This is a genomic window from Saliphagus infecundisoli (assembly GCF_020177375.1).
GTDB lineage: Archaea > Halobacteriota > Halobacteria > Halobacteriales > Natrialbaceae > Saliphagus > Saliphagus infecundisoli.
Genome location: NZ_JAIWHV010000019.1, coordinates 1 through 57671 on the forward strand (window position 1 = coordinate 1; position 57671 = coordinate 57671).

The window sequence follows — 57671 nt, forward strand, 5'->3', positions numbered from 1 at the left end:
GCGAGCACGCTCGCGCAACTTATCGGAGGGAAACGCTCTTTGAATCCGGTCAACAACTACGGAATCCGGTGGGGTGTAAGTCATACTCTCCACCGGGTTCCTCAAACTGGTAGCACCAGCGATATGTAATCATCAGATGGCGGTGGTTCGGGTCGTTAAACTAGAAGGGATGACGACGAGTACGATTCCGAGCACGATGCCCAACATAAACGTGGACGGACTGGAATTCGCCATATACGAACCCCTGTGTGGGACAGGCGTATAGGTTTCCACTCGTGACGACCTGATTCACCGCTCGTCGCTGTTCCGGGACGGATGCCAGAGGATAGTTCACAGATGCTCGTTGTCCGCTGAAGAGGGGATTCAGTTGTCGCTGGAGTCAATCGGCTGGGGCGATTGACGCTGACGGTCCTGTCTGCTGTGCGGATTCGATAGAATAGATCAGGCTCTCTGCGAACAGAACGACACTTCCGATGATAAACCATTGGTGTTCGGTTAAGCATTGGATCGCCTTGTGAAGGCTTCAGCCACTCGTTCGCTGAGTAAGAGGCGTGATTTCTCTGGTTGACGAGCATCACGAAACATCAACTCCGACAGGTTCGGCGGTGGATGCCCGAACGACTGGCTCAAATCTTCAAGGATGAGCTGGGCGAGAGACCGGAAGGTCTTCGCCCAGCGTTCCCGGGGGAATATCGTCTCAGGGAACAGCTCCTGAAACACACCGAGTAAGGCTCTGCTGACCACAAGCGTCAGCAGAGCCGCCACAACCAGCAGTTCCACGATTGCTGGATCGCTTGTCTGGAACTTCTCCAGCCCGTATAGCGATTTTAACTCTCGGAACAGCAACTCCACCTCCCACCGCAACCCATACAGCGCCGCAACCTGTCTCGGAGTGAACTCATCGGGCAAGTTCGTGACGTACAGATGGTAGTCGTCGGTGTCCTCGTTGCGGACACCGACGACGCGGAACTCCATCGTGTCGGTTGACTGTTTCCCAGCGTACGGCCGTCGCTTGAACGTGATCTCCACAGTCACGTCGATGAGCTCTCGTGTGAGGTCGCCCAGAACGTCCTGAAGGCGACGGCCTGGCAAGGAAATGGCGCGCCCGCGCCATTTCCGCCGCTCTCCGACGATTAACGGGTTCGCGTTCGATTTCAGCCGCGTCAGAAAGAACCCGCCGTTTTCCTCGATCAACGCGAACCGGCGGAAACTGTAGAACCCGAGATCGAACAGCAACAACCGGCCTCGCAGCCAGCTCCCTGTGTGGAGCTGGCTGCTCTCCTGGGTGCGTTCGTCGGTGAGCTGGAATTGTTCGAGGCTCTGAGTAGTGGCATTATGGACGAGGTGAAGCTTTGCGCCGGACTGATCCGAGTGAGTCGCTGGAAACTCGCTGAGGAGCCGATGCAACCGGAAAACGGTTGCATCGGCGATCAGCACCTCACGAAACAACTCGAACCGTGGAGCAATCGTGTGAGGAACCGCGACCTCCTCGAGAGCATGCTCGAGGAGGTCGCTCATCAATGCAGCAAGTGCTGGTGTGAACCGATCGTAGAAGCTGGAGCGAGCAACAGTCTGGTTAGTCGCTGCGGAGTAGGCACGCTGAAACCCGGCGATAGTACGGGCTTCGCCGTCGACGGCGAAGCCCATGATAAGCGTCCAGACGAGCATCGTGATGTCGATCTTCCGGGTGCGTTCGACGACATCGCGCTCGCGCGCGATGTCTTCGATAAGCGCTGCTGGAAAGAGGGAAGTCAGCCGCCGTCGAATGAGGTCTGGGGAGAGTTTCGTTAGCACAACCTCTCCCCACGCGGTCTACAACGATAACTTCGTCAACAGAGCGCAGTCTCTCGGTTTCTCGGCTTAACCGAACACGGATGGATGATAAACAGGGTACTGATTGAGACGCGGAATCGACAAACACCCAGTACAGCGGCGCGGCAATGGATGGCTTCGTGCCAGTGCCGCGATTTTGGCGACGAGGGGCCACAGCATCCACAGGTACACAAGCCTACAATTGCAGCGCTTTCCGCAGTTCTCTCCGTCAGACCCGCACGTTCTCGCCAATAGCGGGCGATGAGCGACGCATTCAATCTGATTAGCGTGCTCAGCATTCCGACGACGATGAGTTGGACGTGTCGCAAAGTCCTTAGAGCAAATTGCATCGATTATTTGATGACGACAAATTTATATGAATGAGTATTCAATTATGAACCACCTATGGTACCTATTGATTCCGTTCTAAACTCTTCCCGTGTCTTGTTGGCTGGCACGACTGAATGGGTAGAAACGTTCGAAGAGAAACTTCGGACACAGACCGAAGCATCCATAATGAAAGTTAACACAGCTCAGGAAGTCCACAAGGCTCTTGAAGAGCCACTTGACTGTCTCGTCACCGAGTACGTCCTTGAGGGGACAAGCGGGACTGATCTACTCTCAGTAATTCGAGCCGAAACGATGACACTTCCGATCATCATCTGTACTGCAGATGGAGATGAGGCCGTCGCCAGCGAGGCAGTCAGTGCTGGTGCGACCGACTACGTCCCGATCGGTGGCTCGGCTTACGGAGTTGAGGAACTCTTCGAGCGGACCGAACGTGCCGTCCGTTCGGCCCGGCGAGCGACGACCCGCCGCGAGCGTGCAAAGCAGTTCGACGCCGTCTTTCACGACACACGAACGGCGACGTGGGTTTTAGACCCTGATGGCAGTGTGGCCCGTCTCAACCGAACGGCCCGCGGGATGGTCGAAGCCGACGCTGTGAACGTCGTCGGAAAACTCTTTTCGACGCTTTCTTGTTGGCAGAAATCTGGAGACGATATCGAATCACTGGTCGAAAACGCCCGTGAGGGTGGATTCGCTAGTGCGGTCGTTTCTCAACCGTCTCGTCTCGAGGATCCCCGTGTCGTCGAGCTCTCGGTACGCACTGTTGAGAACGAACGCAACGAAATCGTCTCAATCGTCGTCGAGGGCGTCGATATCACCGACCGGGTCGGCCTCGAACGTGACCTCCGGCGCTCGGAGGAACTCCACCGGGTCACGTTGAACAATATGACTGACACCGTCCTCATTACCGACGAGAACGGCGAGTTTACCTACGTTTGCCCGAACGTCCACTTTATTTTCGGGTACACTGCAAAGGAGATCCGTGAGCAAGGAACGATTGAGGACTTGCTCGGAGGGGACCTCTTCGACCGGCAGAAACTCGCTAAACAAGGCGTCCTCAAAAACATTGAGTGTACGGCGACCGACAAAGCAGGTCGAGAACACACCCTATTGGTCAACATCCGAGAAGTCTCGATCCAGGGCGGGACCCTTCTCTATAGCTGTCGGGACGTCACGAAGCGAAAGCAACGCGAGGAGGCCCTGGCGACCCTCCAGGGAACCGCCCGAGACTTCCTCTACGCGGGGACTCACGCCGAGATCGCCGGCCACGTCGTGGACGACACGCCGGGCGTGCTCGATCTCGAGACGAGCGCCGTCTACCTCTTCGACGCCGACGCCAACGACCTCCGTCCGGCGGCCCAGTCGGCGGCGATGGAGGAACTCAACGGGCCCCTCCCGACGGTCCACGCCGACGGCGAGACGCTTCCGAGCCACAGCTTCGTCGCCAACGAGGTACTGTTTCTTGCGGACGTCCACGACGACGACCGACTCGAGAACCCAGCAACGGACCTCCGAAGCGCGTGTTATATCCCTCTCGGCGACCACGGCGTTTTCGTCGCTGGCTCCCCGGAGGTCGGTGTCTTTGATGAGGTGCGCCGAGAGCTTGCAGACCTCCTCGCCGCGACAGCGGAGGCAGCCCTCGATCGAGTCAATCGAGAATCTCGTCTTCGAGAACAAGATCGAACCCTGAAGCGCCGGAATGACCAGCTCACCGATCTGAATCGAGTCAACGAGACGATCCGAGAGATCGACCAGGCGATCGTCCAGGCCGAGACACGCTCGGAGATCAACCACGCGGTCCCCGAACTTCTGACCGCCGACGACCGCTTCTCGTTCGCCTGGATCGGGACGGTTGATCCAGATGGCGACAATCTCGAACCCCAAACCTGGGCTGGTAATGAACAGGGGTATCTCGACAGCCGGTCGTTTCCCGCCGAGTCCTCGGAGACCGAGCCCGCGAGTCGGACCGCAGCAACCGGGACGATGACAACGGTCGAAAACGTCGCCAAAGGGCTTCGTGAGGAGCCATGGCGGTCGGACGCCCTCGCTCGGGACTACCTGTCGGTACTAAGCCTCCCACTGGCCTACAACGACCTCACCCACGGTATGCTGACGGTCTACGCTGACAGTCGGAATGCGTTCGATGGCACGACCCGAGACGTGCTGGTCGAACTCGGGGAAACCATCGCCGCCGCGATCAGCGCAATTGAACGCAAGAATGCCCTGCTCACGGCATCGATGACCCGTCTCGAGTTCACCGTCAATGATCCAGGGTTCGTCCTTTCTCGGATCGCTCACAATGCTGACTGTCGGCTCTCCTATCGAGGCGGGATTCAGCAGACTGCGGAGGGGAGTTACGTGTTCGTCGCCGTTGAGGACGTCGACGCCGTCACGGAGGCGGCAGTCGACCTCGTCGGGGTCGAGACCGTCCAGCAGATTAGCGCCGACAACGGAGAAGGAATCCTTCGGTTGGAGCTCGCAGCCCCGTTCATTGCCCTGGATCTGGCAGATCACGGTGCCGTATTCCGGGAAGCCACTGCAGAGCCGTCTGAAACGACGATCGTGATCAATGTGCCTGAGACGGTCGACACTCGGGCGATCACCAGGCTCATTCAAGAGGCGTTCAACGACGTGAAGTTACGCGCCAAGCGGACAGTAGACCGAACGCCGGAGGACAACTCCTCTACCGGTGCTCTTAGCGAATTAACCAACCGCCAACTTGAGGTCGTCCAGACAGCGTACTACAGCGGCTTTTTCGAGTCGCCCCGCGAGAGTACAGGTCAGGACGTCGCAGCAGCCCTCGACATCTCACCAACTGCGTTCTACAACCATATCCGGACCGTCCAGAAGAAATTGTTTACAGCATTGTTCGATGATGGATCGCCACCAGTTGCCACAGCTTAGTAGGGGTTCGATAATCAACCTTGACTGTATTGGTGGTTCGATTATCATTGATCAGATATACCCTTATACACTTAGTATTATTTTACGAGCCCCGGTCACAGACCGGTGGCCTGATCATAATGAGAGACGTCGAAATCAACTCCGACGACGAAAGCCCTTACGAGTGTTTCGAGTGTGGCACCATCATCGTCGCAGAGGACAATCCCGGCACCTGTCCGGACTGTGGCGGCTCGATGCGCAATCGATGGACCCCTATTGAGTAACGATGGCTTCCCCATCCAGCCTTCCCGAGACGTCTGCGGACTCAAGCGAGCCTGAGCCAGCCGTCGAAACGGCTCGTCGGCAGCTTCAACACGCCGCTGGTCACCTCGAGATCGACCCGAATATCGTCGAGCGCCTGAAACATCCGACGAAGGTCCATGAAGTGAGGGTCCCCATCGAGCGCGATGATGGGACCGTCGAGATGTTTACCGGTTATCGGGCCCACCACGACAGTGTCCGCGGGCCCTACAAGGGCGGGCTCAGGTACCATCCCGACGTGAGCCGGGATGAGTGCGTTGGTCTCGGGATGTGGATGACCTGGAAATGTGCGGTGATGGATCTCCCTTTTGGCGGAGCCAAAGGCGGCATCGCCGTTGATCCCAAGCAACTTAGCAGCGACGAGAAGGAACGTCTCACCCGGCGGTTCGCCGAGGAATTACGAAACGTCATCGGTCCGACCATCGACATCCCCGCCCCCGACATGGGCACCGATCCCCAGACGATGGCATGGCTGATGGATGCCTACTCGATGCAGGAAGGCGAAACCATCGCGGGCGTCGTCACCGGCAAGCCCCCAGTGATCGGCGGCAGCGAAGGCCGCGAGGAGGCACCCGGCCGAAGTGTTGCCATCATCACACAGTTAGTTTGTGAACACTTCAATCGTCCCCTCGAGGAGACGTCCGTCGCGGTCCAAGGCTACGGCAGCGTCGGATCAAATGCTGCCCGCCTGCTCGATGAGTGGGGTGCCACGATCGTCGCGATAAGCGACGTCAATGGTGCAATGTACGACCCCGACGGGATCGACACCCGCGCGGTCCCCTCTCATGACGAGGAGCCCGAGGCCGTCACCGATCACGCCGACGACGTGATCACGAACGAAGAGTTGCTCACCCTGGACGTCGACGTGCTCATCCCTGCAGCACTCGGAAACGTCATCACGGAGGACAACGCAGACGCGGTCGCCGCAGATATCGTCGTTGAGGGCGCGAACGGCCCGACGACCTCAACGGGGGACGCGATCCTCGCCGACCGGGGCATTCAGGTGATCCCCGACATCTTAGCGAACGCGGGCGGGGTCACAGTGAGCTACTTCGAGTGGCTTCAGGACATCAACCGGCGAGCGTGGTCCTTACAACGGGTCAACGACGAACTCGAGGCGGAGATGCGCTCGGCCTGGCAGGCTGTTCGGGCTGAGTTCGAGGATCGAGAGGTCACCTGGCGGGACGCGGCCTACATCGTCGCGCTCTCGCGAGTCGGGGAAGCCCACGAAGTTCGAGGTCTCTGGCCATAACAGAGTGGACCTCAGCCTTCAGACGATCAATTTCTGGTTCGACTTGACGTACGGTCCTCGCTCGGTTGACCTATTGTGATCGGCGTGTGAGTGAGGGTCCTAAAATCTGTTATCGGGCTGTGGTGACGACGTAGCCGTCGAAATTGAGGATGACCGCCTGGGCAGTGTCGCCAAAGATTGCCTTCCCTGCCGGGCTGCGCCGGCGTCCCAGGAGGAAAACGTAGTCACAGTCGCGCTCCTCGGCAACCTCGATGATCGCGTCGGCACGGTCGCCATCGTCGTCGACGTACCGGCCGACAGCCTCGGTCTCGACGTCCCGATCGGTGAGCAGGTCGCTGATGGCGGTCTCGGCGACCTCCTGGGCGTACGTCGCCGGCTCGACGCTGTACGAGGAGCCCTCCATGTCCGCGATGGCGCCCAGCACCTCGGCATCGTTTTGGTACTCTTCTTCAGTAACGACGGTCAGAACGGTAAGAGGAGCTCCCGAGAGTTCTGCGAGCTCTCCGGCTTCCTCGATGACGTCGATGACGCTATCACTCGAATCGGTGACCACGAGCGGTCGGTCCATACCGATTGATGAGCAGAGGATCATTAGAAGGTTGGGGCGGTTCGGGCCGAAAGCTGTTAATCGTCAGCAGGGGCTGTCTCGGGCCGGTAGCTCTCGCTGATCGCCTTCCACTTGCCGGTCCGAAACCGGAGGTAGTTGATGGCCGCGGGAACGGTCGTCTCTGCGAGGAACGCGAGGTAGAGCCCCCAGTAGCCCAGGTCGGTCGTCGCGCCGAGATAGGCAAGGGGGATCGAGCCACCGAACATCCCAATGAACTGGCTGACGAACGGAACTCGCGTGTCACCGCTTGCATCAAGGGGACCAGCCGCCGCGCCCGCAACACCCTGAAAGATAACCGCGACGCAGGCCGCGTAGACGAGACTGACCGCGATCGGGACCTCGGGACTGGTCGGGTCGTCAGCAAATAAGCCGACGATCTCGGGTGCGAGAGCAGCGACGATCAGGGCTGAGACGAGGTATGTCGCGACCGCAAACCGAATGATGTCCCTGCCGTAGGACTCTGCGACCGCTTCTTTGTTGGCGCCGAGATGCTGACCGCCTCCTCGAGGACTCCGAAACTGATGAGAACCTGTACCTGTCCCTCTCTCATCGGTTATCCCACGATCTTCTCTTCTGGGTTGACGACGTCGAAATTATCCGGTGACTCCCCATACCCGATCGTGGCTCGTTCGACCCAGAACTCGGCATGGGGTTGGACTTCGAGTATCGCCTTCCACGCTCCCTTTTGACCATCGTGCGGGACCGCGCTGATACGGCGGCCGGTCTGTTCGTCGGCTCGATCGTCCCACAACGACCACTCCATCAGGATCCGCGGCTCGTCGTCATCCGCAGTGTTAGACGGAGGATCATCCACACCTGTGGTTTGAGCGCCAGCGGCGAGAGCGTGATGCCTGTACTTGCCACAGCAGACGTACGCCATCAAGCTCTGATAATATAATGATAATAGTATCTACTCGAAAGGAGATCTTAAGGTTCTTCAGAATGGTATCCTTGGTAACATGGAACGACCTGTCCGCCAACGTGAAACGAAGAAAGACTCGACGCAGGCCGAAAAACAGGACGAACAAACCTGTGACGAGTGTGGCTCGACCGCCCTCATCATGAGTAGCGATCAGGGTGAGATCGTCTGCGAAGAGTGTGGATTAGTTGTTGATGAGAAGAATATTGACCATGGACCAGAGTGGCGAGCGTTCAACGCGACCGAACGGAACGAGAAATCCAGGGTTGGGGCACCGACCACCCAGACGATGCACGACAAGGGTTTGACGACGACCATCGACTGGAAGAATAAAGACGCCTATGGACGATCGCTCTCGTCGGACAAACGTCAGCGGATGGGCCGGCTTCGCAAATGGCAAGAACGCATTCGAACCAAAGACGCTGGTGAGCGGAATCTTCAGTTCGCACTTACTGAAACTGATCGAATGGCGAGCGCTCTTGGGGTTCCTCAATCGGTTCGCGAAGTGGCGAGTGTCATCTATCGACGAGCGCTCTCGGAAGATCTCATCCGGGGCCGGTCGATCGAGGGCGTCGCAACGAGCTCACTGTATGCAGCATGTCGCCGAGAGGGTATCCCGCGGAGTCTCGAGGAAATCACCGACGTTTCCCGAGTCGAACAAAAAGAGATCGCGAGAACCTATCGGTACATCGCTAACGAACTCTCTCTGGAGATGAGGCCAGTTGATCCGGTGGAGTACGTCCCGCGATTCTGCTCGGAGTTGGAGGCCAGCGAAGACGTCCAGGCGAAAGCCAAGGAGATCATCGAGACCACGGCCGAGAAGGGATTGCTCTCAGGGAAGTCACCAACGGGGTTTGCAGCTGCCGCGATCTATGCAGCGTCGTTACTCTGCAACGAGAAGAAAACGCAGAAAGAAGTTGCAGACGTTGCCCGCGTCACTGAAGTCACGATTCGTAATCGCTACCAGGAACAGATCGAAACAATGGAACTGCTGTCTTCGTGAGGAGACTCTCTGTCATCAATTGTTCCGACGACAAGCCAAAAATCGCTCTGCGAGTTGGTGGATCTTTATAACAAGCTCGAAGACGCGGTTAGAAGCCAGGACATCGTCAAGCAGGTTAACCACCATCCCGGTAGATCCGCAACCAGATGCAGAGCCTGAAACTCCTTCAGTTGATCGAGGATGTTTCAGGACTAAAGCCAGCTACAAGGCGACCGCGACGGCCGACGACGCCCTTCGGAAGGTGAATATGAATTATCGTGATTAGTCGGCGTTGAGCCATTTCTTCGTCGATAATTTCGAAATCAAGATCTGAATCGATTAGAGTACCCTCGATCGGTGCCTCGTAATCACGGAGGGCACTAATGATCTGACGGCGAGTGGGATGTATAATGAGTCAAAGGATCCTCTCGTTCATAGTGAATATCAGAAAACGCAATGAGAAATTACCACCGGAGCGAAGAATTATTCACTCAAGCAAAAGAGATTTGTACGAAGATGTGGTTAATGCGCTATGAGTTCCTCCTGCACCCAGAATCAGGTAGCCAGACAGGAATTTGACTGGTCGGAAACACCACCAAGTGTCGCAGTTGCCTATACGATCGCCGCCATAGACAACACAGTCGTTACGGAGGTCTCCCCACTCTATGAATACGTTGATCCGCAATCACTTGATTCCCTCGTTACAGATACCGGGACGGTCACCATTTCGTTCACAGCATACGGATACTCGGTTCAACTCACTGATTCGACAGTAATCGTGAGAGAGAAGTAACTAATTGGGCTTGTAAATACCGAACGAAGGTGGGATTATCTCAATACGAGTTCTAATTTATTACGTAGTAAATCACTAGCCTCGAGTTAACTTCTTTTACCAGTAGAAATAACTAGACGGATATGGCGACAATAGTTGAGTTTACCATTCCATCCGAGGAATTCGCACTCAGCAGGACCCTTTTGGAACTTCCCGAGATGGTGTTCCAGATTGATCGGGTTGTCGCGCATGATACGGACCATCTCATGCCGTTCGTTTGGGCCTCTAATGGTGATTTTGAGGCACTGACAAGTGTTCTAGAGGATGATCCGACGGTAACAGAGGTTGACCACCTTATGTCGCTCGAGGACCAGCGATTCTACCGAATGGAATGGACTGATGAGGCCCAACTCGTCGGAAATATGGTTGTCGAACAAGGTGGGACCGTCCAACAGGCGACAGCATTTGACGATCGATGGCACCTTCGCGTGTTCTTTCCAGAGAGGAACCACATCTCAGCAGCCTACGAGCATGCCGAGAACAATGGCCTCCAGTTTGATGTTACTCGTATTTATGACATGAGCAATATACAGCAAGCACGATTTGGTCTCACTGAAGAGCAGTTCGAGGTTCTCAGGATGGCAGTCGAGCACGGCTATTTTGATATTCCTCGACAAATCCCGCAGGAACAGCTCGCCGAGAAGCTCAATATCTCTCATCAAGCAGTGTCTGAACGACTTCGTCGTGCGATCAAGGGACTTGCCGAGAATGCGGTATGCACAGAGGGAGGTGAGACCTCCCCCACTGGTAACGAATGCAAAATCTCATGATGGAACCGATACTGTGGCCACTCCTAGAGTGGTGGGAGGCGGTTAGACGCTACTGGATGGCCATACCCCAGTGACAACTATGAAGAGTGCCAGAAGAACAGCGATCTCCTCTCACTCGTTCGTCTTCCACTCGCCAGTCTCGCCCTCCCGAAACTCGCCCATCGCCTCACGATCCCGCGGCCAGTAGGCGATAGCGACTGCTCCGGAGTAACACACTGCGAGCATCCCAACGATTATCCATCCAGGGACGGCAGCGATCGATGCCGTCGTAAGCCACTCCTCTGCAGGGACGAACGCCGTGATCCGGAACACCCAGGCGAGGACGAGGACCGTCAGCAAGGGGAGATAGATCCGACGCAGTCGGTTCGAGAGCGCCTCGAACGTCGTCACTTTCAACGTCGGCCGCTGGTAGTCCTCACTGAGTTTGGCCCGCCAGTTCTCGTGTTCAACCCCTGTTTCGGGGTTGAGCGTGTTCGCGAGCAGGTTCCCCTGTATCAACCGAACTCGAGCACGATAGACGTCGTAGTCGCGATAGCGCCTCGCTTCGATGGAGAGGAATGTCCCGACCGCGAGGACACCGATCAAGATAATGTAGTGAGGGTTGTCTCCACTGGAGAACGCCCACGTCAGAATCGCCGCCATCACAGTGACACTCCAGGTCGTCGTCTGATCAAGTCGTGAGCGCCAGGTCGTCTCCCGATCGAGTTCACCACGGTACGTATCGCCCAACAAGGCGCCAAGCGTCGCCATATCATCGACCGCCCCGCCCACTTCATCAGTCGGTTCGTCCTCTGGAAGGGATGAGCCTGCCATACAGATACTCCGCCGATCAGTGATAAAACCATACGGGGGAATTATTTATATAAAATTTATCATATTGGGCTGATAACGACGTATTCAGCCCACCGATTTATTGTCCAAACCACGAGACCAGCCGTATGGATCGCCAGTCGGCCATCTCGCAAGCGAAGCTAGTCAAGAGCGTGTTCAGCGAGAAAAACGTCACGTTCCTCGCGGGGAGCATCGCCTACAGCGCGTTCGTCTCACTCGTCCCGTTGATCATGTTCGTGCTTCTCGTCGTCTCGTTCGGTGCTCCCGACCTTCAACAAGACGTGATCGAGGTCACGACCGACAGTGTTTCTCCATCGGTTGGTGGCGTCATCGAGGTGATGATCGAACAGCAGTCGGGCGCCGGTGCTGGATCGACTATCACTGCCTCCATTATCGGAGTCCTCACACTCGTCTGGGGTGCTCTCAAAGTGTTTCGGGGCATCGATACCGCGTTCTCAGAGATTTACGAGACGGTTGCTCACGACTCGTTCACCGGTCAGATCAAAAAGGGGCTGTTGATGCTACTGACACTGACCCTTGGGATCGTTGCGATGGTTGCGGCAACCAGCGTTGTTGCGCTGTTTTCGTTCATCCCGTTCATTGGAGCCGTCGTCCCACTTTTGCTCGTCGTTGGTCTCATTGTGGCGTTCTTCCCGATGTACTATCTGTTTCCGGATATCGACGTCGAGCCACGGGACGTGCTTCCGGGGACGCTTGTCGGAGCCATCGGCTGGGCAGTCCTCCAGGTGCTGTTTCAGGTGTATGTCTCCCTGAGTGGCGATTCGAGTAATCTGATCGCGAGCATCCTCTTGTTGGTCACGTGGTTATATTTCAGCGGCGTTGTCCTCCTCCTGGGCGCGGTCGTGAACGCTGTCGTCATCGACCGGGCAAGCGATATCGTTCGCACTCCCGTTGAGCCGACGTTACTGGATTCAGAGATGAGTCGCGACGAACTCGCAGCGTATCTCCAGCAGCTCCAGACCGATCTTACCGGCCACTCTGGGGAGATCGGACAACCGGACGAAACAATGGTCGGACCCCGGGCGACGCCTCGAGAGTCGATTTCCGTTACAGAAGGCGTTCGAGACGGCGAGGAAGAGACAACGCATGAGGTACGACTTAGGTGGCACTCGGAGAGGTCAATTCAACAGTCAGAGGAGACGTGAACGAGCCGTTTCAGACGATCAACCCACTCCTTTCCAAACTCCCATGTGGGTGTCCATCCTATCAGCGCCCATGAGGCAGGTCGTCATCGTTGTGTTTGTTGCGGTGTTGTTACTGTTCGCTGGCTGTGCGGATAGCGCCGGCCAGAATGCGACAACCCAGACTGATGAGGGAGACACCGATACTCCTCCTGACTCTAACGAAACAAACGAGACGGAGGAGACAACCACGACTTCCACTCCTGCTGAGTCTGACGACAACGAATCCTCCAATCAGACGCCACCATCAGAGAATGAAACATCCTCTTCAGAGAACGAAACCGCTCCTTCGGACGAAGTCGATGGTGAACTCGAAATTCATCATATCGACGTGGGACAAGCCGATGCAACACTGATCATCGAACCCTCAGGGGAGACGATGCTCATCGATTCCGGTGACTGGCGACAAGGGGGCGAAGACGTCATTGCGTATCTCGAGGAGCAGAACGTAGAGCGAATCGATCATCTCGTCTCGACCCATGCGGACGCCGATCATATCGGCGGCCACGACGCGATCATCGAACACTACGAAACCGAACGAGAGGGGATCGGCGCCGTCTATGATTCGGGTGTAACTGCGACGAGCCAAACGTACGAGCGCTATCTCGATGCCATCGAGGCACACGACGTCGAGTTACTGACTGTCGACGAGGGCGATAGTTTTGCGTTCGGGGACGCGACTGTCGACGTCTTGAATCCACCAGCAGGCGACTCGGGATCGGACAAACAGTACAACAGCATCTCACTCACAATCGAGTTCGGGGAGTTCTCATATCTCACTACTGGTGATGCGGAGGCTGACGCCGAAGAACGGATGACCGACGAGTATGGGGCCGCACTCGAATCAGATGTGTATCAAGCAGGCCACCACGGCTCATCTACGTCCTCAACGCAGCCGTTCATGGATCAGGTCAACCCGGACGTAGCCATCATTTCGAGCGCCTACGACTCCCAGTACGGCCATCCCTCTGAGTCGGTTCTTGAGGAGTACGCTGCCCGAGAGATCGAGACGTATTGGACCGGCGTTCATGGAACGATCGTTCTCACGAGCGATGGAGCAGACTACACGCTCGAGACCGAACACGAGTTTTCGACTGACGCCGAGGATCTCCTCGAGGAGAAACCAGCTGAAGAATCCCAAGAGCAGATCGCACCCCCGATTCATATGGATGCACCACCAGTAACACCCTAATGAGTGAGACATACACCGCCACCCTGGATCGCATCGAAGATGGACAGATAGCAGTGCTGCTACTGGAAGAAGACGGCGAGACTGTCGAGCAATTGGATGTCAATATCGAGCGACTTCCAGAGGATGGCCAACAGGAAGGAGCCGTTCTAGAAATTTCAGTAGAAGAGGGTTCCCTTCAGACCGCAGAATATCTGCCTGATGTGACCCAATCGCGGCGAGAATCCGCCCAAGACCGATTCGATCGTCTCTCCTCGGACTTCTCTGATCGAGAATGAGTGCACAATTTTGTGCGGCTACGGCCGTCGAGCAGGTATCTCTCTATCCCTGAAATGAAGTGGGGTGACAATTGGATGGGGCTTGCATGATAAAGCAATAATGATTAAGTTCCTTGTTGTCGTCTCGCGAGAGTGGAGGTTCAATCAATGAGTTCCAATCTACCCGATCCCCAAGAGGTCAACGTCGACGACCTACAGACCCTGATCGAGAACATGCCCGAAGAAAAACGACAACAGCTGATGTCACAGCTCGATCTGGGCGATATGGGTGGCAGCAACATCGGACTGTAGTCCGACTCAAATCTTCCCAACAGCATTCTTCCGGTCGCTACGAGAGAGGGTGTAGCAGTGCGACTCAAGGACGTCTGAGAAATTGAGAGACCGTGTTTGCTATCGATCTTTCTTCGGTCCTCGCGTTTTGTCAGTCATCAGTAGGTCCAGATGAGTCAAACTCATCGTTCGGCCCAGTGTCCGGTTCGTTGTTGAGCTCCGAGACACTTCCCCGTGCGTTTGCGACCCATCGATCAATGTTCTCGGCGACGTAGTCTTTGCTTCCCCAGCCGACTCCGATCCCAATGCCGAGGGCAAGCGCTACACCCAGTGCACCGAAGAACGCTGTAACTGCTGCGGTGAAGAACGTTGTGAGGACGCCCGTCGCAAACCCGACTGTGTCGAGAGCGATCGTGATGGTAATGTAGTAGACGAATAACTTCACTCCGAGTCCAGCCAGCGACGTCAGGCGGCTCCGATCCGTATTCGCTACGATCTCCTCGAGACGGTTAGCGAGGAAGACACCCACGATCAGGACGAGGATGCCTCCAATCAGTGCCGGAATGAAGGCTGCAAAATCATTCAGTAACTCCGACAACGCAGGAATCTGGACGATGTCCGCCACGGCAAGTGCCGTGAGGAAATAAATGAAGTACTCGACGAGACTCCCGATCGCGTTACCAATCCCACCGGCGGAGCGAGTGATATTTTCGAGGGGAGTTCCCCGTGCGTACGTCGAGAACCCGAACCCATCGACGATCTGTGCGACGAGATCACCAACGGTCCGTCCAATGATAAATCCGATGACAAGGACGATCGCTGCCGAAAAGATGAGCGGTAGAAACGCCCCGATCTCCGAGAACAATTCCGATAACATCGAAATGCCCAGCACGTCCGCCGCCGCGAGTGCAGCGTAGAAATACACGATATACGCGATCAATGTGCCTATTGCGCTCGCGATTCCACCGTCTCGATCCACCGGCGTATTACGTGTATAGCTCGAAAGCCCAATTCCTTCAAGAACTCGAGTGACGATTCCCCCCAGGATGCGCCCGAGTATCCACCCGATCAGCAGGATGAGGAGTGCACCGACAATCGCCGGGATGAATCCGACGATATCCGCCACAGTGTCCTGAAGATAATCCGGGACTTGGATTTGCAACACGGTACGACTTACAAACGCGATTGGTGTTGGCAGTGGTATCATATCTTCTCCGTAACACCCACTTGTTAGGTTAACCTGTCGTGGGTGCAAATGGAACATCCATATCGACGATAGTAAAGACTATGCCAAAAAGTTATTATATACATTCTTCTCTCGTCACTATTCGTTCTGGAATACGCACGACTATATCGACATAAAGAGAGTCTTTGACCGAACGCTTGGAATGACGAACTTTCGACAGCTAACTCACAAACCGAAAATCCCTTTGTCAGTCATCAGCAGTCGTCTCGATTGTACTGGTGTTTGAGACGGTAATATCTCCAGTGAGTTCGGTGTTGGGATACGGCATGTCGAGGCCCTCTTCGTCGAAACGCTCTTTGACTGCTTCGATAAAGCGAGCGCGAACGGGACCATAACTACTCTCGTCGGTGTCGATCCAGATCCGCCCTTGGAGTACGACCGCCGAGTCGCCCAGTTCGGTCACGGGAGCCGTTGGTACGGGGTCGGTCAGCACCCCATCCATACGCTTCGCTTCGTCGATAATTGCTTTGCGGGCTTGTTTGATATCGTCGTCATAGCCGATGCCGAAGTCGACCGAGATACGGCGTTCATCGTTTGCCTCGTTGTTAATCAATGCCGCATCCGCAAGGTCGCTATTGGGTACTGTAACAAGCTGGTTGTCGAACGTATCGAGTTTCGTTACTCGAAGTTGGACCTCTCGAACCACACCCGAGTTCCCGTCCCACTCAATCCAATCACCAGTTGTGAACGGCTTATCCTGAATAATAAATACGCCAGCGACGAAGTTCTCGATGAGGTCTTGTGCCGCAAAGCCAATCGCGAGTGCGAGGGCACCCGCTAACGTTGCAAACGCGGCCAGAACGACACCGAATCCAGCGACAGTCGCGGCTAATGCGACCGCTACAACAGCGACCACTACCCCGGTCGTACTCACAGCGAGGTCGATAAGCGTTTGATCGAAATCACGGTGTTCGAGTCCGCGTTCAACCGTTTGGGACATGAACGATTTCCCGATCCAATAAATGAGAGCGAACGCGACGACAAATAATACGACCGTCGTGACCGCGCTCACAAGCGGTGAAATATACTGTTCGGGATTGATGGACACTCCCTGCTGAAGCGGTAACATACCTATTTGGTGGGGATGTAAGGCGTTTATTTAAATTCTATGAAGTTTAGAAGTGTGCTTCATCTGTTTGGTCCCCGGGGTGACAATGTTGATAATGAGCACATCAAGACTTCAGCCTCTATAAGCGATCCTATAGGATGAATGAAGGAGGAAAAAGTCGGTTTAGTCAGGGTCTTCAGCCGGTGCAACCATATCGTCGATTTGGAGCACGAGGATGTTGTCCGTCTCGTCGATCCCATCAACGTGACCCTCGATTGTGAGCTTCGAGAGCGGCGTCGGACCAACGGTAACGCCGTCGTCCTCATGAAAATCGGTAATCGAGCCCTGAATATGGACTTCTGCGCGACAGAGATCGGGGTGGTGGACGCTCGAGAGGTCGATCTCCTCGACAATGACGTTTTCGACGTCTTCGTCCTCGTGTTTGAGTGGGACCGACTCGGGGTCGTTCATCTGCTGGATCTCGAGAGCCTCGTAGGCCGTTGCCGTCGGCTTGTAGCCGCCTTTCGGTCCGGGGACGCCCTCGACGAGCTGGAGCGCTTTCAGACTCTGCATCTGGTTGCGGATCGTGCCGGGATTCCGGTTGACCTCCTCGGCGATCTTCTCGCCTTTGATTGTGTCTTCGGATTCTCTGTGAAGGTTCGTCAGCGTACGCAGGATCTTCTTCTGACTCGATGTAAGCTCGATCGAGGACATATGAGAAGCCCCACTATAGATGCTGATAAAATTACCGGGTCTTTTGTCCCTACATGAGGAGAAACGGTACCTCACTCAGATCCAACTCTGCATTCCTCGGAGACAGTTGAAGAAAGTGCACCGTCCGCAGGATCCCATCTCCTAATCAGGACTGCGTTGCCAGCCATGCCACATCTAACCAGACAGGGAAGATTCACCTGCTCTTCGGTCGAACCTGGCATCTGAATCACTCACAATCACCCACCATTGAAACTCCCTCTCTTAGTTAGATAATTCCGCATGTGTAAGACCCACATGCACGACCTGGTTTCCCTTCCAGAATGTTCCCATCAGGTTGTGCGACCTGCTAATGTGATTCCGATCGGGTCGCATCACCACTCCCGGCCCGGTCGGGTTCACACGTATTACGATCGGATTCCGGGATTAGATAGAGATTCTGTCGTGCATCTCGAATGTAGATGTCTTCCTCGACCAGACCTCTGGATTCGAGTCGCTGTAATGCATCGCGAACCGTGCGCTTCGAAAGGCGCGTCTCGTCAGTAAGTTCGTTTTGTGTTAATTCACCTTTATCTTTGAGCGCTATATAAACAAGTTTCGAACTCGGAGGTGAATCCTTTAACTCCTGCGTTAATTCTAGCATTTGGGTCAGTATAGTGTTCCTTTCCCATATCACTGCAAGTCAGTTTCGATCTCTGCGTGACGGAATACATAACGATTGATAGCCCAACCAGTGGTTCACCTGTCCAACTCGATCGAGGACATGTTCGCCCTGCAAGACCAGATCGTGGACTACGAACCCTAATTTCCCCAATACGGTGAGAAAATCTCAGCGTTCACGCCGGACTGAGTGTCAATGATGCCTTCGATCAACAGTCCCAGTAGTCGTTGGTCCTGATTCTATTAGTCCCCACCGGAACCGCCGACACGTTCGACCGTATCGAGAACGTTGATCCGACCAGCACCGAACTCGGGACTGCTCCGGCCCTGGACGAGGTCTGCCCCGTGGGCGATGATGTTCTCGACCTGATTGACTTTCAGACCGGGCTTAAGCTCTCGAACGAGTCCGACAAGGCCGGCGACCTGCGGGGCCGCCATTGACGTACCGGCCTTCCAGCCGTAGCTCGCTCCAGGAATGCTCGAGTAGACGAGGTTCGTCGGGTAGGGCCACTCGACATCGGCGGTGGGATCAACTGTCTTTGCCAGGGTTTCGTAGCCGCCGCCTGGCGCGCCAACCTCAATCGCGTTCGTGCCGTAGTTCGAGTAGAACGCGAGTTCATCGTTCGGCGTGGTCGCAGAGATAGTCATCACACCCTGGACGGTCCCCGGGACGTAGTGCCAGTTGTCACAGACCATATCGACTACTTCGCCATCGTCGTTCGTGATCTCCCGACAGGACTGTCCCTGTTGGAGGTTCGTCTCGTTGTTGCCCGCCGAGACCGTCAGGACTGTTCCACGCCGGGCGACGTCCTGCATGACCTTCTGGACCGCGACGCGAAGGCCGTCACTGTTGGCCTGTGATGGGTACGGTCCTGCGCCGAGACTGAAATTCGCTGCATCGGCGCCGATCTCCGCGGCATAATCTGCGCCGGCGAGGACGTCGGCGAACGAACTGCTGTCAGGGCCGAGCACCCGCACCGAAACGATTTCGGCATCGGGGGCGGTGCCAGTGATCCCGACGTCGCCGGTCGCTGCCGCGGTTCCCGCGACGTGTGTCGCGTGATCTCCGCCGGCCGGCCCCATGTGGGGGGCCTCCTCGCCGCCATTGATGAACGAGCGACTCAGCCCTTCGTTGAAGTTGCCTGCGAGGTCCGGATGAGTACCGTCGACACCGGTATCGGCGATGACGATTCTCGTATCATCGCCAGTCGCGTAGTGGTGAGCCTCGAAGGTGTCGGTGATTTCCTTGTCCCACTGGAGTTCAGTGAACGATGCTTGTTTGGTCGTGTGGTCCTCAGTGACCGGGTTAGCAAGTTCGACTTCGAAGTTCTCAGTGACGCCGCTAACGCCCCCGACGGATTTGAGGTCGCTCTCGGCGTCGGCAGGTCCCGAAACGATCGCTACGGAACCCCCCGCGAGTTCGCGGGTCACCGAAAAACCGGCCTTCTTGAGCTTTCGCCGCGAACCACCGGTGACAACATAGGTGGTTCCCGACTCCGCGCTTCCCGTACCAATGAAACCGATCGTGAGACCGGAGGCTGCGATTCCCTGTAATACTCGTCTCCGTGTGGATGTGTGCTCTGACATAGCTGCACATCTTCTCTGTGGATATGATTAATAAGAATTAGGGATGGTCAGGTTTTAGAGAGTCTAATCTGAACTATCAAGATGTCCGCACAAAGAAGAATCGATATAGCATACACTAGTAGTGGTAAGTAATAAGTGATGGTATTAATCCACAAATGGCTAAAATGTCGGTATCGACAGTTGATTCCTCAGAAAGATTCCTAACTCCTTCGAATCGATCAGCGCGTTTGGACGGCCTACAGTACGTATATAGTACGTAGTCACGTAGAATCGATAGATAGTTTTTCTAATATCAGTGATGGGTAATCGAACAAAAAGCAATAAAACCCTCGTATCTAAAATCTGTATATGAACGACGAGTTTGAATCTGGTGATGAGGTCGAGATTGCATACGAATCGACGCGGTCAGGGAACACAGTTTCACGAACGGGAACAGTAGTCCAGACCCCCGAAGGGGACGGGCAAACTGTACTTTTCGTCAAAACCGACGACACCCAATTCACTGGCGTTACATCCGACTACGTGTTCAGTGTCTCGGCCGAAGAGTTTGATCCTGACGCCGATAGCGAATCCCGTATCCAACGAACTGTGTCTCTCGGACCTCTCAAGTCCGTGAGGGCTCGATAGTTCAGTAGCCCTCAACAGTCAGTTCGAACTGCTCGTTTTCAGTGACGGCGTTAAGAACAACGCTGGTGTTGGACTCGTTGATATCGGAATCGGCGAGCAAGGCCTTGATCTGGTCGTTCATTTCGTCCGTGTCCCGGAACCGCCCGATCGCGATCACGTCGTAGTCGCCGGTCACCTCGTAGACGTTGGTCATCTGCTCGAACTCACGCAATCGGTCGCTGATCTCGGGAAGTCCATCACCCTCGACTTTGAGTTGGATGACCGCCGTGACATCGAAGCCGAGGGCGTCGTAATTGAGCCGTGGAGTGAACCCCTGGATGATATTTTGGTCCTCAAGGTCAGAAAGGTGATTTGAAACGGTCGTCACTGAAACGTCGAGATCTTCGGCGAGACTTCGGAGACTGGCTCGACCGTCGTCCAGCAGTGCGTTCACAAGTTCCGCATCGAGATTTTCGTACGTCATCAACCACAATAATACCATCCACCTACAATACTGTGACGAATGTACACCTGACTAGGCGGTAGCTGGGTGGTTCGCCACTAACGACAAACTTAGCCTTCTTGATCGCCGGCAGCACTCTCGCTAGCCAGGGACCAGGGATCACATTTCAAGATGAGCCGTAGTCGAGAATGGAAACTGGTCGTCAATCGACCCTCGGTGCTCGGAAACAGCAAAAATCGAAATCGGGCGTCAAGCAACCGGCTCACCACTGTAAGTTTGGGAGGATAAGTCGATCGTGATGACAGGGATGCCCGAGATCTGGCCCATCGTGAATACGCCAACGATAGCAATTATCTCTCGATGGATCCGGTGGTGAGCGATCAATTCTCCCAATGACCGGCGAGACGTGAATGGATTCTATCTATTCTATTTTCGTCTCTGATACGCTTACCCACGAAAGCGAATGTTACTATAGGGGAGCCTCAATACGTAAGAGCACGCGATCTCGATCTCCTGTGTTACTATACCATGAACAAACTGAACCAATCAGATCACTGGAGGGTGATTCCTAATCCAATGTCAACCATAGTAGTTGGTTCATCATGGGCCGGTACATTTTGGTGGTCACCATCAAAAAGGTCTGGCAACACGATAAACGGCCACACTTGGGGTGAATAAAATGGCGCTATTGAAATGGCATCATGACAGTGCCAATTTCATGACCTTATCGAGAGTAACTGAGGGAAGCGAGAAGGCTACTAATGAGTGATTCAACAACCGATGGAGAGAGCGTCACACGACCAGCCGACACGATGCGGGAGCGTGTCGGTGAGAGTCGGCTCAAGATTTGGTTTCTTATCACCGCAAATCGATGGTTAGTTACGCTATTCTTTTCGGGGGTTGCATACGTAACGCTCCTCTTCCTCCTCGTATTCGGGCCGAGTTCGATTCGTCAACTCCTCACGACGAGCGCGGTGACCTCGCTGTTCTCATCGGTTATCATTGCGCTCATCACGAGTATCACTCTCGTGCTTTCGATTTCCCAGTTCGTACTTTCAGAGGAGATCGATACGCTCGGCAAACAGCGGGAACAGATGCAAAACGAAACCGAATTCCGTGGAGATATAGAGGATACCGCGGGAATTGCGGTCAGTCCCTCAGAGCCATCACGATTTCTCCGAACTCTCATTGAGACGGCAGATGAGCGTGCACGAGACCTTCGAGAGATCGTCGCTGATCAAGATGAGGACCAATTCCAGGAGATCACGAGCTTTGTCGATGGACTCCTGGAACACAGTCAAACCGTAAGTGACGAGCTGGCAAGCGCTGATTTCGGTTCGTTTGATGTGCTCTTGCCTGTTCTCAACTACAACTATTCGTGGAAGATATTCGCTGCACGCAACCTCAGAGCAAAATATTCCGATTCTCTCTCGACGGAGGCTGACCAAGCTTTCGAGGAATTGATTGATACGTTGCGGTTTTTCGGTCCGGCACGCGAGCATTTCAAAACATTATATGTCCAATGGGAAATTATCAATATTTCTCGGGCGGTTCTCTATGGCGCAATGCCCGCGTTGGCGATCGCCGCGTACATGATGCTCGCTTTCGATGCTTCACAGTTGTTTGGGTCCTCGTTATTTGGGATTGATATTACCTATCTGTTCGTGAGTCTGATGTATGTAATTACTCTCTTGCCATTTGCTGTAGTGCTCGCGTACGTTATTCGGGTGCTCACGGTCATTAAGCGAACGCTGGCGATCGGTCCGTTCGTACTCCGAGAAACCAATCAGCTGGAGTCGGCACGCTACGACGAGTTGTCTGCCATCGAAGGCGAGAAAGAGTGATCTTCTGATCCGAAATCGGATCTGAAACGCGAATTTACGACCGGAATCGCCGTGGTTATCATCTTGATGGCGATAGACGAGCCATGGACGAGACGGTCGGGACGACGCTGCACACGACCGTACTTGTGATGGTTGCGGCCCTCGCAGCCTGGCTCTCAGGTCTACCAACGCTGTTTCCGAGCCTCGGTCCTTCGGCGTTCGTACTGGCGATGTTTCCTCGGAGCGAGGCCAGCAATGCCCAGCGAGTGATCGGGGGGCATGCTATTGGTGTCGCCGCCGGGCTCCTTGCCTATTGGCTGTCCGGCGCGAACGGTTCGATGATCATCACCGCCGAACCGGGCTCGATCGCCGGCCTCCGACTTGCAGGAAGCGGAGTCATCGCGATTGCACTCACAGTCGGCGGAATGCTCACGACCGACCTACGCCATCCACCGGCCTGTGCGACGACATTGATCGTCGCGCTCGGTCTACTCTCGACGCCCCTAGAAGGTGCTCTGATCCTCGCCGCGGTCGTGGTCATGGTCGCTGCCCACCGCCTCCTACTGTGGACCGAGCGGATCGGTGGGGTCGGTCCTGGGACGTCATAGGGCGTGTATTCGGTGAACCGATGTGGTGAAAGGTCAGGCTCCGTTCTGAGATTGTATCGAAACGGTCGGACAGTGGTCCATCTCAATCGCCGACGTCGCTTGTCTCAACGTCCTCCCGGGGAAGCTGTTCTTGCAGGACGAACGGGCCGAAGTCGGCGGCTGTCCGTCGAGCAATCGTCGCAATTCGGAGGACATAGAAGAGCAAGACGGCGAACGGGCTGAACAGTGCCGTCACCGTCGTGGCGACAATGAGAGCGTAGACAGCAGGATGGAGCCCCAAAGCCAGCAGATTGCCGTATGAGAGGATGATAAACGCCCCTCCAAGGAGCGTCGGGAAGCCGACGTATAACAGAATCTTGGAGAGGTCCGCGAGTTCTTGTTGCATGTAGACCGTCTTGAAGTACTGACGAGCAACGTGAATGTCTTCGAGCAGGTCTTCCAGTCGATCGAGCTGCCGCCGGGCGGGCTCAGAAAGTCGGTGACGGTGGCTCGAGCGGAGCTGGCGGACTTCCTGGAGTTGCCAGGGGTCGTTATAATGGAGGATCACCGAAATGACGTCGAACGAGCCGAATGAGGTATCATTGAGGCGTTCGATCGCACGTCCATCACGGGAAGCCGTTGTCTCCACGTAGTCGGCAACATCATTGTGGAGCTCATCGGGAGCGTCCAGACAGACATTTCGCAGTCCAAGGACGGTCCGGCGCTTTGCCTCGATGAGCACACGTAGAAACTCCGAAGGTTCGACTGGACTCGGCCGATAGCCCGTATGGTCCTCGATTGTCCGACGGTACTCTCGGGAGGCCTCAAGACGATCGAAGAAGGTGCCAGTGGTACCAAACTCTTCAGAGAGGATGAGCTGGTTAATCGCGAGCACAACAGTGATAAAGGGAAGCATGCCACCAATCAGTGCCCCTGAGAGGGTCGTAACATCGCCTGCTTCTGCGGGTGTGATCAGCCCCTCATGAATCAAGAGGAGACAGACCATGAAGACGACGCCGAGCAAGAGAAGCGAGAGAACGCCTCGATTGCCGTGGAGGTAGAGCCACTGAACGATGGCCTCGAAGCGACCTTTCTCCCCAACGGTGGGATCCGGTTGGGAGGCCGGAGCGTCGTCCGTTTCGTCCATCACGGTCAACGTTTTGTTGCTCCCCTTGTAGTAGCTTCGTGACGCTCTACAGTTTCGGTCGCCACGAATGAGCTTGGATGCTCGCTTCTAGAATGTGATGAATCTTCACCCACTCCAGATACAATTCGAGAAATATTCTTTGAGACTAAATTACTATTGTCACGATCTGAATGTCGTGGTGAAACAGGTGGCTATTGCTCTTGAGGAGGTGGCGTTTGTTGGTAATCAAGGAATCGGACCTGTACAGTAACCTCCCGAGACGTGTCTGCTGTGATTTGTTGTTGGAGAGTCTTGGATAGTTCGGGATGATCTGTATCCGAAGACCGTCCAACTACGACAGTGATTGAATCAGATTGGTGGTCGCCAAGGAGAGTTCCACCACCATAGGCGAGACGAGACTGCTCAAGTTTTAGCTCGGAATATTCCGATTCTGATAATACATCATCTACGTTCTGGTTCACAGTTTGAGTGAAAATGAAATATTGATACGTACTGATTAACACACCCACGAGAAGTAGCGCCACGACAACAGCACCGACAGCCCCAGCAACCGTACGGAGATCAAACGAAACGATTTCACGGAAATTGTTAGAACTGGTTGATCGATACCCGATTCCCCAGAGAGCGATATACGCTGTAATATTGATGAGAATTACGTTAATGAGAAGGAGGACAAGCGCGCCAATCGCCAATAGTGGTTGGAGCCAGACGATTCCAAGCCCGACGGCGGCGGCAGCAGGAACAATTGCGGCTGCAACTGCGACGCCAGCGATCGAGACAGGAAGATCCGTCGCAAGCGCGAGAGCACCACCAGCACCAGCAAAGATTGCAACCATCAGGGTGAGGACACCAGGTGCGGTAAAGCTCCCAACCTGTCCGATATTCTCAATGGCCAGCCTTGGCGGGACGAGAAAACCCCACCTGAACACGAACGCCGCGGCGGTGGCCCCGATGATCGCGACGGTAAGCCCGAGCAGTTGGGATTTGAAACTATCAATGATTGATTCATAATCACCGATGATTCCCCCTACACTCGCAGACAGCGATGAACCGGCGAACGGAGAGATCACCATCGCACCGGTGATGACTATTGCAGAATTGAGTAGTAAACCGGCCGACGCAACAATAGAACTAATCATCGCAAAAACAATGAACATTGATCGCTGAGGTGTCAGTTCTCGAGCTTTCGTCCGCAACTCTGCGTGTGAGAGGCCAACTTCGTCATCAGGGCCCTGAGTATACTGTCCTTCGAGTTCGTCAAGACTCGGTGTCGTTGCCGTTTCGATCTTACTTACAATCGTGAACGCATCATCTTCGAGGCCATCCCCTCGAAGTCTATCCAATATCTCATCAACTGCCCCATCAGGTATGGGAAAATGAACTATTGAGGAATCCTTACCGGCCGCCTCGTCAGCGATCACGTAATCAGCGTTTGCCTCATCAAGCGTATCAAGAACACTCTCCTGAGACTCATTTGAAACCCGTATCTGAACAAGACGCATGGTATATAACCTGGAAGGCGAGTAAAAACACTTTATAAGGCTATCGAGCGATAGATTTCAGATCGAACAGTTGGTTATGCTAATTCGATTTTCCAGTCTGATTGGGAGTTGCCGCATTCGGAATATAGTTACAACCTTAGTCTCATAGGGTGTAATTATCATCCTATAAAGGGTCTCGCACCTAGACGAAGATACATCCCATCGATCTGGAATGATTGCATTTATTGACCGCATGATTTATTCCTATCGAGGCCGGATTTCTGTGCACTATGGATCACACATCAAAATGTTCTTCGTGCTCGGCTTTTTTCAAATCAAAGCTCAAAAAGTGCCCTATTTGTGGAACTAAGAACTCAGATGCCCGGCGAGGACGAAAATACCCATCGCTGTTTGGATGATTTAACCTTCCTTAATATTTTCCTAGAAAGCCATTTACCGTCAGTAGTGAAGAAATCTTACTGCTAATTCGGGAAACAACTAAACCAGCCGTTTGCAATTTGAGATTGTCTAATCAGGTTCGCTCCCATCAAGCACAGTTACTATACGTATTCCTCACCGCTTTTGAACTATGTCAGGGGGACGAGACTGGAGGATACTCCGTATATTAATCGAGTTTGTTGTCCTCATAGTAGTCGCGCTTCTATCTAACAATCCGCTTATTCTTCTTGCTCTCGCTATCTCCGGCTACGAACTCGCAACCAATCCGACTTCCCCTTCGAATACCACACCAAACGTTCTTGGTGGCCATTTCATCGCACTTGTTACTGGTTTGTTGATTTACCATGCAATTGCACCTGGTCTCAGCGCTCTTGAACCACCATCTTCTATGTCGCTCACTGGACTCAGACTGCTTGCCAGCGGATCCGCAGCCATGTTGGCAACGATGGTTAGTATGCAGATGACAGAGCTCTACCATCCACCAGCATATGCAACAGCCGTTGCCCTCGGTCTCGGCCTTCTTATCTCACCTATGGGGGTAGCCGCGATAGTCGTCGGGGCAATTGCTCTCATTCTCACAGAGGCGCTACTTACCCAAATAGGGATGAACGCAGCTGACCCAGCAAATTGACTAATCTCATTCATAAGACAACAGTGGTACCCCGCCAAAATTTCTGGACGAAAAAGATAATGAATAGTATTACTAATCAACATCCAGAGAAATCACCGAACAGTGAAGACGGCCGAACCGCCAAACGATTAGCCAGTTGGCTGACTCAACTCGTCCAACGAGCGACTCTAATCCGCCGGATTCATCCGATCGAGACCCGGCCCCGTTCCGACGGGGAGAAACTCGATCCAAGACGCCGTCGAGCGCTCCAGAAATGGCGCACCAGCGGTGGGTACGATCGTTTGAGACCGGTCTCTCGGGCGAAATCTTCCAGCTGATCGTCGCCGTCCAGGAAGCTCAGTACTCACCCAAGCGAGGGCAGAATAGGCCCGATTGTGATAGGTCAGAGTAGTCCACGAACAATCAGTGGACAATTGTTACTGGAACTGATGCTTTCCGGGCGACGTTTTCTGCGACACTTCCAAGCAGCATTCGAGAGACGCCTGATCGTCCTGCGCTCCCGACTATGATCCCGTCGACAGACTCTTCGTCGGCAAATTCGATAATCGCCGATGCAGGCGTGCCATTGATTACACAGGTGTTAATATCAGTGTCGTACTTCGCAGCAATCTCAGTAACAGTCTCAAAAAAGTCTGGCTCCACATCACCGTCGGCGCCGCTACCACCGCCGTAGTGGGACTCGAGTTCATCGACAACGTGAATCGCTATCAGTTCTGCCTCGGGAAAAACCTCGAGAGCATGTTCCAGACTCGCAATGGAGGGATCCGAGCCATCGAACGCGATGAGCATCCGTCGAGTCATATTCCAAAATTCACGTCCTGGGCGTTAAAACTTGGTTTCGAAACGGAATTAATGGGCCACAGAACCAGTACACCAAGATAAACATGGTTTATTAAAATTATTTAGATAAGCTGTAAAGGCAACCGAAACGACAAACGATTAGTCCATCCGGTAACTCGACCCGCTCAATGAGCGGTTCTGATCCGCCGGACCCGACTGACCGGGACGCGGCCCGTTCCGACGGGGAGAACTCGGTCCGGGACGCCGTTGAGCGGTCCAGAAGCGGCGCACCGGCGGTGGGGTCGGTCGTTCGGGATCGGTTCTCTTCCGACGAGATTTTCCAGCGGATCGTCGCTGTCGCCGACGAGGAGGTCACTTCGGAGAGTCGTGAGCTGTTCTTCAGTGGGCTCGCTGCTGGCTTCGCCATTTCGATTACAGTCCTCCTGTACGCCTCATTGTATGGCGCAACTGATGGTCACCCGGTCCTGAGCGCCCTGCTCTACCCGCTTGGGTTCATTTACATCATCATTGGGGGGTACCAACTCTACACCGAAAACACGCTGCCGCCGGTCGCGTTGACCCTGGAGCGGCTCGCGAGCATTCCCGCGCTTCTCCGTCATTGGTCAATCGTACTTGTAGGTAACTTCACAGGCGGAGCCATCGGCGCGGCCGTGCTCGCGTGGGGTGGGGTCTTCTCCCCGGAAGGTGCAGAGGCGGCGCAATATCTTGGAACCCACGGCGCTGAGACGGCGTGGCTTGCCCTCTTCTTCAAAGCTGCCTTCGCGGGACTGATCGTTGCGGGCGTCGTCTGGATGGTCTACGCCTCCCAAGGAACTATTTCTCGGGTCGTCGTCGTCTACATGGCCTTTCTCGCGATCCCGATCGGGAACCTGTTTCACGTGGTCACCTCGTTCACCGAGATGTCCTACGTAGTCTTCATCGGCGAACTCTCGCTATTCGTGGGGTTGACCGAGTTCGTCCTGCCGGTCCTCTTGGGAAACACGATCGGGGGAATCTTGTTGGTCACCATCGTCAACTACTACCAGACCACCGAACACCGCCTCGCGTCGGCTCGCTTCGAGGGAGTTGAGCGTCGGCTTTCCGTTCGAGAGTGGCTGTTCGGTGGCTTTGTTGGCCGGTCGTATGTCCCCCTGATCGACACCGGTGAACCCTCGGTCCCGGACGGCCGGTACCGGGTGTTGGTCCCGATCTCGAACCCCCGAACCGAGGCGGGACTGATCGAACTCGCTGCCGCCGTCGCCGCCCAGCACGGCCCCGCGGTCGTCCACGTCGCCCACGTCGTCCAAGTGCCCGACATCGAATACGGCACCGGCCAGCGCGACCGGATCGTCGCCGAGTCCGAACGACTCCTCACCGATGTCGTTGGGCCAATCGAGGCTCACGAGGTCGACTTCGAGACCTCGACGGTCGTTTCCCACCGGTCTATTGAGGAAATCTTCGAGGCGGCCGACCGCGAGAACGCCGACCTCGTCGTGATGGGATGGGGCCGGGACGACCAACTCTGGGGCAGCCCCCGCGCCGAGGGCGTCGTCGAGGAACTCACCAGCCAGCTTCCCTGTGACTTCCTCGTGCTCGAGGGATCCGAACTCGACACCTCGCGGATCCTGCTGCCGACCGCCGGCGGCCCCGATTCGGAGCTGAGCGCCGAGGTCGCCCGGACGCTCCGATCTGCGGCGGGCTCGGAGGTCACGCTGCTGTACGTCGCCGACGAGGGCGAACGCGAGGCCGGCGAGACCTTCCTCGAGGGGTGGGCTGACGACCACGATCTCGCCGACGCCGAGATCGTCGTCGACGACTCCGGGGACGTCGAGCGCGCGATCGCCCGCGAGGCCGAATCCCACACGCTCGTCCTCCTGGGGGCGACCGAGCGGGGCTTTCTCGCGCGGCTCGTCTCGGAGTCGGTTCACCCGGCGGTCGTCAGCGGCGTCAACTGTTCGGTGTTGCTTGCCGAGCGGCCCGGGAATCGAAGCCTGTTCGCGCGGCTGTTCGGCCTAAAGTAGCTTCTACCCGATCATCGTTGTGAGTCTCGGAGGATGAGCGGACCGATGGCGAGCGTCCGCTTCGAGATGGTCGCCACCCGGGCGATATACGAAATGAGCAACAAGAACGGAAGCGACGTAAACGCGAACGCCGCCGCCGTGATCCAGATGAGGTTCGGCACGCCGAGGGTTACGCCGGGAAGCGACGATCCGCCGATGTACGTCGTCATGAAGCCGGCGACGATGAGCGCCGGGACCGACAGGTAGAGGATGTTCTGTGAAAGGCTGATGAGTTCCCACTCGAAGTACAGCGTCTTGATGTGCTCGCGGGCGGGACCGAACATCGACAGTGCCGTCTTCAGGTCGTCGAGGATCACGCGCGTTTCCTCTGTGAGTGCGTCGCTATGCTCGTCAGTGAGACGTTCGACCTGGAAGATCTTCCAGCCGTAGTTGTAGTCGAGTGCCGCCGAGACGACGGTGTAGGAGCCGAACTTTCGGCCCTCGAGTTTGTCCGCCGCGGCCTCCGCGTTACCAATGAGGCTGTTCGTGAACTCGTCGACCTCCCCCTGGAGGTCCTCATCATCGTTGTCGTGAACCGATTCACGGAGTTTCTCGGCGTATTCCTTGCTCTCCAAGATCAGCGCGCGGAGAAACGCCGACGGATCTGCGGGCGTCGGGCTCCCGAAAATCTCTTTCGTGAACTCCCGAAACTCCATCGTGCCGTTCATGCGGTCGCGCTGGTCGCCCAGCGGACCGTTCTCCTGGGAGATGACGATCTGGCTGATGGTCAACACCAGCGTGACACCGGTGATGATGGCACTGATCATCGTCGAGAACACCGTCTCGACGGTGTCGGCCGTCTGTGCGTCCGTGAGGTAGTACTGGTAGAAGAAGGTTCCTCCCAGGACGAATACCCCGAAGATGAGCAGCGCGAGCAGGGCCGTAACGACGAGTCGGTTGCCGTCGAGGGTCAGCCAGACCTTGAGTTTGGTCTCGCCGGTTCGCTCGCGCATCGTGTTTGCCGTCCCGATATCGTCGACGCTGGATGCATCGAGATTCGGGTCCTCCTCGCTGCTATCAACGTTCTCGGTCGTATCGTGACTCATGGCTTCGATCTTATTGGATTACCATTCCAAATCTGTCTCGGTCTCGAGAAACGAGAGACCAATTTATTGTGGTTAGCACGCGTCATATCAGCGGTTCTGTAGAAATGGGGGACTCACTTGAGCTCTCCGTTCTGCCAGTACAAGTACCGGTCCTGGGACGTTACAAATTGAACTTCCATCCGTGGAATCATAAGGATGGCCCGCGGACGGACCGCTACATGGATACGACGTGGAACAGGTCAGTGGCGATTCTGGTAGTCGCCGCTCTAGTGATTATGGGCGGCTGTCTCACCGTGTCTCCAACCGTCGAAACCGACGACTCGGACACCTTCCGAAACGTCACGACGGACAGCCAGTGGGGAACATCGTCGGTCCAGGCGACCGTCACGTTCTCCTCCTCGGCGACGACGGCCGACGGCGTGAATCGAGTGAACGTCATCACGGAAAGCGGCGGCTCCTTCTACTCGACGACTCTCGATGCCGGACAGACAACGGTTTCGCTGCCGCTGCCGACCGAAACACCTGCGACGTTGTACGCGGTCAACACCACCGGCGGGAGCGTCGTGGCCACACAGAACGTGACCGTCGGCGGCTCGACGCTCCCGTAGCCCTCCTGCTGCTCGAGGGAAGATCCGTACGACTCCCCCTCGAATTCTCCGAATGGGCGGCGCCGCCCGCGACCTCAACGTCGGGACCGACCACGTCGGTAACGACGCGCGCGTCCGAACCTTGTGCAAAATCGTCGCCTCCATGGAAGGCTGGATGTTGCACAAGGTGCGTTATCGTCACAACTTTTACCTCCCCTGCAACATATTCACGCGCACAGCTCAAGCAACACACTAGCCATGATTGTGGGGCTGTGCCTGTACGTACTCAGGGCGGGGGCGCCCCATCCCCGCCCACTCATATTCCCAGCGAACGCAAGCGTTTCCTGCAGGGTTCACACCTAGACAAACGGAGAAGCATCTCGTGAGAGCTCAAACCCACGGTGTATTACCGAAGTTAGACACAATAGAACTGGACCCCAGTCTGAGTGAGCTCAACTCACCGGAGTCATTTTTTCACAGGATGAGAAGCTGATTGTCGCGTTACATCCAGATGCGAATGTGTCATTACGAACTGGTCGCCAGAACAACTATATTAGTGGAGTCAGTTTATATACATATGAACGATCGCATCACGTTGCTCTACGAGAACAGCCATTTCCGAACGCTCGTCGTATCCGTTGGCATACTGGTCCTTTTCGTAGCTTTCACCGGGATGACTCTCCAGACAGCGATTCCAATCGTTATTTTGTGCGGTGCAATGATGGGTCGCGAGATCGCCGATGAGTTCTACGATTTACCTGAGGGAACGAACTGGCTTGTCTACGGGGCGTCTCTCGTCGCTGTCGGGGCATACTGGATGGTTGTATCATCGCCTCCGTGGGTCGGTGGTTTCTTAGGTCTCGTTGGGGTCTGGTTCGTCTTCGATGGTGTGACGACGATCCAATACGGACGGTCGCGGACGATACCAGAGTATGTGTCCGATCTCGAAAAACAGCGGTGGGGAGAGACGATGATCCAGATGCAGACGTTGAACGTCATCTATCAAGATCTGAAAAACGCGGACGGCCCACGGACCGCCCCAGAGCTTGCTGCCGATCTTGACCTTACCGAATCACGAATCGAACGAGCTCTCGAGTATCTGGAACATGAGGGCCGTATCGAACACGAGAACAGCCACTATCGAGTCGATCCGCCCCGGTGGGGTCGATTGACCCCTGTCGTCCAGTTCGTTGTCTGGCTCCCGCGTCGAGTCAGTCGGCCGTTTCGTCGAGTAACCGCCAACGCATAGATCCGTAACTGAGCAGTATGTGAGTCCCCTGTACCAAGCACGAGATCTGGTCAGGAAGCGGCCGAATTGAAAACGCAACGGTTGCTCAGTCCAAGTGCATGTGTATCGGCGATCTATGGGTTACATTTTTGTTATTGTAGGAGTTATTGCAAGTATGGTCGAACTCAAATCTCTCGCTGTCGGTAGCCTCGTTGGAGCGGCCATATTCGGTCTCGGTTACGTAGATGGGATAGAGAGCCTGCAGTTCGTGGGGGTGCTCGGGCTCGTCTGGGCCATTGCGGGTTGGTCGCTGGCGCGGAACCACCGGGTCTGGCGGGAAGCAGACACGCTCCCCTCACTGCTGTTCATTCTGCTGGCAGTTGGAGTCCCACAGTTTGGCACTCCCTCTGCCCTCCCACTCGGTGATTTTCGGGCTCCGATTATGCTTCTGGCAATGGGAATCGCGGTCGCAGGAATGGGACTGGGTATGGAAATGAATAACTCGGAATCAATTGAGGAGGAACCAACGACAGCTGCTATGTCCGCAGACTAACACTGACTCGATCCTTACTGGAAGAGCTATCCCCTGTACGTAACGATAGCTCGTTTGATCGGCTAACACACTTCTCATAACGTTACTGGGAGATATGTGAGTCAACTTTTGCTTACGATCCCTCCGGGATGACGGGGTCCCGGGGAAAATGGGTGATTGTCCGGAGGTCCCGACACGAAAAGTTGATAATTAGATATAAGATACCGTTCGGGTACGCGATGAGCTCCGCCGTCGACGAAGACACTCTCCGGGCGATCGACAGCGGCAGACAGACGATCGCTGAAGTGCTCTCGATCGCACAGACCCATCTCCAGAAGATCTTCATCGTCTTCGTCATCGGTTTCATCGGCTCCTTTTACGCCCTCCGGATCTACGTCTGGGACTTCCTCAAGGCGACGGCTGAAGCTGAAATGTCGGGTCAGCTCGCCGGACAGACCGACTTCATCACCCGGACGCCCACTGAGGTGATCCTGTTACAGGCCAAGATCGGGATGATCGTCGGCGCGATCGTCTCGATCCCCGCCATCCTCTACTTCGCGCGGAAGCCGATCAGGGAACGAGGTTACGAGTCGGCGATCCCGATCTCGCGGGCGTCGGTCGTCGGCTTCGTCGTGTCCGCCCTAGGCCTGTTCTGTCTCGGGATGGTCTACGCCTACGCCGTCTTCTTCCCCTTCGCCTTCGAGTTCCTCGCGGGCAACGCCGACAGCGCGGGCGTCAACCCCAACTTCGGGATCACCGAGTTCACCGAGTTCATGGCGTTGCTCACCATCTCGTTCGGGCTCGCCGCCCAGCTCCCCCTGTTCATGGGCGCGCTCGCCTACACAGAGATCGTCCCCTACGAGACCTTCCGGGACAAGTGGCGCCACTCGATCGTCGCCATCGCCGTCTTCGGCGCGCTGTTCTCGCCGCCCGACCCCTTCACGCTGATCATGTGGATGATCCCGCTGACCGCCCTCTACGCGTTCAGCCTCGGGTTCGCGAAGCTGCTGACCAACACCCGCAGGCGGGGCGCCGCCGAGGCGATCGGCGGCACCAGCCTGCTCCGAAAGCGGGCGCTCCAGGCCGGCGGAGTGCTGGGCGTGGTCTGGCTCGCCGTCGCTGGCTTCGTCGAATTCGGCGGCTTCGACGTCCTCGAGGACGAACTCTATCCCCTCCTCCCCGAACTGATCCGGCCGGGCGGGCCGACCGCCCTCGAGACCGTCGGCGCCGAGTACGGTACCGCGGGCGCGCTCCTTGCGGGCCTGCTCGTCGCCGCCGTCATCGGCTTCCTCGCGCTCTTCGTCTACACGATCAAGGTGCTCCAGGAGCCGGTCCACCCCCGGATCGACCAGATCCGGACCGGCCAGCCCGAGGAGATCGACATCGACGTCCTCGACGCCGACGCCATCGACGCCGTCCCGCCACAGGCGTTCCTCAAGATGGACGAGGAAGAGGCGATGGATCACGCCCGCCAGGCGATGTTCGACGAGGACAAGGAGAAAGCCCAGGCGATCCTCGATCGGTTCGACACCCTCCACGCCGAGGAGGGAGGACCGACCGCCGAAGGGGAGAGCGGTGCTACGGGCGCCGCCGCCGGCGCCTCCGCGGCCGCGGGCGACGCTGAGGGCGGCGAGGGTGCGCCGGCTCCCGAAGAGGAGGAGGGCAACGTCTTTTCGAGTACCGCCGCCGACATCCTGAACTCCTTTACCGAGGAGGAGACGACCGAGGAGGACATCGGGGGGTACGCCTACGACATCGCGTTCATCTTCCAGAGTCTTACCTCGCGGATGTTCCGCATCGTCGGCCTGTTCATGGTCGTGATGGGCGGGGTGTTCATGGGGCTTTACTCCGGCGGGCTCGGGATCATCCTCGAGACGTTCGTCTCGAACGTCCCCCGCGAGCTCCTGGTCTCGCTCGCGGAGCTCCAGGGGACCGACATCTCGCCGAGCGCCGACACCCAGACGCTGATCCAGGAGGGCGACTTCGTCATCGCCCTCCACCCCGTCGAGGTGCTGATCTTCGAGGTGAAGGTGAGCGTGATCGCGGGGATCATCGCCGTCCTCCCGCTGATCCTCTACTACGCCTGGCCGGCGCTGAAAGAGCGCGGGCTGGCCCGGGGCGACCGCCGGGTGTTCATCGTCTGGGGCGCCAGCCTGATCGCCGGCTTCGCCGTCGGCACCTTCCTCGGGTTCTTCTGGATCGCGCCCTCGGCGATCTCCTATCTGATCTCCGATTCGATCGACGCCGGGATGGTGATCTCCTACCGGATCAAACACTTCGTCTGGATGGTGATCTTCACCACCATCGGCATCGGCTTCTTGCTCAACATCGTCGTCACGATGGCCCTGTTTCACGTCGGCGGGCTCGTCCCCTACCGGACGATGCTCAAGGGCTGGCGGGTCGTCATCGTCGCGATCTTCACCGCCGCGGCCTTCGCCAGCCCCTCGGGGATCCTGACGATGCTCCTACTCGCGTTCCCGATCGCCGCCACCTACCTCCTCGGGCTCGCCGTCCTCTACGTGCTCACCGCCGGCGGCCGGTTCTTCGGAGGCAAACGGAAGGGGCCGACGCTCGACACCGGCCTTCTGAACCGCTGATCATCGGGGGACAAACCGGTTGGCGGGTCAACTAACGCTCTTGCCGAATTTGATGAGTTACATCAAGGTGCGAACTGAGCAGATTACGGTCAATCCTCAGAAAAGAGGCTTCTGAAACCGCGCCATGAGAACACGATGATCATCAGAATCACAGTCCAAAAGACTGCTCCAAAGAGTCCCCATATAATTGCGTATAGAACGCTGTTCGAAGCTGCGTAGCCCATTATTGTACTAAGGACAAGTAGACCTGCGGCAACGATTTGCCATTCGCTGATCGTTTGGGGTGCCGTGAGTGTCCTGTTCATATGGCAAATGTAAATCCATATGTCCATATATTTTTCCACTGTTGTTCTCGAGATGTCTTTGTCCTGTATGTAACACGAGGATCAGCCGTGCCCGGCGTGAAAAATAGTTTCCACGAGTTGGGTTTACTGAGATAATCCGATAGTTACATCGAGATGCTTATCAATCATCTGTCCTGGATACGCTCAGCGGTACTCCCCAATCGGTGAGAACCAACGTGTGACGAGCCACTGCTTTCACCCGCCCGTCAGCGTCGACGATGGCGGCTGCGGCAGGCCAGGTATTCGAGCGGCGCTCAAGCGGCCACGCCATCACGACATGTGGCTCAGTCTCTCGGATCGGTTCCTCGGACCGAACGGCCAAACGACCCGTCACCACGTGGTCGGGACACTCTGATGGCGCAGCTTCCATAACGGCCCAGATGCTCGGGCAATCGACAGCTGCCCACACGTACTCGAGGGGAACCGTCCCATCGGAATCGGCCTGGTTTGGATGGGGTGTCCAAGGACCCGCGACGATGGCCTCTGTTCCGACCGGCCCTGGGAAGATTCTGAGTCCCTCTCCGTCCGACCGCTCGGTCCCACAGGTAAAACACGATGGATACGGGTGCTCGTGGAAGCCAACGTATGATTCTGAAGCCTCCATGGCGGACTCTGGAAGCACTGTGTCGGCGATTTCGACGTCAATGGTTGTAGATTTTGCAGTGGCGACAGTATCCCCGTCAAACAGGAGTTCCACAGTGGAATCCCGTGTCCTCATCTCAAGTTCGTCCCCCGTTCGAATCGGTTGATGAAGGGTGACCTCGGCCTCGGGACCGATTCGTTGGGCCATGAGACCACCAGTGATTCCCCCAAGCGCGTAACCTGGAAAGCCCTGAAAGCGGTCGTCGATTGAAAAGGTAGTGGTAGACATAGACTAGCATATGAGGGCTATGATATTAGTCTCATCCATATTTGAAAGCCCACAGTAAAGTTAGCTCCCGAAGTGCATCTGATGACTCCCTTTCCGGTATGTAATGCGAGAATCAGTCGCTCCAGTCGTGAAAAATAGGTCTCGCGAGTTGGGCTTAGCGAGATGGGGCCCAACTCACGGACCACCACATCGAGCACTCAGCAGCAGTTGACAGCGACCCTGTTTTCGTCTCGCGAGCGGGAACTTCGCTTCCCGCTCGCTCCCCTCGTACACCACGTACTCCGTCCAATAGGAGATTGTCGTGTCCAGTTTGGATTCATCCCATGGCTCAAGTTGGTGGGCATTTTCCTGTTACCCATGTGACGACACCGTCACGGTTCGTACCGCTCGTTGATCCGACTATTCCATCGGCGCCTCGGTATTGGCCTCGACCAACCGGATCAACACTGAGGCGAACAGCGAGCCCGCGCTCCAGATCGCGGTCTCGCCGCCGTCGTCGCCGACCACGCTCAACAGGACGCTGTCGTCGTCGACGATCACGATCCGCCCTGAGACCTCGTCGTCGGCGCGGTCGTCGGCCGGCGGGATCGTCGCGACGCCGTCGAACTCCTCGACCCGGTTGCGGACTGCCGACGACCGGCTGATCACCGTCACCTCGACTCCCTCGGCGGCCAGCTCCTCAAGGATCTCCCCGATCTCCCCGGTCAGCTGGTCGGTAGAGCGGATCCCGAAGACGATCCGCTCGTCGGCCCCCGAGACGATGTCGACGACCCGATCGTCGATCCGGTCGCTCCCTCGGACCGTCCAGATGTCCTCTTGGCGCTCCTCAGTGTCGGACTCCTCGCGAACCCCTTCGACGTACTCGAAGGCGCGTTCCTGCTCGTTCTCGAAGCGAGTCCGGAGCGTCTCACGGGCCTCCTCGACGCCGACCGGCCGGTACCGGATCGGGCTCGACTGCTGGACCTCAAGCAGTCCCCTCTCCTCTAAGCTCTCGGCGACGCTGTAGACCTGCGAGCGGGGGACATCGGCGACCCGGGCGACGTCGCGGGCGGTACCCGAGCCCAGACGCTGGAGCGCAATGAACACCTTCGCCTCGTAGCTCGTCAGCCCGAGGCGCTCGAACGCCCCGACCGCCTCGCTTTCCTCCGTGGCCATCAGTCCTCACCCTCTGGTTCCCCGCCGTCGGCGGCCGCGGCGGTCGCTTCCGCGTCGGCGTCGAAGGCGACGTCCGGCCCGAAGTACCGCGTCCAGACCACCAGCAGGCTCGGAAGGACGATCACGCTCGCGAGGAAGGCGTACGTGATCGTCAGCGCGGTGATGATCCCGAACTGCTGGAGCGCGGGCAAGATTGCGAAGGCGAGCACGCCGAAGCCGCCGACGGTCGTCGCCGCGCTGCCCAGCAGGGCGCCGCCCGTCCCGGTCACGGTCGTCCGCATCGCCGACCAGACGTTGCCCGTGCGCTCGAGCTCGAGGGTGTAGCGGGCGCTGACGTGGATGCTGTAGGCGACCCCGAGCCCGACCGTGAGGCTCGTGATCATCCCCGTCAGGACGTTGAACGGCATCCCGATGAGGTACATCGTGCCGAGGATCCAGCTCACCGAAAAGGCGACCGGGAGCAAGGTGATGGCTCCCAGCGTCGCCCCGTTGCCCGTCAGCCAGTAGGCAACCGTGAGGAAGACGAACACCGCCACGAGCGTGATCGCCAGGCTCTCCAGCACCGTATTGAGGAGATCCTGTTCGACCAGGTGGCTGACGATCGGGTTGCCGGTCGCGATGACCTCCCACTCGCCGTCGATGCCGTCGGCGATCGCTCTGGTCTCGCTCGTCACCTCGTCGAAGCCGGCGTCGCCCTGGACGCCGACGATCATCCGGACGGCCTCGTACTCGCCGTCGTCGGTCCGGTAGACGACGTTGCTCGCGGCCGTCTCGTCGACCTCGAACAGCTGGTCGTACAGCGACTCGACGTTCTCGTCGGGGACGCCGTCGCCGTCGGTGTCCGCGGCGCTAAAGGACTCGTTGAACGACTCGTTCTCGCTCGCAGCCGTCTCCATTACGGAGAGGGGACTCTGGACGTCAGCCTCGCCGGTCGGTCCGACGTAGGCGACGTCACTGTCGGCGGCGTCCGCCGTCGCTTGATCGATCTCCGCTAACGTCCCGTCGTCGGTCACCGGCCCGCGTATCAGGATCTGGCTCTGTGAGTCCTCTCGCTGGAAGTTCTCGTTGACGAACTCGAGGTCGTCTTTGGCCTCGTACTCCGCGGGCGCGAGCGGGCCGAGGTTCTCGGTCCACTCGGGCGGGCTCTCGGCGAGGAAGTCCTCCTGCTGGAAGCTGGTGTCGACCTGGGTCGCGCCGTAGACCCCGCCGGCCGACAGCAGGAGGGTGACGACGATGACGGCAAGCGGCGCCTTCCGTGCGGCGGTCGCGCCGACGGTCAACACCCGGCCGAAGGCGCCGCCGCCGGTCCCGAACGCACGCTTGCGCCGGTCGAAGCCGCGGGACTCGAGCAGGGCGTCGATCTCGACTTTCGCGGCCGGGATCAGGGCGCCAAAGACGATCAGTGCTGCGAGGATCCCGAACGCGCTGACGATGCCGAATTCTTGGATCGGGCCGATCGGGCTAACGAGGTTCGAGAGGAAGCCGATGACCGTCGTTGCGGTCACCCAGATTAGGGCAACGCCGACGCCCCCGAGGGCGATTTTCATCGAGCCACGGACGCCGCTCTCGTCCTCGACGCCCTCCTCGCGCTGTTCGCGGTGGCGCATGAAGACGTGGATCGCGTAGTCGATCGAGAGCCCGATCAGGAGCACGGGGACGGCGATCATCATCTGGTTGAACGAGATCCCGGCCCAGCCCATGAAGCCGAACGTCCAGGCCAACACCGCGAGGATCCCAAGCACTCCGAGGACGATGTCGACGGGGTCCCGGTAGGCGACCGCGAGCGCGCCGACGACGAACAGCAGGGCCAGCGGACCGACGATTGCCAAGCTGTCGCCCATCGAGTTGTTGATCTCCTCGGTGATGATCCCGGCGCCGAAGACGGCGTACTCGTTGCCCTCCTGGCCGTCCGCGAGCTCGCGCATCTCGAGTTGGGCGTCCATCGCATCGCTCTCGCCGCCACCCATCCCGCCCTGGGCTCCGCTCGTCTCGCTCACCTGGGTAACGAAGATCATCCGGGCGTCCGCCGAGGTGGTGCCAGGGTCGTAGTCGGTCGGCATCAAGTTGAGCGCTGGGCTCCCACCCTCGCTCTCCGAAAGGACCGTTGTGAGGTTCTCCTCGAACTCCGACTCGGAGAGGCCCTCGATTGCCTCGATCTGCTCGTCAAGCGTCGGCGTCCCACCCTCCTGGAGGGCTTCCCGTTCGTCTTGGAGCTCCTGGCCGCGCTCCTCGAGTTCGGCGCTTTCGTTTTCAAGCGCCGCTTGCTCATCCTGCAACTCCTGACCGCGTTCCTCGAGTGCAGCGCTTTCGTTTTCGAGCGCCGCCCGTTCGTCTTGGAGCTCCTGACCGCGTTCCTCGAGGTCGGCGCTATCGTTTTCGAGTGCGGCCTGTTCGTCCTGGAGAGCCTGGCCGCGCTCTTCGAGCTCCTGGCCGCGCTCCTCGAGCTCCTGGCCGCGCTCCTCGAGAGCGGCGAGTTCGTCAGCGAGGACGCCGACGGTCCCCGCCTCGTAGGCACTCGCGAGGTCGTTTTCGACGGCGACGAGGTCGGATGTCGTCGTCCGGACCTCCGTCGCGCTCACGACGAACGTCGCGCTCTGGGCCGGACCGAGGTCCGCGGTTGCGTTCGTCCAGACCTCGGCGATTTGGGTCTCTAACGTGGCTCGTTGGTCCTCATCGTCGGTCGCCTCGATCTCGCGCTGGAGCTGGGCGGTCTCGTTCAGTGCCGCCTCGAGTTCGGCCTGCGTCTCGGGGTCGTCGGTGACGCCGGTTCCGGTCGCGTAGGCGCCCGCGAGAGCGGTCTCGTTTTCGACTCGGTCGCTTGTCAGGGACCGGACGTCGCCCGCGGCGGCCTCGAATCGCTCGGCCTGCTCGGGCTCCAAGTCGGCGGTCGTCTCTGCCCACAACTGCGCAATCTCGTCCTCGATTGCCGCCCGCTCCCCGTCGCTTTCGGCCTGCTCGTAGGCGGCCTGGAGTCGGGCGGTCTCGTTCAGCGCCGCCTCCTGGGCGGCGAGTTGGGCCTCGATACGCTCGCGCTCTTCCTGGAGCGCCTGGCTGTCGTTTTCGAGGGCAGCCCGGTCTTCCTCGAGTTGTTGGCCACGTTCTTCGAGTTCCTGGCCGCGCTCTTCGAGTGCGGCCGTGTCGTTTTCGAGTTGTTGGCCACGTTCTTCAAGTTCCTGGCCGCGCTCTTCGAGTGCGGCCGTATCGTTTTCGAGTCGTTGACCGCGCTCGGCGAGGTCCTGGCCCCGTTCCTCAAGTGCGGCACTGTCGTTCTCGAGCTCTTGAGCACGTTCGGCGAGTTCCTGGCCGGCTTCGGTTTGGATGGCCGCGATGCCGAGGGCGTTTCCGACGCCGAAGGTCGACTGGTCCTCCGCGAGGGTTGCATTGATCGACTCGTTGTTTCGGAGCGTCTGCTGAAGGGCGAGCGAGTCGAGCAGTGACTCCTTGGTGAGGACGTTTTCGCCCTTGACTATCAGCTGCACCGTCGTCGTGTTTTCCTGGTCGTCGGCCGTGAAGTTCTCGTTGGCATACTCGACGGCCTGTGCTTCCGCCGAGTCAGTTTCGAACTGGCTAAGCGAGGACTCATCGTCGATCATCGGTGCGCCCGCACCGATCAGGACAGTCGCCACCAACAGAACGGCCAGCACTGCCTTACTGTGGCTCGTCACGACGCTTGCGATTCGTTCGGGCGTGCTCATCCGACCACCGGAGAAGAGGGGATCATCTGTTGGTAGGATTCTACAAACGGATGCTCATATACTTGTTGTTACTGCGCTACTCACATCGACACGAGTCAACCAATTCGGATCGCTCGGATCAAGCGGCCGGACTCGCACCGATTCCGCGTTTACGTATCTCTGGCGACGAGGTGAAGATACGATAGCCCGTTCGATCTCGTCCATCTCAACCACGAGAACGAGCGGTATCTGGATGGGTTAGAGACAGTACGCGAGAAGGTCTCTCAGGGCGGGATGATCGTCGCCGACAACGTCCTTCATTCGGGAGATCGATGTCCCCTGCGGACCTGCGAGCCGTACTCGATGGAGCACACTCTCCTGATGAGGGCTCATCGCTTGCGGGAATTGCCGAGTACTACGATCATGTTTCTGACGATCCGGAGTTCGAAACGAGCGTTATTCCGGTCGGTGAGGGCATCTTCGCTTCCGTGCGATTGGAAGCGAAACTCCACGAGTATGGCTGATGCGCAACGGCCGTGCGATTTTCTCTCGGAGGCTGAGAGGAAATAAGAGAAATATCAGCCGGTGGCCTGCTGATTTTCGTACTTGCTACAGACGACCGAAATAGCGCTTAGGAGAGCCAGACGCTCTCTTGGATTTCCCAGTTGTGAACATCTGGGCGAGGGTCTGCCCATTTTCAGGGGATGGCCCATCGATCAAGGCTGGTGGGAGCGGCTACAATTAATTAAATCGCCGAAACGATCTCCCCCATCGCTCTACGTCCGAAAAAGGGCAATCCGATCAATGCCTACGTACCTGATTCCGTCAGTCGAGTGGATCAAACACGTCTGTATTTTCCGGTCCTTCGGCGGTGATTGCCGCGAGCGCCCCCTTGCGTGCGACTCGAGAGAGGGCGTGGTCAACCAGCTTGAAGGTTCCTGGTACCGGGAACGACATCGTCGCGACGCAGGCGCTCCCGGGGAGAACCGGCGTCGTCTGCACGTAACGCATCGGTTCACTGGCGAGTGCGCCCTGTTCCCAGACTTCGTCCCAAACGCTGCCGATCGGGTGGAAACTTGAGAGTTGATTCGGGCCACCCACCCCGTAGAAGATACGGGCAGTCTCGCCCGTCTTCACGTTCATCTCGGCGTAGTTGTCGGGCGTGATGGCGTGCTTCTCGCCGTTTATCAGGACGTATGTCGGATCCTCCATCGCCATCCGGTCAAAGTCGAACTTGTGGTGACCCTCCTGTCCCGTCTTCCCGTTCGTGTAGAGTTCGTGTTGACCGAGGTAGAACTCGTGGTCCACCTTGGGCAACCCCTCTTCTGGTTCGACGAGGATGATCCCGTACATTCCGCTCGAGATGTGGTAATCGACGTTCGCCACCGCACAGTGGTAAACGAATGCGCCGGGGAACGTGACTTTGAACCGGAGGTGCGCCTCCTCACCGGGCTCGACATTTGTCGCCTCCGCACCACCACCCGGTCCACGGCAGGCGTGGAAGTCCACGTTATGGACCATCGAGTTGTCCTCGTGATTCCGGATAGTGAGATCAACGGTGTCACCCACGCGAGTCCGGATAAACGGACCGGGGATCTGCCCATTGAAGGTCATGGCCGTGAACGTGACGCCGGGTTCGATCTCGGCTACCTGCTCGAGCGTCTCCAGTTCCACCGAAACCGTCTCCGGCGTCGTTCGAGTAATCGGAGCCGGGATATCTCGGGGATCAGCCGCAACCCGGTCGACATCAACGGGCTTGGCCAAGTCGAGTTCCTCCTCAGTTTGGAGCTGGAGCGGGCTCGCCTGAACGTTATTACTCCTCGGGGGTCCGCCAATACATCCGGCTAACGCCATCGTTCCACCAATTCCGGCTGTCTGGAGTACCTGTCGTCGAGTCGTAGTGTGGGTCATTAGTCGTATCCTCTACCTCAGTAGAGGAGTAATAATACCATATATAGCGATTACAATTCCCACCGTCTAAGAACGGTGTTTTCCTATTATATGGCGTTCTCGTGTAGACATATACATGAGTACAATTGATACCTGCCCGAACGTCAACCGACGCCAATTCTTACAGACTGCGACAGTTCTTGCGGTCGGGACGACAGCTATCGGAGCCGCACAGCCAGTCACTGCACAGCAGGATACCGATTTAACGAGCTGGTTCGGTGATGTGTCGAACTACGATGGAATCGTGGATGAGCGCAGCAAAGCGAATGTGACTGTCGATGTCGGGGCTGAAGGGAACGGTGGTGGGTTCGCTTTCGGTCCACCAGCGGTCCGAGTCGATCCCGGGACAACGGTGACTTGGGAGTGGACAGGCGAGGGGGGAAGCCACGACGTCGTCGCTGAAAACGGTGCGTACGAGAGTGAGATGATCGCGACCGCAGGCGAGACATTCGAGTTCTCTTTCGAAGATGAAGGTGTGTCTACGTATGCGTGTACTCCTCACAAGGCGATGGGAATGAAGGGTGCAGTGATCGTCGGCGATGCAGAGATGAACGTAGCATCACCCGAATCACTCTCTCAGTCACCCCAGGCATCCGAATTTGCCGACCAGGAACCCGATTACGGGGACTGGTTCGACGACGTCGACAATTTCGAGGGGACGCTTGACCTGCGTGGTCAGGACGAAGTCCGTATAGAGGTCGGAGCAAATGGCAACGGGAGAGGGTTTGCACTCTCTCCACCGGCCGTCCACATTGACCCGGGTACTCACGTCATCTGGGAATGGGTGGGCGACGACGGGCCCCATGGATTCATGGCCAATAACGGAGAGTACGCGAGTCCATCACAGTCTACTGGTGAGTGGGGCCTCGCGTTCGACGGGGTCGGCATTAGTAAGTACGCATGTGAACCACATGAGGACAGAGGAATGAAAGGGGCAATCGTTGTCGGAGATGTCTTTGAGGGGGCCTACGAACTTACTACGGATCATCTTACACTCCTCAGTGGAGTCGGGCTCACCGGTGCGTTGCTGTCAATGTTCGCACTGGCAGTCCGCAGTAAGACCCAAAACCATCGGAATGACTCGAAACGAACCTGACGGGTCGTGTCGGTGTTGGTGACCATTCCACAGTCGTCACAGAGAAGGTTTGCTTGCCTTGACGACTAGAATACGAATCCCGCGGTCGGATAAGATTCCGGGAGATACCTGTCAGCACCGACAATACTATCTAGTACTGTCCATTTCGTTGTACATGTTCCGTACTACTAATTGTAGCGTTAAAGGAGCCTGTCTAAGAATTCCGCCTCACCGGTTCTCCTGACGCCAGCTGAAGATACCGCTGCACGCTGCGACAGATCGATTCACCCGTCGACAACAAAGAGAACCGAGCCCAGTTACCCGGCGATCGCGTTCGCCACTTCGTGGCTGTCCGGCCCCTGGCCGGACCGCCACAGCTTCAACAGGTTGTGCGTCGCCGAAAACAACGACCACTCCGCTTGTGCTCCCGCCTCCCCGCGTAACAGGAATCGGTCGCAGCCACGGGTGACGTGCTGACCGAACACTGCTTCGACGCTCTGGCTGCGCTTGCGGTAGATGCCTTTGCCCCGTTTCGTCCGGAGTTTTCGCTCCATGCGTTCTTTCAGCCCGTACCACTTGGGGATCCGCCCTCGTGGCGGATCCGCTTCCCGGAGTTCTTTCCGTCGCTTCCAGTCTTTCGTTGTCGCGATGAACAGTTCGGTCTGCTCATCGGCTAACTGCGCGTTCGCTTTGCTCCAGTAGCCAGCATCGGCAAGCGCCTTCTCCGGGCGCTTGCCGTTCATCTCCTCGCAGGTCTCCAGCATCGGCTTGAGCTGCTGGACGTCGTTTGCGTCAGTAGTGATCTCCTGAGCAACGATGACCTGTGTGTCGCCGTCCACCATTGCTTGGCCGTTGTAGCCCTGTTTCCACCCGGTACTGGTTTTGAGCGTTTGACTCGCTGGATCTGTCGTGTTTGCCTTCGAGTCCTCCGGAAGCTCCACCTCCTCCGGAGGTGTGGGCTTCCGGCCACGCTTCTTCTGACCCGATTCTTTCTCCTCCTGTTCTCTGTGGCGGATTTTCTCGGCTTGCTCCTCTTTGAGCTGCTGTTCGGTGGCGTTGAGTCGGTCCCTGGCTTCCCGCAATCGATTCAGTCGGTCCTCTCGCTCCCGGAGTTCCTCCGGGAGCTCGTCTCCGCGTTTTTCTGGCCCGTATTCGTCGTCTTCGGCTTCGTCGACCTCGGCAGCCTCCTCAAGGATATCGTGGATTTCGTCGGTAATCTGCTCACGAGTGCGGTTTTGGTCGAGAGCCGCGTCGCCCTGGACGCGACGGCCGTCCAGGGCGACTTCGCCCATCTCAGCCATCCCAGCTTCTCGGCAGAGGCGAAGAATCTCGACGAAGAGGTGCTCGAACTCCTCGCGGTGGTTCTTGCGGAAGAGGCTGATCGTGCGGAAGTCAGGGTGTTGATTCGCGGCGAGGTAGCGAAAGGCGATGTCACGTTCGAGGAGGCGGTCGAGTTTCCGGGAGCTCCGGACGCCGATGCAGTAGCCGAAGACGAGGACTTTGAGCATCATCACGGGATGGGAGGACGGCCGCGGGCGGCCGTCCTCCCGATTATCCGGATAGAATGGGTCGAGCCGGCCCTCGTTGTCGAGATGATCGATAACGTCCGAAACGTAGCGTTCGAGGCTATCCTCTTCGACCCACTCCGCGACGTTCTTTGGCAGAAGGTGTTGCTGATCTTGATCGTATCGGATGAAGTTGAACGTCACGAGTGGATCCTTACGCTATACAGGAGTTTCTGCTAGATAAGCTCTAGGTCATATGAGCTCAGGACTTGTCGAATTTAATTTCTCTGTCGATGTTTCTTGGACAGGCTCTCAAGGAGCGAGCATAGCGAGCAAGTAAGGAGGGGAGGAGAGTGTCCGTATCGACTACAATCACTCACTATCGCTTGTTATTCGAGAACCAAGCATTCTCAGGATTGGGAAAAGCTTCTCTCGACCGATTACACGCACAGCACGTGGATTGAGCTGTCAGCCAGCTACTACTCGTCGTCAGCTAATTCTGTCCGGACGTAGTATGGCCCTTCCCAGTTTTGGACCCACTCTGGAGCCGCAGGGTGAGATTGCAACTGATTTGCTTCGTACGACTCGTCTGGGAATATCGTTCCCTCTTCATCGGTTCCGTCTTCCCACGGCACTTCGAAGGTTACTGGGTCCCGGTTTTCGGCGGGATTTAGTTGTTTGTCTGCCCCATCGTCTAGATGGTACGGTCCGTCGACCCATTTTTGCGGGTTGAATGTGGCAACTATGTTAGATTTTTCGTTTGTCATAGTATTGCTGTCCGGTGCGTAATCGACATTACTCGTGGAAGGCCGAAAAAGCATAGGGGCGATTCTCACTTTTGAGCTTGAAGAAACGCCAATATTCCTGTTGGGTAGTAACTGTCACAGCAAGAATAGAGTCATACTTCGATGGACATAGGGCTGTCCAGTGCCATTACGGGTTCATGGCATCGGTGAAACCAATTGAAGACTGTGAAGGTGTACCGCACGCTAACGTGTTCCCGACCGAGGAACCGAAAACAATCCGATTATCTCTGGACGAAGGGGAAAGCGTCGGTGCACATAACCATCCTGAAAGGCAGGTCATTCTATATTTGATCTCGGGTGAGATCGATCTGCAACTCGATGGGGAGTCACATATAGTACAATCGGGAGATGTCGTCCAGTTCGACGGGACGTGTGAAGTAGCGCCAGCAGCAAAGATCGATAGTACTGCATTGATCGTTCTCGCCAAAAAGAGCGAATAACAGCGTTTCGCTCCAATTCGTCGGTTCATTGCGATGACCACCCTTATTGGGTAGCTGAACGAACGTTGCTCTATGTACGACCAGATTCTACTTGCCACGGATGGAACCATTGCGTCGAAGAACGCAGAATCCCATGCAATCGAACTCGCCGAGACGCACAATGCCACCCTTCATATACTCTTCGTCGTCGATGAGAGCATCTACACGGCATACAGTGGGGACGAGTATGTCGACGAGGCCGAGGGGCCTGAGCATGGACTCGAAGAACTCGGCCAGGAAGCTATCAAGACGGTCCGGAGTAGTGCAGAAGACAGTGATGTCGAGAGAACTGGGGCTGTAAAACATGGCCACCCGGTCGATACGATACTCGAGTACGGAGATCGCCAAGATATCGATATGGTTGTCCTCGGCACGAAACACCGGCCAGCGGAATACCGCGCGCTACTCGGGAGTGTAACCGAGCGCGTGCTTCGGCTAACCACTCGACCGACAGTCGTCGTAAAAACGGAAGTCGACAAATAATCGAGTTACTGTGGGTACTTTGGCAGAATCGTAATTCCTGTATCTTGGGATGATGTGATAGACCCACCACATTCCCAGATGTCGAACAATTCAAGCCGTGTCGTTCGAACTGAAGAGGCCGATGTTTGTCAGACTGCCTTGACGGTCTCGATGAGTTCATCGTAGTCTGGTTCGTTCGTCGGATCTTCAGCTACCCACCTGTAGGTCACAGTCCGGTCTTCGTCAAGGATGAGCACTGCCCGATTGGCGACACCATACAGACCTAAGTCCTGGGTATCGATTGAGAAGGAATTTGACGTTCCAGTTTTCGAAGCATAGAAGCGATCAATGAGGCAGTTTCGAGGGTGTCCTCAGGGGCAGCTATTTGGATGGTCCCCTGTTATCTTTGCGCGAAGAACCAGACCATCGACTCGATTGAACTTCATGTTCCCCCTAATATGAGTTCCCAACAGACACCATCTGAGACAGAATCCGACTCCAACAATGGATCGTCACCACAGCAGCGACGTCTCGACAAGAAACACGAGCGGGCAAAAGAGCGGGAGGTACAGGCGGCCGCTGAAGCGCAGTCTCCCGCTGATGAGCAGACGATTCTCCTGAGGGTTTTCAGGTACGACCCAGAAGTAGAAGCCAAACAAGAACCTCAATTCGATGACTTCCACGTTCCCTATGAAAAGGGGATGACGGTTCTGGACGCACTCATCTACGCTCGTGATCACTTCGATTCAAGTCTCACATTCCGCCACTCGTGCCAAATGGCGGTGTGTGGGAGTGACGGATTGTTCATCAACGGCAGCGAGCGACTCGGCTGTCAAACGCAAATTTCCGATCTCGATGAGCCAGTTCGCGTCGAGCCGCTACCCCATGAACCAGTGATCAAGGACCTGGTGGTGGACATGGACCACTTCTTCGAGCGGATGGATTCCGTCGAACCGTACTTTCAGCCAGACGAGTTGCCCGATAGAGAACTGGAAGAACAGCGCCAATCCCCCGAGAATCGTGAGAAGATCAAGATGGCCTCGCGATGCATCCAGTGTGGGTGTTGTACGTCGTCGTGTAACCCTTCGCAGACCGACGACGAGTATATCGGCCCTGCAGCTATTGTCAAGGGGTATCGGTTCTACATGGACGAACGCGAAGAGGAGGATGCGGGGGAACGTCGACTGGAGCTACTCGATAAGGAACATGGCGTCTGGCAGTGCCATACCCAGTTCTCGTGTACAACCGTCTGCCCGAAGGACATCCCAATTACTGAGGAGATTCAGGAGATGAAGCGCGAGTCCGTCAAACAGAACCTGAAATTCTGGTAAGAGGCAGCAATCCCTTCAGAACGATTGGTTCTGGTCGTCGTGCGGATACTCGTAATCGCCTTCATTAATGTTTGCTCCGCGATCGTCATAGTATTTCCTGCCAATATAACTGTCGTCAAGATTGCCGTAAATCGACTCAACGAGATCACCTGTCGTTTCGTATATCCTGTCGTTATCACTGACTAAAATTTCATCAACGGTCTCAGAGTCAGTAACGTCAGGAGCATCAACGATGTTGTCACCTGTTTGAGCGATTACCATCGTATGATCTACTGGATACTCGAATTCCTCTTGAAGGGTATCGTGTAATTGTTGAGGCCTCATTGTATCTTGCCCGGAATGAGTCATTGCTTACTCCTCATTTCCGAGGAGGAAGACGTCCACTGCCGTTCACTCGACCTGAAACTACAGTTGCCATACCCAAAAAGATACCCCTTAATTTCGCTGAAGGCGGTGTTCGCGCTCGATATCCTGCAGCTGTGGGATTAGTTCTGACTCTCTCGCAACGTGGATGATATAGCGTGGGACGTCCTGTGTCGTCCGGGCCATGAACGGTTCACCCCAAAAACTCAAGAGCGCGTCTGTCTGCTCGTTTTCCGTTCCGCGAAGAATGAATGAGACGTTATCATCAAGGTCGCGCCAGATGGGTTCCTGTACCGTCTCGGCACCCGTACACTTTCGCACCTTCGGTTGGACCTGGGTATTCCAGCGCTCCCGTTCACTCTCATCAAGGACGAATTGAATCGAGGAAACATTTGGATTTTCGATCGGTGGACGAAGCAACGCATCGAACAGATCCTGGGGGACGAACATAAGTAGACAGACGTTGAACCAGATCATTTCACCACGGGCACCCTGACCGAACTGCGTACTCCGCGATCTGAGTTGTGCTGGACCGATGAGTTCGAGATCGGGAGCATCCATACCTGCTCGGATTTCTTCGACAGTGCGTTCGGTTTGAGCAACTGACTCAGAGAGGTTCTCGGTTTCTGATTCGCGTCTAAGATGACTGATAAACAAGAACGCCATGAGAACGAGCGTAATCTGAAGAAGCACGCCTTCGTCCACGATGTGCAGGAAATGGAGTACAAGTGCGAGAACCGCCGCTAAGATGCCTGCGACCGCTTCCCATTCTATCTCCTTGATTTGCCATTTCATATTGACTGTATCCCTGAAACAGAATTCTGGCTATAGGCACATTACTCTATTCAGTCGAGTACCGGAGTCCACAGGTGCCTTCTGGTGCTTCAAACCAGACATCCGGGACTCCCATAGAATGTAGCTTCCTCACCCTCCCCTGGATCGGAGTTTGATGCTCCGTCAAGGTATTCGCGGAGTCCATGGATACCGACAAGTACCCAGTCAGCATAACCACCATTCCCTTCTTGACCGCCAGTTCAGACTCTCCAGAGACTGTGCGTTTAGGCAACGTTTCGAGGTGGACTGTCGCTAGTTGTCCACTCTGGCTCAGCACCGTTCTAACTGACACGTCGTCGTGAAGGAAGCGGGTGAATCAGGTGACTGATTCATCCGCTGTCCGGATACGCACCTGATGAACCTACCAAAACTCACGCAGGTGCTCACAGATCCGAACGAGTTCATTACGAACAGCCAACTCAAGACTCTTGCTCTGGAGGTGCTCGAGTTGGTTCCATTGCCAGGAATCGAGGGCTCGCCCCTCGATTCCGTCGATATCATGGAAGTCGTCCTCCGAGCAGCCGTTGGAACAACCTCGGTCAACGGCGTCACGACCAATACAGAGGACACGCCCAACAGAGAACCCGTCATGGACTGGCTCCATACGCTCAACAAAGAGCCGATGCTGAACGCTGTCAACGATATTCTCGCGACGCTGGCGATGTCGGTTCTCGACCGATCGCGGTCGAGAACCGTCTGCATCGACTTCATGGATAACCCGTTTCATGGCTATCCCGACGACGAAACCGAGTTCAGGCGAATGCAAGCCCGTGACGGCACGACGAAGTGCCATAGGTACTGCACGGCGTTCGTGATCGCCCAGGGAAAGCCGCTGACGCTGGCAGTTGAACCGGTGGATGGCGACGACAGTGCCGCCGACGCGGTCGAGCGAGTGCTCGCCCGCGTCGAGCTGTATCCGTTCGAGATCGACCGCATTCTCATGGATCGAGCGGCCTATGTCGGAGAGGTAATCGGCGTTCTTCGGGCTGTTGCGCCGCCAGTCTTCCCGGTCAAGACCGGGAAGGCGACGCTTCGGGAGAAACTTCAGTGAACGCGTCATACATGGCCGAAGAAACGATCTGTGAAGGCAAAGAGCACGAACAGACGTTTCCGATGGCCGTGCACATCACGTATCAGAACGGGGATCGTGGAAAGTCCGGCGTGAAAGCGACAGGATACGCGGCGTACGGTCTGGAAGACCGCACGCCGCCACAAGTCGCACGTATCTACACTGATCGATCGCGAATCGAGAAGAGCTACGAGAAGTTTCGTGAGGCACGAGCCGTAACGACAACGCCGTCACCGACAATTCGGCTGTTCTACGTCGGCGTTGGGTTCCTGTTAGAGCAGCTGTGGATCGTGATCCAGTGGGCCGTGCTCGCCGCGCCACGACGTGGCGGGCGAGCACTCCCAGTAGAGTTCACGTTCGGAGATGCGTTTCTCCACGGGATCGAAGGAGTGCTCGACGATGAGCTGGGATGGAAAGAGAAGCATCGAACGAACGGGGTTGGATTGCCGGCTGGATGCGACCACGGTCTCGGCTGAGCCGCCTCGCTTCGCGTGAAGCGAGGCTGGCGAACAGCGACAGCGCTCTTCTGAGGTGGCCTCAGCGACGGACAGAGCCGGAATAGATGTGTAATCCGATATGTCCTCACATCCTCGCAGCGTATTTGTCGCTCTTCGGTCCTTTTTCGCCGTCCTTCCAATCTGAGACCGGACTTCTCCTTCCGTCGCTATCGATCGAGTGGACAACTAGCGACTGTGAAATGGGAGCGCTGAGAGGACATACTACTCGACTGGACTGAGAACTACGATCGACACCTCCTCCACACAGCTTCAGGGCGAGGTACTATGTATTTGGAGCGTATAGTTTTCATGCTCTCACGTTCAGACGCTTGAACCGAGAGTGAACCCATTATGAATGGATACATTACTAACATCGAAGAGGATACCCTCGAAAACGAGGATTATCGCCGCGTACTGTACACCGGTGAACACACACAACTTGTCCTGATGACGCTCCCACCGGGTGAAGAAATCGGACTAGAAACTCACGAAGAGCACGATCAGTTCATCCGCGTTGAGGAAGGGTCCGCTCAAGTGGTTCTTGACGAAGAAGAGGCTTCTCTCGGAGACGACGACATTGTCATCATTCCTGCCGGAGCCGAACACAACGTAACGAATACAGCGGATGAAACAGATCTGAAGTTATACACGCTCTATAGTCCGCCAGAACATCCAGATGGAACCATTCACGAGACGAAACAGGATGAAGACTACTGAACCCGTGTTCTGAGTGCCACGACACTGGGAATTACCCCCGGTTTGTCACGACCTTTCTAGAACCGACTGTCTCGTTTCGGTAATAGACCGTCGCATCCGATAGGCAACACCATACTTTGAGGTAGCTGGCAGATCACCTTCAAAAGAGAACGTCTCATGGATGACTGCCGAGATACAAATGAGAACCCAGCGGGAGAAGACAATCATCAGGACAACAGCAGTCACCACCAGCACGGACCCGGCGACCCTGATGAAGCGGTTGACGAGTCTGACGAACAACGGGTAGAACAGGAGCTACTGGAGGAAGAGGCGCAACCTGCCGCCGAGGGTAAGGCGGTTCTTCACGAGCAGCATAAGCACACCGAACACAAAAGCGAAGGACACGACCCCGGTTCCCACGAGGGGCACGGTGAGGGCCATGGCGGGATGCACGAGGGTCACGAGCAGATGTTCCGCCGGCGCTTTTTCGTCTCGACACTCCTGTCGATTCCCGTCCTCCTGTACAGCGAAACATTGCAGGGATGGCTCGGCTTCTCCGTCCCAGCGTTTCCGGGTAGCGAATGGATCAACCCCGTCTTCGCGATAATCATCTTCGCGTACGGTGGAGTTCCGTTCCTCCAGATGGCGGTGCCGGAGCTGAAAGACCGGACACCGGGAATGATGACGCTGATCTCGATGGCGATCACCGTCGCGTTCGTCTACAGCCTGGCCACCGTCATCTTCCCTGCACAGTCGGCATTCTTCTGGGAGCTCGTCACGCTGATCGACATCATGCTGCTGGGCCACTGGATCGAGATGCGGTCGGTCCGCCGTGCCTCGAGCGCGGTCGACGAGCTGGCGAAGCTGATGCCCGATATTGCCGAGCGGATCACCAACAACGGGGAGACTGAGGAAGTCCCTGTTAGTAAACTCTCCGAGGACGATCTCGTACTGGTCCGGCCAGGTGCAAATGTTCCTGCTGACGGCATCGTTGAGGAAGGTGATTCGGACGTTGAAGAGTCGATGATCACGGGCGAGTCAAAACCGGTCTCGAAGAAACCTGGCGACGAGGTCATCGGTGGGACGATCAACGGCGACGGCAGTCTCCGCGTGCGCGTCGGTGCGACAGGCGAAGAGACGACGCTCGCGGGCATCATGCGACTCGTCGAGGAAGCCCAACAGAGCAAGTCCAAGACGCAGGTGCTGGCCGATAGAGCGGCTGGCTGGCTGTTCTACGTCGCCCTCGCGGCGGCAGTCGTGACAGCAATCGCGTGGACAATCGCGGTCTCGTTCAATGCAACGGTTATCGAGCGCGTCGTCACGGTGCTCGTCATCGCCTGCCCGCACGCACTCGGGCTCGCCATCCCGCTGGTCGTCGCGATTAACACGTCACTCGCCGCTCGTAACGGGATGCTTATTCGTGACCGCATCGCGATGGAAGAGGCAAGAAATTTGGACGCCATCATCTTCGATAAGACGGGGACGCTCACCGAAGGCGAGCACGGGGTCGTCGACATGGCGACCGTCGACGGCGTCAACGAGAATGACGCACTCGCCCTAGCGGCGGCCGTCGAGAGCGACTCCGAACACATGATCGCGCGAGCCATTGGCGAAGCCGCCACAGGGCGAGAGTTAACCCCTCCTGATGCGTCCGACTTTGAGGCCATCAAAGGAAGAGGTGTCCGCGCAAACATTGACGCCTCCGGCTTCACCGGAGGCCCGTCGAACTCGTCTGAAAGTGGCGACGAGGTGTACGTCGGCGGACCGAATCTGCTAACCCAGCTCGACAATGAGGTTCCTGACCACCTCCAGCGCTTCGCTGACGAGGCCGGCCAGAACGCACAGACCGTCGTGTACCTCGTCCGCGAGGGTGAGCTGATTGCCGCGTTCGCGATGGCGGACGTGATCCGCGATGAGAGTTTCCGCGTCGTTGAATCTCTCCACGAACTCGGCATCCAGGTGGCGATGCTGACCGGTGACTCCCAGGACGTCGCCACCGCAGTAGCCGACGAGCTGGGTATCGACACCGTGTTTTCGGAGGTTCTCCCTGGGGACAAGGACAAGAAAGTGCAGGAACTCCAGGACCAGGGCAAACTCGTGGGGATGGTTGGAGACGGCGTTAACGACGCGCCGGCGTTGACTCGAGCAGACGTCGGGATCGCTATTGGAAGCGGCACCGACATAGCGGTCCAGTCGGCCGACGTTATCCTCGTCCAGAACAACCCGATGGACGTGGTTCGGCTCGTTAAACTGAGCAAGGCGAGCTACCGGAAGATGCAGGAGAATATCGTTTGGGCGGCCGGCTACAATCTCCTTGCACTCCCGCTCGCCGCAGGAATTCTTGCGCCGATTGGAATCGTTCTGTCGCCCGCTGTGGGTGCGCTCCTGATGTCGCTGAGTACTATCATCGTCGCAATCAACGCGCAACTGCTTCGGCGCGTTGATCTCTCTATCCACAGTCTTCCAGGAATAGCTTCAACAACTGGCGCTCAACCTGCAGACTGAGAGTCTCTGTTCACTTCAGGATGCCTTGTTTTGCCGCCGATTGACGGAAGCTTCAGACGCTCTCACGGGGAAAATTCCGTCAGGCTCCGCAGGATTTGGACGCCGTCTGACGATATGGAATTGCTCAGACGGCTGTCGCGTCTAGATTACGCGTGAGTGATACCTGTTCGTGTTCGTCCCGATCCGTCGTCGATCCGGTCTCCGTCCAGAAAAACCTCAATCAGCGATCAAAGGAATCAAGCAAGTCGAGGTTGAGAAAACAATATTATCTCTCGAAAATACTTCAAATCATCCGACGAACAACAGGAGATCGTAAAAAGTTTAGCATCCATAATCCATCAGGACATTATCGACCCATCGGATTTAATGTTAGAACAGATATCACGAAAAGAACTCGAAGAGACTCGTCCGATTGCTCAACTCTTCGACCTAGGAGATGAATTACAGGATTGTGACTGTGGGTCTCTCTCATGAAAGCGTGCTATCTTAGCACGTGTGCTACCGTATAGGACCAACGCTCATCCCGATAGACCGTAACTTGGTGTAGAGCCATCTTGATTATCTACTATTGCGGGTGGAAAATGCTGTGCACTGGGTGCACGACGATTAAAATTGGTTAGAGGTCGTTTTTTCATCGACGGATAATTATCTCTCGAACGCGAGCAACGTGATCAACGTCAGATTCAAAATACGCTGTAAGGATTGCTTCCACGCTCTCGGAGCGTGAGGCTCCGAGATCAGCACATTCATCGACCAGTTCTTCAAGTTCGTCAACGAGTTCCTCCGGAAGAGCCACGCCAAACTTTTCTCTAGACATAATTGAGACCCTCTAAAAACTCTGTGCACTGGGTGCACAGTTATCTTAACGATTTACCGCAGTTTCTCTAACGTGGCTCTGCCGAGTTACAGTTTATCGAGATGAGCGTCACGCGAGTCCGATAGCCTCGGCAATCAGTTCGTGCGACCGAAGCGCGTCGGCGTGGGTTGCGTGGATGTGCTGTATCATCACTTCGTCAACGCCAACACGTTCCGTCAACTGTTCGAGAAGAGACGCAAGTGTCTCCGGACTGCCGGAAATCGCTCGCGGCCATTCGTCAGCATCAAGTGTTCGGGGCGTCGGTTCGGGAACCTTCCCGAGTTCGTCGATAGCTTCTTCGATAGAGGGTCTTGTTCCGACGACACCACGTTGCATTCGCTTGTATGATGCCTCGGCTACGGCCCGGAGCCGTGCTGCCTCCTCATCAGTCTCGGCACAGACCGCGTTCACCGCAATCATTCCTTGTGGTTCGTCTATACTTCCAGCCAGTACCGACGACTGGAATTGCTCGCGGTACTCCTCAAACGAGTGAGTGGCGAACTTCGGTCGAATAAACGCCGCGAAGCAGTACGGGAGCCCGAGTTTGGCTGCGATTGCCGCGCTCGACGGGCTAGATCCGAGTGCCCACGGATCCGGAGTTCCCGTGCCTGACCGTGGAATCTGCAAGTCATTATACGGATGGTCGTCGGGGTAGTCGTTGTAGAGATGGTTGACGACAGCCTCAATCTTCTCCCTGTGATCTTCATCAGGATTTTGGACGTGCCGATCTGTCCCGAGTGCGCGGTCGGCGGCTGGCGACCCGTTCGCTCGGCCAAGTCCCGCATCGATACGTCCCGGAGCGAGCGCGTCCAGCACACCGAACTGTTCGGCGACTTTGAATGGGCTGTAGTGGTTGAGAAGTACCGCTCCGGAACCGAGCCGAATCGAGTCTGTTTTAGCAGCGAGGTGCCCGAGCAGTACTTCGGGCGTCGTCCCGGCGATAGAGTCCGCCATACCATGATGTTCGGCGACCCAGAACCGAGAGTACCCAAGCCGTTCGGCGTGTTGGGCGGCCTCAACGGTGTTGGTGTACGCATCACTCGCAGTCCCGTTAGTGGGAACGGGGGAAAGGTCGACGATAGAGAGATCCATACCTGAATTCGGGGGCTGTAACAGTTAACTGTTTGGTTAGTCAAGCACTTCCTTCCACCAGTTGATCAGACTCTCTCTGGGACGTGCTCAGGGATAGTCTCTCGACACGCCCTCGCTTGTGGCTTCGTCTCGATGAGATTGGGAAGCTTTTTCGTACTGACCAAGTAATTAGCCAATATGGCAGATGTACTCGTTATCGGCGGCGGCCCGGCTGGCCTCAGTACCGCGCTGTTTACGGCGAAGAACGGTCTCGAAACGACTGTCTTCGACACCGACGATACGTGGATGCACAAGGCCCATCTGTTCAATTACCCCGGAATCGGATCAATCGA

At 56.6% G+C, this 57671-nt stretch carries 52 protein-coding genes and 3 pseudogenes (1 of these 55 running past the window's edge); 28 read left to right on the forward strand and 27 right to left on the reverse strand.

Annotation, left to right across the window (positions count from 1 at the left end; all coding sequences use genetic code 11):
* Nucleotides 1-495: 495 nt before the first annotated feature.
* The gene (locus LCF40_RS16705; RefSeq protein ID WP_224829350.1) at nucleotides 496-1794 is read right to left on the reverse strand and encodes an IS4 family transposase; all 1299 of its coding nucleotides are present in this window, start codon (nucleotides 1792-1794) and stop codon (nucleotides 496-498) included.
* 423 nt (nucleotides 1795-2217) lie between these two features.
* Here LCF40_RS16705 and LCF40_RS16710 point away from each other — a divergent pair, with 423 nt between their 5' ends.
* The 3 genes from LCF40_RS16710 to gdhB all read left to right on the forward strand — a co-directional run bounded on the left by LCF40_RS16710 (nucleotide 2218) and on the right by gdhB (nucleotide 6616).
* Entirely contained in the window at nucleotides 2218-5064 is a 2847-nt protein-coding gene (locus tag LCF40_RS16710; RefSeq protein ID WP_224829351.1) for a bacterio-opsin activator domain-containing protein, read from the forward strand.
* Between the two features lie 119 nt (nucleotides 5065-5183).
* Nucleotides 5184-5327, forward strand: a complete 144-nt coding sequence (locus LCF40_RS16715) for a rubrerythrin-like domain-containing protein (protein WP_224829352.1) — start codon at nucleotides 5184-5186, stop codon at nucleotides 5325-5327.
* A gap of 2 nt (nucleotides 5328-5329) precedes the next feature.
* The gene (gdhB, locus tag LCF40_RS16720) at nucleotides 5330-6616 is read left to right on the forward strand and encodes a glutamate dehydrogenase GdhB (protein ID WP_224829353.1); all 1287 of its coding nucleotides are present in this window, start codon (nucleotides 5330-5332) and stop codon (nucleotides 6614-6616) included.
* A 109-nt stretch (nucleotides 6617-6725) separates the two neighbouring features.
* On the opposite strand, the gene LCF40_RS16725 is transcribed toward gdhB, so the two are convergent.
* The 3 genes and pseudogenes from LCF40_RS16725 to LCF40_RS16735 all read right to left on the reverse strand — a co-directional run bounded on the left by LCF40_RS16725 (nucleotide 6726) and on the right by LCF40_RS16735 (nucleotide 8103).
* On the reverse strand, nucleotides 6726-7184 hold the full coding sequence (locus tag LCF40_RS16725; RefSeq protein ID WP_224829354.1) for a universal stress protein: 459 nt from the start codon (nucleotides 7182-7184) through the stop codon (nucleotides 6726-6728).
* A 56-nt stretch (nucleotides 7185-7240) separates the two neighbouring features.
* Nucleotides 7241-7720 (reverse strand): annotated as a pseudogene (locus LCF40_RS16730) (MATE family efflux transporter); the annotation flags it as partial.
* Between the two features lie 56 nt (nucleotides 7721-7776).
* Nucleotides 7777-8103: a hypothetical protein gene (locus tag LCF40_RS16735; RefSeq protein WP_224829355.1), complete on the reverse strand. Its 327-nt coding sequence runs from the start codon at nucleotides 8101-8103 to the stop codon at nucleotides 7777-7779.
* 79 nt (nucleotides 8104-8182) lie between these two features.
* On the opposite strand from LCF40_RS16735, the gene LCF40_RS16740 reads away from it, so the two are divergent.
* From LCF40_RS16740 to LCF40_RS16755, 4 genes are all read left to right on the forward strand, one after another.
* On the forward strand, nucleotides 8183-9145 hold the full coding sequence (locus tag LCF40_RS16740) for a transcription initiation factor IIB (RefSeq protein WP_224829356.1): 963 nt from the start codon (nucleotides 8183-8185) through the stop codon (nucleotides 9143-9145).
* 57 nt (nucleotides 9146-9202) lie between these two features.
* On the forward strand, nucleotides 9203-9304 hold the full coding sequence (locus LCF40_RS23550) for a hypothetical protein (RefSeq protein ID WP_198668029.1): 102 nt from the start codon (nucleotides 9203-9205) through the stop codon (nucleotides 9302-9304).
* Nucleotides 9305-9656: 352 nt separating this feature from the next.
* Nucleotides 9657-9917 (forward strand): HalOD1 output domain-containing protein, encoded by a 261-nt coding sequence (locus LCF40_RS16750; RefSeq protein WP_157972520.1) that lies wholly within the window; start codon nucleotides 9657-9659, stop codon nucleotides 9915-9917.
* 122 nt (nucleotides 9918-10039) lie between these two features.
* A complete protein-coding gene (locus tag LCF40_RS16755) occupies nucleotides 10040-10726 on the forward strand; it encodes a bacterio-opsin activator domain-containing protein (protein ID WP_224829357.1) in 687 nt (228 codons plus the stop codon).
* A gap of 111 nt (nucleotides 10727-10837) precedes the next feature.
* Here LCF40_RS16755 and LCF40_RS16760 read toward each other — a convergent pair whose 3' ends face one another.
* Complete coding sequence (locus tag LCF40_RS16760) at nucleotides 10838-11539, reverse strand: DUF2270 domain-containing protein (RefSeq protein WP_224829358.1); 702 nt, start codon at nucleotides 11537-11539, stop codon at nucleotides 10838-10840.
* A gap of 125 nt (nucleotides 11540-11664) precedes the next feature.
* On the opposite strand from LCF40_RS16760, the gene LCF40_RS16765 reads away from it, so the two are divergent.
* The 4 genes from LCF40_RS16765 to LCF40_RS16780 all read left to right on the forward strand — a co-directional run bounded on the left by LCF40_RS16765 (nucleotide 11665) and on the right by LCF40_RS16780 (nucleotide 14517).
* The gene (locus LCF40_RS16765) at nucleotides 11665-12723 is read left to right on the forward strand and encodes a YhjD/YihY/BrkB family envelope integrity protein (RefSeq protein WP_224829359.1); all 1059 of its coding nucleotides are present in this window, start codon (nucleotides 11665-11667) and stop codon (nucleotides 12721-12723) included.
* Nucleotides 12724-12793: 70 nt separating this feature from the next.
* Complete coding sequence (locus LCF40_RS16770; RefSeq protein ID WP_224829360.1) at nucleotides 12794-13951, forward strand: ComEC/Rec2 family competence protein; 1158 nt, start codon at nucleotides 12794-12796, stop codon at nucleotides 13949-13951.
* Entirely contained in the window at nucleotides 13951-14226 is a 276-nt protein-coding gene (locus LCF40_RS16775; protein ID WP_114579200.1) for a DUF3006 domain-containing protein, read from the forward strand. The genes LCF40_RS16770 and LCF40_RS16775 overlap by 1 nt, the downstream gene beginning before the upstream one ends.
* Before the next feature lie 147 nt (nucleotides 14227-14373).
* Nucleotides 14374-14517 carry a hypothetical protein gene (locus LCF40_RS16780; protein WP_157972521.1) on the forward strand — a complete coding sequence of 48 codons (144 nt, stop codon included), beginning with the start codon at nucleotides 14374-14376 and terminating at the stop codon, nucleotides 14515-14517.
* Between the two features lie 130 nt (nucleotides 14518-14647).
* Here LCF40_RS16780 and LCF40_RS16785 read toward each other — a convergent pair whose 3' ends face one another.
* From LCF40_RS16785 to LCF40_RS16805, 5 genes are all read right to left on the reverse strand, one after another.
* Entirely contained in the window at nucleotides 14648-15703 is a 1056-nt protein-coding gene (locus LCF40_RS16785) for a mechanosensitive ion channel family protein (RefSeq protein WP_224829361.1), read from the reverse strand.
* A gap of 226 nt (nucleotides 15704-15929) precedes the next feature.
* The gene (locus LCF40_RS16790; protein ID WP_114579201.1) at nucleotides 15930-16811 is read right to left on the reverse strand and encodes a mechanosensitive ion channel family protein; all 882 of its coding nucleotides are present in this window, start codon (nucleotides 16809-16811) and stop codon (nucleotides 15930-15932) included.
* 162 nt (nucleotides 16812-16973) lie between these two features.
* Nucleotides 16974-17504: an Rrf2 family transcriptional regulator gene (locus LCF40_RS16795; RefSeq protein ID WP_114579202.1), complete on the reverse strand. Its 531-nt coding sequence runs from the start codon at nucleotides 17502-17504 to the stop codon at nucleotides 16974-16976.
* A 346-nt stretch (nucleotides 17505-17850) separates the two neighbouring features.
* Nucleotides 17851-18144 carry a helix-turn-helix transcriptional regulator gene (locus LCF40_RS16800; RefSeq protein ID WP_114579203.1) on the reverse strand — a complete coding sequence of 98 codons (294 nt, stop codon included), beginning with the start codon at nucleotides 18142-18144 and terminating at the stop codon, nucleotides 17851-17853.
* Nucleotides 18145-18404: 260 nt separating this feature from the next.
* A complete protein-coding gene (locus LCF40_RS16805) occupies nucleotides 18405-19748 on the reverse strand; it encodes a S8 family peptidase (RefSeq protein ID WP_224829362.1) in 1344 nt (447 codons plus the stop codon).
* 348 nt (nucleotides 19749-20096) lie between these two features.
* Between LCF40_RS16805 and LCF40_RS16810 the strand changes: the two genes are divergently transcribed.
* Entirely contained in the window at nucleotides 20097-20375 is a 279-nt protein-coding gene (locus tag LCF40_RS16810) for a transglutaminase-like cysteine peptidase (RefSeq protein WP_224829363.1), read from the forward strand.
* Nucleotide 20376: 1 nt separating this feature from the next.
* On the opposite strand, the gene lrp is transcribed toward LCF40_RS16810, so the two are convergent.
* A complete protein-coding gene (lrp, locus tag LCF40_RS16815) occupies nucleotides 20377-20838 on the reverse strand; it encodes an HTH-type transcriptional regulator Lrp (protein ID WP_224829364.1) in 462 nt (153 codons plus the stop codon).
* 740 nt (nucleotides 20839-21578) lie between these two features.
* Here lrp and LCF40_RS16820 point away from each other — a divergent pair.
* The gene (locus tag LCF40_RS16820; RefSeq protein WP_224829365.1) at nucleotides 21579-22661 is read left to right on the forward strand and encodes a DUF7972 family membrane protein; all 1083 of its coding nucleotides are present in this window, start codon (nucleotides 21579-21581) and stop codon (nucleotides 22659-22661) included.
* An 83-nt stretch (nucleotides 22662-22744) separates the two neighbouring features.
* Nucleotides 22745-23248: an HPP family protein gene (locus LCF40_RS16825; RefSeq protein ID WP_224829366.1), complete on the forward strand. Its 504-nt coding sequence runs from the start codon at nucleotides 22745-22747 to the stop codon at nucleotides 23246-23248.
* Between the two features lie 82 nt (nucleotides 23249-23330).
* Here LCF40_RS16825 and LCF40_RS16830 read toward each other — a convergent pair whose 3' ends face one another.
* A complete protein-coding gene (locus LCF40_RS16830; protein WP_224829367.1) occupies nucleotides 23331-24374 on the reverse strand; it encodes a DUF7972 family membrane protein in 1044 nt (347 codons plus the stop codon).
* Nucleotides 24375-24565: 191 nt separating this feature from the next.
* Nucleotides 24566-25876: a TIGR00341 family protein gene (locus tag LCF40_RS16835; RefSeq protein ID WP_224829368.1), complete on the reverse strand. Its 1311-nt coding sequence runs from the start codon at nucleotides 25874-25876 to the stop codon at nucleotides 24566-24568.
* A gap of 568 nt (nucleotides 25877-26444) precedes the next feature.
* On the opposite strand from LCF40_RS16835, the gene LCF40_RS16840 reads away from it, so the two are divergent.
* On the forward strand, nucleotides 26445-26945 hold the full coding sequence (locus LCF40_RS16840) for an HPP family protein (protein ID WP_224829369.1): 501 nt from the start codon (nucleotides 26445-26447) through the stop codon (nucleotides 26943-26945).
* Nucleotides 26946-27347: 402 nt separating this feature from the next.
* On the opposite strand, the gene LCF40_RS16845 is transcribed toward LCF40_RS16840, so the two are convergent.
* Entirely contained in the window at nucleotides 27348-27746 is a 399-nt protein-coding gene (locus LCF40_RS16845) for a universal stress protein (protein WP_224829370.1), read from the reverse strand.
* Between the two features lie 167 nt (nucleotides 27747-27913).
* Between LCF40_RS16845 and LCF40_RS16850 the strand changes: the two genes are divergently transcribed.
* Complete coding sequence (locus tag LCF40_RS16850) at nucleotides 27914-29746, forward strand: formate/nitrite transporter family protein (RefSeq protein WP_224829371.1); 1833 nt, start codon at nucleotides 27914-27916, stop codon at nucleotides 29744-29746.
* Nucleotides 29747-29757: 11 nt separating this feature from the next.
* Here the strand turns inward: LCF40_RS16850 and LCF40_RS16855 are convergent, their stop codons facing one another.
* The gene (locus LCF40_RS16855) at nucleotides 29758-30831 is read right to left on the reverse strand and encodes a DUF7972 family membrane protein (RefSeq protein WP_345777858.1); all 1074 of its coding nucleotides are present in this window, start codon (nucleotides 30829-30831) and stop codon (nucleotides 29758-29760) included.
* Between the two features lie 293 nt (nucleotides 30832-31124).
* On the opposite strand from LCF40_RS16855, the gene LCF40_RS16860 reads away from it, so the two are divergent.
* The 4 genes from LCF40_RS16860 (at nucleotide 31125) to LCF40_RS16875 (ending at nucleotide 35775) form a co-directional block, all read left to right on the forward strand.
* The gene (locus tag LCF40_RS16860) at nucleotides 31125-31439 is read left to right on the forward strand and encodes a hypothetical protein (RefSeq protein ID WP_224829372.1); all 315 of its coding nucleotides are present in this window, start codon (nucleotides 31125-31127) and stop codon (nucleotides 31437-31439) included.
* A 556-nt stretch (nucleotides 31440-31995) separates the two neighbouring features.
* Nucleotides 31996-32667 (forward strand): hypothetical protein, encoded by a 672-nt coding sequence (locus LCF40_RS16865; protein ID WP_224829373.1) that lies wholly within the window; start codon nucleotides 31996-31998, stop codon nucleotides 32665-32667.
* A 154-nt stretch (nucleotides 32668-32821) separates the two neighbouring features.
* Nucleotides 32822-33199, forward strand: coding sequence for a hypothetical protein (locus LCF40_RS16870; RefSeq protein ID WP_224829374.1), 378 nt, complete (start codon nucleotides 32822-32824; stop codon nucleotides 33197-33199).
* 218 nt (nucleotides 33200-33417) lie between these two features.
* Entirely contained in the window at nucleotides 33418-35775 is a 2358-nt protein-coding gene (locus LCF40_RS16875; RefSeq protein WP_224829375.1) for a twin-arginine translocase subunit TatC, read from the forward strand.
* Between the two features lie 89 nt (nucleotides 35776-35864).
* On the opposite strand, the gene LCF40_RS16880 is transcribed toward LCF40_RS16875, so the two are convergent.
* From LCF40_RS16880 to nirK, 5 genes are all read right to left on the reverse strand, one after another.
* Nucleotides 35865-36080 (reverse strand): hypothetical protein, encoded by a 216-nt coding sequence (locus LCF40_RS16880; protein ID WP_224829376.1) that lies wholly within the window; start codon nucleotides 36078-36080, stop codon nucleotides 35865-35867.
* Nucleotides 36081-36240: 160 nt separating this feature from the next.
* Complete coding sequence (locus LCF40_RS16885) at nucleotides 36241-36990, reverse strand: hypothetical protein (RefSeq protein ID WP_224829377.1); 750 nt, start codon at nucleotides 36988-36990, stop codon at nucleotides 36241-36243.
* A gap of 399 nt (nucleotides 36991-37389) precedes the next feature.
* On the reverse strand, nucleotides 37390-38145 hold the full coding sequence (locus LCF40_RS16890) for a TrmB family transcriptional regulator (RefSeq protein ID WP_224829378.1): 756 nt from the start codon (nucleotides 38143-38145) through the stop codon (nucleotides 37390-37392).
* On the reverse strand, nucleotides 38145-40970 hold the full coding sequence (locus LCF40_RS16895) for an efflux RND transporter permease subunit (RefSeq protein ID WP_380682319.1): 2826 nt from the start codon (nucleotides 40968-40970) through the stop codon (nucleotides 38145-38147). Before LCF40_RS16895 ends, LCF40_RS16890 begins: the two co-directional genes overlap by 1 nt.
* Before the next feature lie 1674 nt (nucleotides 40971-42644).
* A complete protein-coding gene (gene nirK / locus LCF40_RS16900) occupies nucleotides 42645-43730 on the reverse strand; it encodes a copper-containing nitrite reductase (RefSeq protein WP_345777859.1) in 1086 nt (361 codons plus the stop codon).
* 115 nt (nucleotides 43731-43845) lie between these two features.
* Here nirK and LCF40_RS16905 point away from each other — a divergent pair, with 115 nt between their 5' ends.
* Entirely contained in the window at nucleotides 43846-44865 is a 1020-nt protein-coding gene (locus LCF40_RS16905; protein ID WP_224829381.1) for a halocyanin domain-containing protein, read from the forward strand.
* A gap of 296 nt (nucleotides 44866-45161) precedes the next feature.
* Here LCF40_RS16905 and LCF40_RS23770 read toward each other — a convergent pair whose 3' ends face one another.
* Both LCF40_RS23770 and LCF40_RS16915 read right to left on the reverse strand, forming a co-directional pair.
* Nucleotides 45162-46553, reverse strand: coding sequence for a transposase (locus LCF40_RS23770; protein WP_224829382.1), 1392 nt, complete (start codon nucleotides 46551-46553; stop codon nucleotides 45162-45164).
* A 275-nt stretch (nucleotides 46554-46828) separates the two neighbouring features.
* A complete protein-coding gene (locus LCF40_RS16915; protein ID WP_224829383.1) occupies nucleotides 46829-47116 on the reverse strand; it encodes a hypothetical protein in 288 nt (95 codons plus the stop codon).
* Between the two features lie 176 nt (nucleotides 47117-47292).
* On the opposite strand from LCF40_RS16915, the gene LCF40_RS16920 reads away from it, so the two are divergent.
* A complete protein-coding gene (locus LCF40_RS16920) occupies nucleotides 47293-47595 on the forward strand; it encodes a cupin domain-containing protein (RefSeq protein WP_224829384.1) in 303 nt (100 codons plus the stop codon).
* 72 nt (nucleotides 47596-47667) lie between these two features.
* Nucleotides 47668-48117 carry a universal stress protein gene (locus LCF40_RS16925; RefSeq protein ID WP_224829385.1) on the forward strand — a complete coding sequence of 150 codons (450 nt, stop codon included), beginning with the start codon at nucleotides 47668-47670 and terminating at the stop codon, nucleotides 48115-48117.
* Nucleotides 48118-48245: 128 nt separating this feature from the next.
* On the opposite strand, the pseudogene LCF40_RS23555 reads toward LCF40_RS16925, so the two are convergent.
* Nucleotides 48246-48398, reverse strand: a pseudogene (locus tag LCF40_RS23555) (redoxin domain-containing protein); the annotation flags it as partial.
* Between the two features lie 156 nt (nucleotides 48399-48554).
* On the opposite strand from LCF40_RS23555, the gene LCF40_RS16930 reads away from it, so the two are divergent.
* Complete coding sequence (locus LCF40_RS16930) at nucleotides 48555-49427, forward strand: succinate dehydrogenase/fumarate reductase iron-sulfur subunit (RefSeq protein ID WP_224829386.1); 873 nt, start codon at nucleotides 48555-48557, stop codon at nucleotides 49425-49427.
* A gap of 15 nt (nucleotides 49428-49442) precedes the next feature.
* Here the strand turns inward: LCF40_RS16930 and LCF40_RS16935 are convergent, their stop codons facing one another.
* Both LCF40_RS16935 and LCF40_RS16940 read right to left on the reverse strand, forming a co-directional pair.
* Nucleotides 49443-49775, reverse strand: coding sequence for a DUF5789 family protein (locus tag LCF40_RS16935; protein WP_224829387.1), 333 nt, complete (start codon nucleotides 49773-49775; stop codon nucleotides 49443-49445).
* An 87-nt stretch (nucleotides 49776-49862) separates the two neighbouring features.
* Entirely contained in the window at nucleotides 49863-50585 is a 723-nt protein-coding gene (locus LCF40_RS16940) for a hypothetical protein (RefSeq protein ID WP_224829388.1), read from the reverse strand.
* A gap of 394 nt (nucleotides 50586-50979) precedes the next feature.
* Here LCF40_RS16940 and LCF40_RS16945 point away from each other — a divergent pair.
* The 3 genes and pseudogenes from LCF40_RS16945 (at nucleotide 50980) to LCF40_RS16955 (ending at nucleotide 55391) form a co-directional block, all read left to right on the forward strand.
* Nucleotides 50980-52169: pseudogene (locus LCF40_RS16945) on the forward strand (ISH3 family transposase).
* A 372-nt stretch (nucleotides 52170-52541) separates the two neighbouring features.
* Nucleotides 52542-52907 carry a cupin domain-containing protein gene (locus LCF40_RS16950; protein ID WP_224829389.1) on the forward strand — a complete coding sequence of 122 codons (366 nt, stop codon included), beginning with the start codon at nucleotides 52542-52544 and terminating at the stop codon, nucleotides 52905-52907.
* A gap of 156 nt (nucleotides 52908-53063) precedes the next feature.
* Nucleotides 53064-55391 (forward strand): heavy metal translocating P-type ATPase, encoded by a 2328-nt coding sequence (locus tag LCF40_RS16955; protein WP_224829390.1) that lies wholly within the window; start codon nucleotides 53064-53066, stop codon nucleotides 55389-55391.
* Between the two features lie 631 nt (nucleotides 55392-56022).
* On the opposite strand, the gene LCF40_RS16960 is transcribed toward LCF40_RS16955, so the two are convergent.
* Together LCF40_RS16960 and LCF40_RS16965 are read right to left on the reverse strand one after the other, a co-directional pair.
* Nucleotides 56023-56208: a hypothetical protein gene (locus tag LCF40_RS16960; RefSeq protein ID WP_224829391.1), complete on the reverse strand. Its 186-nt coding sequence runs from the start codon at nucleotides 56206-56208 to the stop codon at nucleotides 56023-56025.
* A gap of 108 nt (nucleotides 56209-56316) precedes the next feature.
* Nucleotides 56317-57339 (reverse strand): LLM class flavin-dependent oxidoreductase, encoded by a 1023-nt coding sequence (locus LCF40_RS16965; protein ID WP_224829392.1) that lies wholly within the window; start codon nucleotides 57337-57339, stop codon nucleotides 56317-56319.
* Between the two features lie 177 nt (nucleotides 57340-57516).
* Between LCF40_RS16965 and LCF40_RS16970 the strand changes: the two genes are divergently transcribed.
* Nucleotides 57517-57671: the 5' end (the start) of an NAD(P)/FAD-dependent oxidoreductase gene (locus tag LCF40_RS16970; protein ID WP_224829393.1), read on the forward strand. The gene runs 433 nt beyond the window's last position; only the first 155 of its 588 coding nucleotides appear in the window; its start codon is at nucleotides 57517-57519; its stop codon lies off the right edge, out of view.

Coding starts and splice junctions, on each gene's coding strand:
- LCF40_RS16710 (WP_224829351.1), top strand. CDS start 2,218: ATGGTACCTATTGATTCCGTTCTAAACTCTTCCCGTGTCTTGTTGGCT.
- LCF40_RS16715 (WP_224829352.1), top strand. CDS start 5,184: ATGAGAGACGTCGAAATCAACTCCGACGACGAAAGCCCTTACGAGTGT.
- gdhB (WP_224829353.1), top strand. CDS start 5,330: ATGGCTTCCCCATCCAGCCTTCCCGAGACGTCTGCGGACTCAAGCGAG.
- LCF40_RS16725 (WP_224829354.1), bottom strand. CDS start 7,184: ATGGACCGACCGCTCGTGGTCACCGATTCGAGTGATAGCGTCATCGAC.
- LCF40_RS16735 (WP_224829355.1), bottom strand. CDS start 8,103: ATGGCGTACGTCTGCTGTGGCAAGTACAGGCATCACGCTCTCGCCGCT.
- LCF40_RS16740 (WP_224829356.1), top strand. CDS start 8,183: ATGGAACGACCTGTCCGCCAACGTGAAACGAAGAAAGACTCGACGCAG.
- LCF40_RS16750 (WP_157972520.1), top strand. CDS start 9,657: ATGAGTTCCTCCTGCACCCAGAATCAGGTAGCCAGACAGGAATTTGAC.
- LCF40_RS16755 (WP_224829357.1), top strand. CDS start 10,040: ATGGCGACAATAGTTGAGTTTACCATTCCATCCGAGGAATTCGCACTC.
- LCF40_RS16760 (WP_224829358.1), bottom strand. CDS start 11,539: ATGGCAGGCTCATCCCTTCCAGAGGACGAACCGACTGATGAAGTGGGC.
- LCF40_RS16765 (WP_224829359.1), top strand. CDS start 11,665: ATGGATCGCCAGTCGGCCATCTCGCAAGCGAAGCTAGTCAAGAGCGTG.
- LCF40_RS16770 (WP_224829360.1), top strand. CDS start 12,794: ATGAGGCAGGTCGTCATCGTTGTGTTTGTTGCGGTGTTGTTACTGTTC.
- LCF40_RS16775 (WP_114579200.1), top strand. CDS start 13,951: ATGAGTGAGACATACACCGCCACCCTGGATCGCATCGAAGATGGACAG.
- LCF40_RS16780 (WP_157972521.1), top strand. CDS start 14,374: ATGAGTTCCAATCTACCCGATCCCCAAGAGGTCAACGTCGACGACCTA.
- LCF40_RS16785 (WP_224829361.1), bottom strand. CDS start 15,703: ATGATACCACTGCCAACACCAATCGCGTTTGTAAGTCGTACCGTGTTG.
- LCF40_RS16790 (WP_114579201.1), bottom strand. CDS start 16,811: ATGTTACCGCTTCAGCAGGGAGTGTCCATCAATCCCGAACAGTATATT.
- LCF40_RS16795 (WP_114579202.1), bottom strand. CDS start 17,504: ATGTCCTCGATCGAGCTTACATCGAGTCAGAAGAAGATCCTGCGTACG.
- LCF40_RS16800 (WP_114579203.1), bottom strand. CDS start 18,144: ATGCTAGAATTAACGCAGGAGTTAAAGGATTCACCTCCGAGTTCGAAA.
- LCF40_RS16805 (WP_224829362.1), bottom strand. CDS start 19,748: ATGTCAGAGCACACATCCACACGGAGACGAGTATTACAGGGAATCGCA.
- LCF40_RS16810 (WP_224829363.1), top strand. CDS start 20,097: ATGAACGACGAGTTTGAATCTGGTGATGAGGTCGAGATTGCATACGAA.
- lrp (WP_224829364.1), bottom strand. CDS start 20,838: ATGACGTACGAAAATCTCGATGCGGAACTTGTGAACGCACTGCTGGAC.
- LCF40_RS16820 (WP_224829365.1), top strand. CDS start 21,579: ATGAGTGATTCAACAACCGATGGAGAGAGCGTCACACGACCAGCCGAC.
- LCF40_RS16825 (WP_224829366.1), top strand. CDS start 22,745: ATGGACGAGACGGTCGGGACGACGCTGCACACGACCGTACTTGTGATG.
- LCF40_RS16830 (WP_224829367.1), bottom strand. CDS start 24,374: ATGGACGAAACGGACGACGCTCCGGCCTCCCAACCGGATCCCACCGTT.
- LCF40_RS16835 (WP_224829368.1), bottom strand. CDS start 25,876: ATGCGTCTTGTTCAGATACGGGTTTCAAATGAGTCTCAGGAGAGTGTT.
- LCF40_RS16840 (WP_224829369.1), top strand. CDS start 26,445: ATGTCAGGGGGACGAGACTGGAGGATACTCCGTATATTAATCGAGTTT.
- LCF40_RS16845 (WP_224829370.1), bottom strand. CDS start 27,746: ATGACTCGACGGATGCTCATCGCGTTCGATGGCTCGGATCCCTCCATT.
- LCF40_RS16850 (WP_224829371.1), top strand. CDS start 27,914: ATGAGCGGTTCTGATCCGCCGGACCCGACTGACCGGGACGCGGCCCGT.
- LCF40_RS16855 (WP_345777858.1), bottom strand. CDS start 30,831: ATGAGTCACGATACGACCGAGAACGTTGATAGCAGCGAGGAGGACCCG.
- LCF40_RS16865 (WP_224829373.1), top strand. CDS start 31,996: ATGAACGATCGCATCACGTTGCTCTACGAGAACAGCCATTTCCGAACG.
- LCF40_RS16870 (WP_224829374.1), top strand. CDS start 32,822: ATGGTCGAACTCAAATCTCTCGCTGTCGGTAGCCTCGTTGGAGCGGCC.
- LCF40_RS16875 (WP_224829375.1), top strand. CDS start 33,418: ATGAGCTCCGCCGTCGACGAAGACACTCTCCGGGCGATCGACAGCGGC.
- LCF40_RS16880 (WP_224829376.1), bottom strand. CDS start 36,080: ATGAACAGGACACTCACGGCACCCCAAACGATCAGCGAATGGCAAATC.
- LCF40_RS16885 (WP_224829377.1), bottom strand. CDS start 36,990: ATGTCTACCACTACCTTTTCAATCGACGACCGCTTTCAGGGCTTTCCA.
- LCF40_RS16890 (WP_224829378.1), bottom strand. CDS start 38,145: ATGGCCACGGAGGAAAGCGAGGCGGTCGGGGCGTTCGAGCGCCTCGGG.
- nirK (WP_345777859.1), bottom strand. CDS start 43,730: ATGACCCACACTACGACTCGACGACAGGTACTCCAGACAGCCGGAATT.
- LCF40_RS16905 (WP_224829381.1), top strand. CDS start 43,846: ATGAGTACAATTGATACCTGCCCGAACGTCAACCGACGCCAATTCTTA.
- LCF40_RS16915 (WP_224829383.1), bottom strand. CDS start 47,116: ATGACAAACGAAAAATCTAACATAGTTGCCACATTCAACCCGCAAAAA.
- LCF40_RS16920 (WP_224829384.1), top strand. CDS start 47,293: ATGGCATCGGTGAAACCAATTGAAGACTGTGAAGGTGTACCGCACGCT.
- LCF40_RS16925 (WP_224829385.1), top strand. CDS start 47,668: ATGTACGACCAGATTCTACTTGCCACGGATGGAACCATTGCGTCGAAG.
- LCF40_RS16930 (WP_224829386.1), top strand. CDS start 48,555: ATGAGTTCCCAACAGACACCATCTGAGACAGAATCCGACTCCAACAAT.
- LCF40_RS16935 (WP_224829387.1), bottom strand. CDS start 49,775: ATGACTCATTCCGGGCAAGATACAATGAGGCCTCAACAATTACACGAT.
- LCF40_RS16940 (WP_224829388.1), bottom strand. CDS start 50,585: ATGAAATGGCAAATCAAGGAGATAGAATGGGAAGCGGTCGCAGGCATC.
- LCF40_RS16950 (WP_224829389.1), top strand. CDS start 52,542: ATGAATGGATACATTACTAACATCGAAGAGGATACCCTCGAAAACGAG.
- LCF40_RS16955 (WP_224829390.1), top strand. CDS start 53,064: ATGGATGACTGCCGAGATACAAATGAGAACCCAGCGGGAGAAGACAAT.
- LCF40_RS16960 (WP_224829391.1), bottom strand. CDS start 56,208: ATGTCTAGAGAAAAGTTTGGCGTGGCTCTTCCGGAGGAACTCGTTGAC.
- LCF40_RS16965 (WP_224829392.1), bottom strand. CDS start 57,339: ATGGATCTCTCTATCGTCGACCTTTCCCCCGTTCCCACTAACGGGACT.